A 57,671-nucleotide genomic window follows, 5' to 3' on the forward strand; every position below is an offset into this window, starting at 1 on the left:
CAAGGACAATGAAAAAGATGACATATAGCTGTATCTTTCGAATCCAGCCATAATCGATATTTGTCAATAAATGAATCAAATATGTAATGACATAATAATGAATGATAAAAAATAAAATACCTGCTAGCATTGCACCGATTAAAGACATCAGTCTGGCGAAACTATATAAATCTCCTTCACCATTTACAAGTAGTGCCGTTAAATCGGTTGTATTCATCCCCCAGAAGTTGCGGATGATAAAAAACAGCAATGTGAAACCAAAAATAGCCAGCAAAACTCTCCGATACCCTCTAAGCCTTTGATCTTCGCTACGTTCAATATTATGTATGAGTTGCGATGGGTGTGAAAGATGATGCCAAAACTTGTACTCGAACATAAATTCACCTCAATAATTTTATTAACATATGCTTAATACCCTATTTTGGAGTAAATGACACATATATTAACAGTGTAATAGAAAATATAATTTTATTATAAACCTTATCGCAAATTAAATGTAAAAAGTATGTAAATTATGAGAAATAGTCTAGGTTAAGCGAGAAAGAAGTGCTACTTTTAGTTAAGGTAGTTGGCAAATATAGGAGTATTACATTTTAAAATAGTCTTAAGGGGTTAGCTGGCGATGAATTCAACGAAAAAAAATCAAATCAGATCACTTATCGAAATATTTCTGGTTTCAACACGGTTAGGGCTTACATCCTTTGGCGGACCGACTGCTCATCTAGGATATTTTCATGAAGAATATGTACGAAGAAGAAAGTGGATGGATGAAAAAAGCTATGCAGATTTAGTTGCACTTTGCCAGTTTCTGCCCGGCCCTTCAAGCAGCCAAGTGGGAATCGGCATTGGAATTATGCGCGCTGGAATAGTAGGGGGAATTACATCATTTATTGGGTTTACATTTCCTTCACTAGCGGCGCTTATCGCATTTGCATTACTTATGACCGGATTTGATGTCGGTAATTCCGGATGGCTTCATGGTTTGAAAATTGTGGCGGTAGCGATTGTAGTACATGCCATTATAGGAATGGCTAAAAGTCTGACACCAGATTTGAAAAGGAAAGCAATTGCGATTGTGGCATTGCTTGTGACGCTTCTTTGGCAAACCGCTTTAAGTCAAGTAGCGGTTATTATAATTGCCGCAGTAATAGGGTATCTTTTGCTGAAACGAGACAATGACGATACAGGAGCTCAGTCGCGTTTTCCGGTTTCGAAACAGATTGGAGCGATTTGCCTTCTTTTGTTTTTTGGCTTACTGGTAGCTTTGCCTTTGTTGAAAGAGATGACAGGTTCCTATTGGGTAGCAATGTTTGATAGCTTTTACCGCTCCGGTTCTTTTGTATTTGGAGGGGGGCATGTCGTGCTGCCATTACTGGAAAAAGAGTTTGTCCCGACAGGCTGGTTGAGTGAAGAATCATTCTTGGCAGGTTACGGTGTTACACAGGCAGTACCTGGCCCTCTTTTTACATTTGCGGCATACCTAGGGACGGTAATGAATGGCTGGCAAGGTGGAATTCTCGCAACGTTTGCGATTTTTTTACCCGCGTTTCTTTTAGTGATCGGTGCACTGCCGTTTTGGGATCAATTACGGAACCATCCGAAAATTACAGGCGCAATTATGGGTGTGAACGCGGCTGTTATCGGGATTTTAATTGCTGCGTTATATACTCCAATCTGGATGAGTTCTATTTTGGAAGCGAAAGATTTCGCCTTAGCCGTAATTTTATTTAGCATGCTGTCTTACTGGAAACTGCCGCCGTGGATTGTGGTTGTTACCGGGGCTGTAGCTGGTTTCGTATTTTTATAGGTTAAATGTAAGCTGTCTCTAATATTAGAGACAGCTTTTTTCTACTTTATCTGTGTGTTGTTCTACTTTTCATAGGAAGCGTTCTGCATTTTAGCCGGGATGTTCTACATTTCCTTCAAATGGTTCTACTTTTCTGCGCTAACATTCCACATTTCAGCTCAAAAGTTCTACTTTCCTAAAGAGTTGAATCGAACAATTTATGATTTCCTTGGAATTGATGTTCTATATTGCCATTATTATAATAAAAAGGGAGTCATAAAAGTACCATTTTAAACCCAGTTATTATAATTCTGAAAATATAAAAATTATACCCAAAAACTAATTATTACCATGTAATTTAATTATTACCAAATAATATACTTATAGTTCTGACAAATAAAACCTTGATATTACTAGTATTAGGGAGTTTACTTTATATTTCCTAAAATAGCATTGACATTAAATTACCTTACTAATATACTTGTAATTGTTATCGTAATATACGAGACAACATTTACTAAAATGATAAAAAATTGTTTTATTTGGAGGAAATCATTCTATGGCTAACCAACCTAAGAAATATACTAAATTTGTAGCAGCTGCTGCTACAGCTACTCTTGTAGCATCTGCAATCGTACCTGTAGCTTCAGCTGCTGGTTTTTCTGACGTAGCAGACACTAATTCACACGCTGTAAACATCAACTCATTAGTTGATGCGGGCATCATTCAAGGATATCCGGATGGCACATTCAAACCAAACCAAGAATTAACTCGTGGTCAAGTTGTAAAAATGTTAGGTAAATGGGTAGAAGCTCAAGGTTTCGAAATCCCAGCTGACTATGCTACAAAAGCTCGTTTCAACGACGTAGCTGTAGACGCTAAAGACCAAGAATTAGTAAAATATGCAGCATTAGTAGCTGATACTGGTGTATTCAACGGTTCTAACGGTGCATTAAACGCTTCTGGCAAAATCACTCGTGAAAACATGGCTCTAGTTTTAGACCGCGCTTTCAAAGCAATCAACGGTACTACATTAGTAGAGTTAGCTACTAAAATCGAAGACGTTAAAGTTGCTGACTTAGCAACAGCTAAAGCAGAAGCTCGTGAAGCAATCCAAGCTTTACGTGACTTAGGTATTACTGTAGTTGAAGACTTCAATCCTAAAAACACAGTAACTCGTGGTCAATTCGCTTCATTCTTAAACAAAACAATCAACACAGCAGTTGAGTTAACTGTTAAAGAAGTAGTAGCAGTAGATGCTAAAACTTTAAACGTTACTTTATCTGATGATTCTACTCATGTAGTAACTTTAGAAAAAGCTTTAGAAGCAAACGAAGCAACTAAAGTAACTTTCACAATCGACGGTAAAGAATATACTGCAACAGTAACTTTCAAAGTTGAAGCTCCAAAAGTAATGTCAGTTAACATTGTTGACGGCGTAACTGTAGAAGTTAAATTCAGCGAAGCAGTATTGAAATCTGATATTAACAACAAAGTATCAATCCAAGGTACAACTTTAGATACAGCTACATTATCTGAAGATGGCAAAACATTAACGTTAAACTCTGCAACAGCAATCAACGTTAAAGATGCTGCAGTAGTAGTAGAGCCAATCCGTACTGCTAAAGATCGTTTAGTGAAAACTGCTAAATATGTATCTGTAGTTACTTATAAAGATGAGGTTGCTCCAACGATTGCTTCTGTAAAAGCAACAACAAAGGGTAAAGCTACTGATACAGTAGTAGTTACATTATCTGAAAAAGCAACTATTGGATCTGCAAAAATTAACGGTGTAGATGTAGCATCTGGAAACATTAAAGTTGACGGCAAAACTGTTACTTTAGAAGGCGTTACAGTTGAAGCTGGTAAATCTCACACTGTTGAATTATTCAACGTTGAAGATAAAGCTGGTAACAAATCAGTTAAAGCTTCAAAAACATTTGAAGTATCTGTAGACACTGTAGCACCAACAGCTACTATCGAAGCTGCTGGCGACAACACTATTTTAGTAACTTTCGACAAATCAATGAACGTTGATTCTGTAAAAGCTGCATTAGTTAACGGTATTGTTAAAGATGAGTTACTAGGTGCTGTAACAAGTGATACTGCAACTGTTGTAGAAAAATCTGACAACAAACAATTCTTAGTAGAATTAAAAGACAACACAATCTTTGCTAACAAAGATTCACGTACTTTCACTGTAGTATTAGGCGGTACAATGACTGATGCTTTAGGTAACAAGTTTGCTGCTACAACAAAATCAGTTACATTAACAAAAGACGCTGTTAAACCAGTAGCAACTGGCTATGACATCATTGTTGATGAAGATGGTAAAGTAGAAGAAATCGTTGTAGAATTCAACGAAGCATTAGCTGCTAAAACTGGTATCAACTTCGGTGATATCGCAACTGTAGTAAACGCTGAAGGTAAAGTTGACTCTACATTAAACACATTAACTGGTTCAGTTGAAAAAGGTTCTAAGAAAGTATCATTCAAATTTGCTACTCCTGTATTAATTGAAGGTAAATTAGCTGTAACTTTCAACAAAGATTTAGTAACAGACTTAGCATTAGCTGCTAACAAATCTGATGCATTCAACATGACATTCGATTTCGGTACTGTTAAAACTTCAACTGAATTTGAAATGGCTGCAGGTGCATTTGATACAACTACTGCTGACACAATTAAAGTTACATTCCCAGAAGCAGTTAAAGGTGGCGCAGTAGCAGGTTCTGCAACTGATTTAGCTAACTACACATTAGATGGTAAAGCATTAACTGGTGCAACTATTACTATCTCTGCTGATAACAAAGTAGCAACAATTAAATTAGCTGAAGGTACAATTACTGCTGATAACAAAACAGCTGTAATGAAAGTATCAAACGTTCAAAACTTGGCAGGTACTAAAACTGTTAAAGCTTACGAGCAAACAATTGCTGTACAAGATACGAAAGCTCCAGAATTAACTTCTGCAGTAATCGTAGATAACCAAACAATCGAATTAACATATAATGAAGCAGTTCAATTTGGCGGTACATTCGCTTCTGACTTCTCATTAATTGTTGATGGTCAAGCTTCAACTGTAGCATTATCAAATGCTGCTGTAGTGGCTGGTAAAGATAACACATTACGTGTAACTCTATCTGCACCAATTAACTTCTCATTAGTTGATACTGTTGCTGTTAAAGTTATCGATAACGCATCTGTTACAGATAAAAGCGAACGCAAAAACGCTCAAAAATTAAACATCGAAGTAAAAGCTAAGTAATTTTAGTAATTTCGATTTTAGCTCCCTCTATTTTTAATAGAGGGAGCTTTTTTTGTGAGAAAATTTGTAAATTCATATATATTTCTATACAATATTTACTATGGAGGGATTTATATGCATTTTTTTAGTCAATTGAAAATAAATGGACTTCTACTAGATGTTAAAGGGTATTTTCAAACGAAAATGAATATCCTGGAGATTCATTGTAAGGAAGTAATATCGTTGTTTAGAAATTGGAAATATGAAGAAGTAATAGTTGAGGAATTAGCTTTTATCGATGAGGAGCAAACCGTTTATTTGGACAGTACAAATCTAGTAATCGCTGAAGTTAGTCATAATCAAATAAAGTTTCTACATATATAAAATAAGAGAATAGAAATTGGAGGCGTTACATATGAAAAAGTATTCTAAGTTTCTAGCATCTGCAACAGCAGCTGTTGTAGCAGCAACAGCTATTGTTCCTGTAGCTAGTGCTGCATCGTTTTCGGACATTAAAGGAAGTGGTCATGAAAATGCAATCACTTCATTATCGGAGCAGGGCATTATCGGGGGATATCCGGATGGAACGTTTAAACCGAATCAAAACCTGACGCGTTCAGATGTTGTAAAACTATTAGGGAAATATTTAGTTTCATTGGGGCATGAGGTACCGAAAGATTATAAAACGAAAATGCGCTTTACAGATTTAACGGCGAAATCTCAGGATGAATTGTTGCAGTATGCTGCATTAGTAAAGGATGTTGGAGTTTTCCAAGGAAGTAACGGTGCTTTGCTGCATCGTGATCAGTTGCGCCGTGACCAGATGGCGACGGTTTTAGTGCGTGCATTTAAAGTGATTAATGAATTTGATTATGTAGAAGCGATGAAAGAAACAGACTATAAATCAAACATTAGTGATTTAAACCGGACAACTGTAGAACATCAGGAATCAATTGAAACACTGGCTTACTATGCGGTAACAAAGCAAAAGACATTCAATCCGAAAGATCCGACAAAGCGCGGTCAGTTCGCTACTTTCCTGTATAATATGCTACAAATTGAAGTGCCGAAGCCTGAGCCCGAAAAACCGGTTTTAACAGTCAAAAAAGTAGAAGTACAAGCAGCGGATAAACTGCGTGTAACGCTTTCAGATGATAAGGCTTATATTGTGACACTAAAAACACCTTTAGTGGAGAATATTGAAACTGAAGTTACTTTTGATGTTGGGGAACAAACGTTTACAACGAAAGTAAAATTCGAAGTGCCAGATTTGAAGGTATCTTCTATTTCAAATCCCAATGGGGGGCAAGTTGCAATCGCATTCAATCAGCCTGTAAAGCTGGGAGCAGAGTTAAATACAGCTGCAATTAATAAGCTAGTGGCGGTTTCCGGAGTAGATCGTCTTGGACAAGTTCAGCTATCTAAAGGGCAATTAAGTGAAGATAAGCGCACATTGACGGTAACAATTAATGCGACAACTGGATTAGAAGGACGTTACCGTGTCGTTGTTGACGGCATTGAATCGGCAACATCAAAAAAGCTTATTAAATATGACGATATCGAAACTTTCGTGCCTGATAAGACATCGCCGGGCGTGTTAAAGGTAGAAAATGTTTCGGCTACTAAAGTAAAAGTAATTTTCACAGAACCGGTAACAAATCCTATTGGTGTTACCCAATTTAAATTAGCAAATGGTACGGTAGTCTCAGGCATTCAAGGAACAATTGAAAAAAACGCAACAGAAGTAATTTATGATCTATCGGCGGCAACTGCAAAAGGGCAAATTTTAGCACCAGGCACAGCAATTTCAGTCACATTTGGGACAATCATCGATATTTCGAATAACCTATCTTCACCAAACCCTTTAACTACGTATATTACAAAAGGAGATAAGGATGGGGTTGTACCAACATTAACGAATGTTACACAATTAGGCGCTAAAAAATTTAAGATAACATTCTCTGAAGAAGTACGTACAATTGTACCGGCAGACATCACAATTTCTCAAAATACCTATTCACCGGGAATTACTAGTATTGTAAAAGATAAAGATGATGTCAATTCCTATATTGTTACGACAAATGGCTCATTAAATGGCTATACAACAATTTCAACGACACCAGGACGCTATATTACAGATGTTTCCGGAGAAGTAAACGTATTCTCAACAGCTTACAACTTTGTAGCAGATACAACAATCCCTTCTGTTGTTAGTACAAATGTTGTAAAAGATAAAGGAATCGAGTATTTAGAGTTTACATTTGACCGCAATGTAGAAACAGCGGCATTTGCACAAGTGACCCTAAAAGGCAGCTATATTTCGAACGGGTATACGTATCCATTAGCAAACTCTTTAGTAGGGCAGCTTGAAAAATCAGCAACAAACGACAAAACAATACGAGTTCGCCTAAGTACATTAACAGGGCTGACATCAAATTCAGGCTACACATATTCAGTTGGTGCTACATTTACAGGTGTTACCAGTGAGTATGGACAGGCGGTAAATCCTGCCTACCAAGTAAATTTTGTACGTGGTTCGGATTTTGCTCAAAATGAAGAAAAGCTTTCCGTTCTAAGTGTGGAAACTTCCTATAATGCTAGACAGGGTACGGTAATTGATAATAAAACGATTGTTATTACGTTCTCGACATATGTGGATGGTGTTACGGCATCGAACCTGCAGAACTATGCTTTGGACGGTTTGACAATTCAGCGTGCAGTCGTGAATCACAATGAGCCTCATAAAGTGTATTTAACGGTTAAAGAAGACGATATTGCTTACCCACGAGGGACAAATTTGACAATCAGCAATTTACGGGCATTAAATTCAATTGTCACGATGGAACCAAAAACGGAGCTGGTTTATTTAAATGAAAATATCGCACCGCAATATGTTTATCATAATATTACAGGAACCGATACAATCACTCTTTCATTTAATGAAGCAGTGAAAAATGTATTGAATCATTCTTTTGAAGTAAAAGTGGGCGATTTAGCAGTGCCGATTTCACAAGTATATTCCACAGGTAGTAACAATGAACAAGTAGCAATCCGCTTAGCCCAACCGTTAAAAGCGAACCAAGTTGTCACAGTTTCACAAACTGGCACATCAACAGTCAGTGATCTGGCGAATAATAAACTTGTTTTCTCTCCACTGCAGTTTACAGTCCCTACGAATATTAATTACTAATTTTTGGAGCATATCTATTTCGATAGATATGCTTTTTTATATCTTTATAATACTTTTTAGTCATTTTAGCGAAATTATGTTTATATTCAAACAATTTGTGGAATTGCATAGGTTGTAAGCAAGTTTGAGAAAGAGGCAATATATTTAATTGTTTTAAATACTAGGAGGTTAATAAAGATGCAGAAAAAGTATAAGAAGTTTTTGACGACGGCGGCTACTGCGACATTAGTTGCATCAGCAATTGCTCCTACAGCAAGTGCGGCTAGTTTTTCGGACACGGCAGGAAATACTCATGAGCGTGCAATTGATTCACTCGTAAGCCAAGGCATCATTTCAGGATATCCCGATGGCACATTTAAACCAAATCGTACATTGACACGTTCGGATGTTGTAAAACTATTAGGTAAATACTTAGTGTCACAAGGTTATAAAATTCCTTCAGATTATAAAACAAATATGCGCTTTTCAGACTTGCGCAGCACATCCCAGGACGAGCTATTGCAGTATGCGGCATTAGTAAAAGACAACGGTGTATTTAACGGAAGTAACGGAAACCTGTTACCTGCAGATCCGATTACACGTGAAAATATGGCGGTTGTTTTAGTGCGCGCTTATACGAATATTAATAATTTTGACTTCCTAGGACATGTTATGGACCAGGATTTTAATGAGGATGTCATTGATTATAATAGGGCAAAGGCAGAGGCGCGTTCAGCAATTAGAGTATTAGATTTTTACAATGTAACAGGTGTACCGAACTTCAACCCGAAAGGTAACACAACACGTGGACAGTTCTCTTCATTCCTGTACAAATTGCTTCAAGTGGAAGTACCGGGTGAAGGATTGAAAGCGATTGAAGTAGTTGATGCTTCAACATTAAAAGTCACACTTACGGACAATACGGAACATACAGTAAAATTGGATACACCTCTGGAAGCCGGTAAAGAAACACCGGTTAAGTTTACGATTAACGGTAAGCAGTATGCAACTTCCGTAACATATAATGTTGCGTTAACAGTTAAAACAGCAGAAGCTTCTGCAGCAAATAAATTGAAAGTCACATTAAGCGACAACTCCGAGCATGAAGTTACTTTAGAAAATAATCTTCCTGAAAATGAGGAAACAACTGTTGAATTTAAAATTGACGGTAAAGATTATTCAGCGAAAGTCACGTATGTTGTTACAGAAGTGAAGGTCGCAACTGTCAAGGCACTGAATGGTGGACAAATTGAAGTGAAATTCAATCAAAGAGTAGACTTGCCTGCCAGCTTATCTTCTGCACAATTGGCAAACTATGTAACGGTTTCGGCTGTAGACAATAGTGCCGTTACTCTTTCGAGAGGGCAGTTAAGCGAAGATGGACGTACATTAACAATCTCCACAAACGGGACTACAGCTTTATCAGGACGCTATCTCGTAAAAGTAAATAATGTAAAAAATGCAACAGGTACAACGGTTACTCCATATGATGACGTTGTCAATTTCGGTACGGATACAGTGGCACCTACGTTAATTAGTACAGTAAACCGAGATGCGAAAACAGTTCGTGTTACTTTCTCGGAGCCTTTGCGCGCATTTAGTAACAGCAGTATTACATTCAGACTAGCGAACGGTACGAATGTAACAGGTATCACTGGAGAAATCACTGCGGGTGCTACGTATGCAGACTTTGATTTATCAAATGCAATGGTAAATGGTCAGCCATTAGCGGCAAATACACAAGTGACTGCAACATTTGCAGGACTGCGTGATATTGCCGGAAACTTCAGTACACCAAACCCGTTAACGACTAGCTTTGCAATGGGCGGTGCGGATGGAGTTAAACCAACGCTAACAAGTATTTCACAAACAGGTCCGAAAACATTCAGACTGACATTCTCGGAACGGATTCATAAACCGGCAATCGGTGATCTGGATTTACGTTTAGGGAATTCGGCAAATGCGATTACTAGAATTGATGCAGTACCTGGGGATGATCGTTCATTTACCGTTACCGCTACAAATGATTTAACAGGTGTCTATAATATTGGCACAGCAGCCGGTAAAACAATTACAGATATTTCAGGTGAAACGAATACATTTGCGACGACTCATTCATTTACCCTTGATACAGCAGCACCAGAAGTTACATCAACTTCTGTAACCCGAGAAGGCAATTTCGAGTACTTGAACATTACGCTCAATAAACCAGTTGATTTAGTAGACGCGTCACGTGTAACCGCTTCAGGCACCTATGTCAAAGGCGGCGTAACACATTCATTCAATGGAACAGCAACAGAGTTAGAGTACCGGGAAAACGGCAATCGTACTGTAGTGCGCGTGAGACTGGACGATTTACTAGGATCAGGCGATGCGGCGGATGCAACATATAACGTGACATTATCGTTCACAGAAGTAGACAGTGCCTATGGTGTAAATACGGCAAATAAAGCGGTCACGTTCCAGCGTACAGCGGATTATACAAACAATGACAATGTACTGGTAGCGCCAACTGTTACTACTTCAGAAACGGATTCAACGTTAACGAACAATCAAGTGCGACTGAAGTTTAACCATGTATTGGATGCACCCTCAGCATCTGTTGCAAGCAATTATTCTATTCCAAATGCAAAGATTGTAAACGCGCAAGTGCCAAGCAACGCATTGGATACGGTTATTCTGACATTAGCGCCAAATGAAACAACGACAACTGGTCCGCGTAATATAACGATCAGAAATGTGAAAGCGAAAGATTCGATTGCATCACAGCGAGACTTAACAGCCGTTGTCGATTTAAAGGAAAATATTCGCCCGGTATTAAATTCCGCTAAATTTACATCAGCTAACCAAATTGAGCTTACTTTTAGCGAAAATGTAAGCGGTCTTGATACGGGTTCATTTGTAGTTGTAAATGCTGCAGGAGCAACGGTCGGAATTACATCCGTAGCAGAATCGACGACAGAAAATAAAGTAACGGTTACTTTGTCTGCAAATCAAGGTCTAAGTACGACCGTGACGATTACACCAGGTGCAGGAATTGAGGATGTAGTTGATGAAGCAGGCAATGCGGTAGTCGATACATTCACTTTAACCCCAACATTAAATTAAGAATAAACTAGGTTGCAGGTAAGGGCATACATGCTAGATTGCGTGTATGCCTTTTTATGATGATTTAGTCTTCTAATAAAAGGCAGATTTTCTGATAATTCTGCGAGAGTTCTAATAAGGTGCCCGTTTTTTAATAAAAACTTAGTTCTTCTAATAAATGTTCTTCATTTTCAAATATCCATGTTCAAAGTTCTAATAAGTCATTCGGAACTTTTAATAAAGGTGCTGATTGTTCTCTACATAAAATTATAAGTTATTGTATAATTATGCTAACTGGTTTAAGAGGAAGGGTTGAAATAAATGAAGAAGTTTTTCTATGACATCTATGGCTCAATTTTTACTGCGGTACTTGTTATTATTTTAAGTGTTATAGTAAGTGGTCATTCAGTACAGGCATCTACAAATCCATTTACCGATGTAAAAGAAACGAATTCCCATGCAAACGCAATCGTCTCTTTATATAATGAAGGCATTATTACAGGTGTGACGAGTAAAACTTATGAGCCAGGTAAATCGGCAACACGTGGGGATGCGGCATTATATTTAGCGAATGCATTAAATCTGCAAAATAGTACTGCACCAAATCCAGGTTTTAAAGACGTTCCGACATCAAGCAAATATTATAAAGCTATCGCTGCATTAAATAAAGCAGGTGTTGTGAACGGTTATGACGATGAATTCCGTCCAAACGCAACATTGACACGTTCCCAGTTAGCGAAAATGGTAACGATCGGTTTTGAATTACAGCAATCTACTACGACAAAGACGAAATTTACCGATGTCAATAAATTAACGGATACTGCAACGAAGAAATACATTCAAACATTAGTAGATTACGGAATTACAAAAGGTACGACAGCTACTACATTCAGCCCGAATATAAAATTGACACGCGCCCAGTTAGCGACATTTTTATTTAATGCGATTGAAGCTTCAAATGACTTTATCGTTATTGGTATAGAATAAGGAAGCTTTTTGGCAATGCACTTGAGTTTTATTTAAGCTCAAGTGTTTTTTTTTTTGGGGGAAAATGGGTAAAGTAGATACTCTCCGCTCGAAAGTGGAATCCGTAAACTTATTAGCCATTTACCTGAAGAAAGTAGAACCTTTGTTCTGAAAAGTAGAACGAATCATGAGGAAAGTAGAACTTCAGAAGAGAAAAGTAGAAAATCTCCGCCCGAAAGTAGAACCCGCCCCCGATCGCTAACAGACCCCCCTACTCCAATAAAGAAATCCCTAGCAAAGGTAGCGAGAATTTCCATCGTATCTCGACAATTAGCGTGCTACACTTACAATGAATATTATTATTCTATTAAAAGTTGTACATTTCAGTGAAATATATGGCGATATTCGGTATAATTTATACGTTATTGAAATAAAAGGAGGGAATCTGTCGAATGTTGAAAATAAAATCAGCACTGTTAGCCTCGCTACTATTTTTATCCACAGCGCTACCAACCGCAACGTATGCAAATGTACAAGGCACAGTTGAAGCTGAAAATCCAACAGTACAAAATTCAACCACTACTACGACTCAAACTACGGATTCCGGTAATAATCCGGTAGTTCAAGAGGAAACGGTTACAGATGAAAAGGAAGCGGAATCTACTTCTGCTGACGAAAATGCTGAACAGACAACAACACCTGCTCAGCCAGAAACACAGACAGAAACATCTCCGGAAAATGAGGAATCAGTAGAGCAAGAGCCAGAGTCTCCTGCAAATACTGAACAGCCTGCAACTGATGCGGAACAAAACGAGTCATCAGAGGAGCCAGCCAAGCAGCCGCTAACAGGTGAGAAATTAACAGTTAAGCAGAAGCTTGCGGATGTACCTGATAGTTTCTGGGCTAAAAATGAAGTAATGCAGCTTGTGGAAATGGGCGTTATCGGTGGTTATCCGGATGCACAGTTCCGTCCTAATTTAAATATTAACCGTGGTCAGGCAGCAAACCTGTTTAAAGGGGCGTTAAAGCTTCCAGACGGTAAGTATCAGAACAAGTTTTCAGACGTAAGTACGAAATCAAGCTTTTTACAAGGTGTATTTTCTACATATGAAGCTGGTATTTTTGGCGGTAAACCAGACGGACGTTTCGGTGTAGCGGATGCATTAACACGTGAACAGATGGCGACGACTTTAGTGCGTGCATTTGATTTGAAAGATACAGGTAAAGAACTGACATTTAAAGACTGGAACAAAATCAGTGAATCACACCGCGAAAATGTTAAAATTTTAGCGCAGCATGGGATTACAACAGGGCGTGAAGATGGTACTTACGATCCGAAAGCAACGGTTAATCGTGTAACGTTCTCGGTCATGCTTCACCGTGCACTTGTTGCAACAAATCAAATTGTGAAAAACGAATATAAAGTACAAGCTGCAGAAGTATCTAGTAATTTTAAAAACAATCGTGAAGAAATGAACTTTGCACAAGTAACATCTGATGCAAACCCGTTATATCTTCGTTCAACAGCTACGATTGTATTTAAAGGAACAACGACTGAAACTTACGGTGTTGCAAAAGATACAGTTTATAATTATGCAGTTGGAAACCAAGGTGCAACAGTAAAAGTAACGGTTCGTGCATTGGAAAACGGCGATGACTTTGTATTTACAACATTGACGAACAAAGGAAAATCAAAGCTGACTGTGGATTTATTCCAGAAAGCAACGAATGTAACGAATTACCGATTGTACCGATATGATCGTTTCCCAATCGAAAAAAATTCGGCTGATGTATTTGGCTTTGACTCGTCATCATACCCGACAGGACTATTACGCATTATGGAGAACGAAAAGCTTGCGACAGATCGTATGGTCGGACAAGCATATCGTTCAAAACAATTAACTCAAAGCTATAAAGATACTGGCGGAACAAGTTATATGCGTGATTTAGAATCTGAGTACGAAGCGTATTCACAAGCATGGCTAGGCGAAGAGCTATTCAGCTACTATACGCTCGTTTCTAACGGGAACGACATTGTTGACACATGGTATATGGATTCAAATGAGCGTTTATTTAAGACAGATGAAAATATGAATGGCTGGATGCTGGAAACCGCGCTTAACTATAAAAAGCGAAACAACTGGTACACAGCAGAAGGTCCTTACAATAAAATGGCGACAACTACGGAGCCTATGCCGAAATCTTACCAAGGTTTCGGAAGAAATCTATTGTTGGTAAAAGAAGACCGTGCACTTGTTTTATTAAAAGAACAGGGCGATCGTTATTTTGCAAACTTAGTGAAAAACTCGTTCATTAACTTGGAAAAGTTTAAAGGTGATGCACCTTATTGGAAAACAGAAGTAACAAGTACGTATTTGAAAAACTTATTTGGCATTACAGCACCATTTATCGATACACGATTCAATGAGCAAATCGCATTGTTCTACTATAATTCTGGTGCAGAGTTTAATATGCCGAACTATAAAGAACCTTTACGTAATTATGCAGATTTATTAGTATCGCGTAAACAGGCTGGACATGTTATTAATGTCGATAAAGATGCTTACTATATTTCAGATTATTTCCCGGTGAATCAGCAGGTGACAACGCATGCATCGATGAACCATGTACTTGGTGGCATGAATGTTTTGTTATTGGCATATAAAGAATTCCAAGACCCTAAATATTTGGAAGCGGCGACAGCAGTGAGCCGTGCGCTGCAAATCGAAAAGAACAAGTGGATTCGTTCAAACGGAGATATTTGGTACCGTGTAAATCCAAAAGGTGAATTTGCGGGTGATGATTATCTGCATTTAACACTTGAAGACTTAATTAACTCCTATAAAAACTGGAAAGATGTAGATCCATCACAGTTACCAGTATTTGAAGAAATGCTGATTTCGAAAGCAAATTATTTATCGAAAAACCGATTAGGTCACACAATCAAAATCAAAAATGGCCTTGAGGAAATCGGCATGTCCGAGTATTTACCAGAAGGCAAATTATATACAGACGCATTATAATGAGCAAAGCTGTCTAGAAAGTGTAAAAACTTTTTAGGCAGTTTTTTATTGGAAATCAACCATTTGAAAAGGTAATAGAAATAAGATTACTAACAACCTGTTAAAATATGCCGATAATCAACTTAGGATTATATACAGAAGCACTACCCAGGAAGGAAGGGATAAAACGATGAAGAAGAATTTAAAGGTTGGTTTGATGGCGGGGCTTTTGATTACTCCGGCAATCATCGCGCAAGCTGGAGAGGCAGAAGCGAGTGAAACAACGACTCCGTTTAATGTCGTAGCTTCAGTTACTGCAGAAGGGTTATTGAACAGTTTTAAAGCAGCCAATGAAGAGTCCACAAGTACGACATTAACTCAGGAAAGAACAATTTATAATACATATAAAGATGATGAAATATTTGCGGATATTATGCCGCTGATAAATGCTAAACTGACATATTTAGAAAAATACATGCAACTTAAGCAGGAAGCAGCACAAGTAAAAAGTTTAATTTCAAAGTTAACGAATACAAACAAAAGCTTGGTTGCCGACAGACAAGCAGCACTGGAGGCACTTGAAAATCTAAATGTAAATTTGGAGAATGCCGGCAGTGAGTTGAGCAGTGCTGTAAACGGTAATGCAGGTACGTTCCTGGAAACTTTACTGTATTACGATGAAAATGGTCAAACGGATTTCATTAACAAATATGTTACAGCAGCATCTTTAAGTCATCTGCAGTCTTTTGAAGACCAAACGACAGTCATTGAGCAATTTATTGAAAATTACATTAGTCCGGTCACGACATTAACCGCTCAGGAGTCATTTAGTAAGGAAGGCTTTATTAGCGCTGTAGCTAACGCACGTACTGCATTTAATGACATAACAGATGTTGCATTTAAAAATGTATTGAAAGTTCAACTAGTAGAAAGTAATACAGGGATTGAACAATTTATAAAAAATGCAGAAGCTGATATTAAAAAGGCACAAACGGTTGAAGATAAAATTAAAGATTTAGTAGAAAACCCGCCAACTGCCACAACATTTAATTCAAAAATAAATGGACTTGTTAAAGAATATGGACAATTAACAGATATTCAAAAAAAACTGGTACCAAACGCGGATGAATTAAAACCATATGAAAATGTATTAAACGTAGTAAATGAAATTACTAGAATTTCTAAGTTACCGGCAAATACTGAAGAATTCCGTGAAGAGGCGGGAAATGTAGAGAAACTATATAATGCCCTCGATCCTTTGGATACACGATTTGTAGTGAATTATGACAAATTACTAGAAATGCAAGCGGCAATTGAAAATGCAAAAAAAGTTGAAACAGAAATAGTAAAGATTGATTCAGCAAAATATGAAGTGAAAAGCTCAATCGTTGCAGATGCAAGAGCAGCGTATAATGCATTACCAACAACTGAGCGCAAATATGTTTTAAAAGAATTATTGGATCTCCTTACATCATGGGAAAAATCAACGGCAACCGCGGCAACGATCAATAAACAAATCGATGCGATCAAAACAGATGTATTTGCGAATCTGAATGATGAAAAGCTGACAGACACGAAAAAGCGCTCAACTGTCACTTCATTTATTACAAAGGTGCGTACTGCGGAATCTTCGTATGCCAAAATTAATGAGCGGGAGCTTGTCCAAAATCGTGCTCGTCTTGAAGCATTAATCCCGGTAACAAAAATTGCTGATCAAGTAGTGAATTTAAACGTCACGAGCACTACTTATGCAGAGGATTTAGTATCAGCGGAAAATAAGTTAAACGAATGGGATTCATTAAAAGAAGCGATTCCTCCAAAGGAAGCAGTAAATGTCGAAAAGCTTCATCAATTTTTAACGTCCTATTTGCGATTACAAAAAGAGGAATATTCTATCGCGGCAAAATTGGATTCTGATATTCTTGTCTTCCAAAGTGCTGAATTAGTTGATTTGCAGCAAATCGATGCAGCTCGTGAAAAATATAATTCTTTATCTGCAAACGGCAAGCGGTTAGTCAAAAATATTAAAGTATTAACAGAGATTGAAAAGGCGAACAAGACAGTATTAAATACAATTCAGGCAATCAGCAAAATTGATGTAATGGCAAAAGATTTCACACGTAAAACGACTGCAGCCGAAACTTCCTTCAACAAACTGGCAGAGCCTATGCAAGGGCTTGTCTACAATAGAAATAAACTAGTTGAGCTGTTGCCGTTCGCAAAGCTGATGCTGGAAATTGATGCAATCCGCCCGACGACAGCAGAATTTAAAGTTAATCTATCAAAAGTGCAAAATGATTTTGAAAATATTTTAAAGGACTATACTGCTCCTGAAGAACCAATTACGGATTTAGAAAATATTCAATTAAGGCTATTTACCGAATACGGAAAAAAATTAACGGTCTATGAAGTGATTGTTTCAGATTCATTTTCAATGGAAAGCCGAATCGATGCACTGCGAACGAAATCCGGTGAAGCATTCATCGCCGATTTAGCGGAAGTATCGGCAGCTTACAAAAAACTGGATTCTGCAACGAAACGCAATGTCGGGAATGCCAAAGTTTTAACGGAATTAGAGCGGGACTATAAAGCATCACTGAAAGTAATCGATTTTATTGAAAAATTGCCTGTGCATACAGACCGTAATTATCCATCAAAAGTAGCGGCAGCCCAAAAAGCGTATGACCGGCTCACAGATAAGCAAAAGCAAGATGTCTATAACTATAGCTCGAAGCTGGGCAATATTATAAACGTGGCGGATTTAATTAACCGTATTGAAAAACTGCGTGTCGGTTCAAAAACATATGAAGCGGATGTTACGGCAATTCGTGCGGAATTTGCAGCGTTGACTGCTGCGGAACAAGAACTCGTGCATAATATTACGAAACTTGCAGCTGCAGAACAAGGTGTTTCCGATGCCAAGCAAGTAATCGCACTTATTGATGCAGCGGTTCCTATGACAGAGAATTATATCCAAAAACTAGTCGATGCGCGAAACAGCTATGATAGTCTGGCTAAATCAGATCAGCGTTTAGTAACGAACTATAAAGACTTGACGACTCGCGAACGCGGTGTAAAACCGGTATTAAAACTGGATAATGATATTTTAGCGTTGGATCCATCGAATGCACGTACATTTATTACTAAATTTAAATCAGCGGAGAAAGCCTATGATAAACTAACGATGTCTGAACGCGCACTGCTCATCAACAGCGAAAAGTTATTAGGAGATCTTACAACAATTTATAAGGTAGTAAATGCAATCAATTCAATTAAGCCCTCAAGTAAAACATTCGTAGAAGAGACGGCAGCAGCGAGAGCATTATATAACGAACTGCCGGCTGAGTTAGCAGCACAAGTATCGAATTTACCGACATTGCAGGAACATGAATTGAATGTGGAGGGCGGCGCAAAGGTAGATGCGATGATTCGTGCATTAAATGCAGTACCGGCAAATGAATTTATCGCTAAAATAAAGGAAGCGCGTGAAGCCTATAAATCATTAACCTCGGCCAACAAAAAAGGCGTGACACTTGAATTTGAATTAAAAGAGCAGGAAAAATACATTAAACCAATCGAAGCGGCAATTACAGCAATTGATGGCTTAAGCAATCCAAGAAATGATTTGAGCCGTCAATTCAATACAGTCAATAATGCATTAAAAAAATTGGATGAAAAACAAAAAGAGTACGTAACGAATATGGACCAATATTCGAACTTGTCCAATGTAATCCATGTCTATACACTGATTGCCGGACTGAAGCCAAGCGACAAGTATTATCAAGGGAATATGGAAGCCGCAAAGCTGGCATATGACAAGTTGTCGGAAGAAGAAAAGCTGAAGGTTACAAACTATTACAAATTACAAGAGGCTGTTCTTGATATGACGGAAGTCCAAAAGGTAACGTCAATCATCGCCTCATTGAATTCTTCTTCAAGCAGTTTTGATACAGATGTTACGAATGCAGTAGCGGCATATAAGGCACTTCCTTCCGGGTCTAAGCGCCAAGTGCTGAACTACTCTGTACTTCAGCAAGCCGAAAAAGATTTAAAAGCTGCGGAGCGTGTCATGAAGCAAATAGAGGATCTGGATCCATCTTTAAGAACGTATGCTTCAAGAGCGAAGTCTGCGAAAACTGCTTATGAACGCCTAACAATTGACCAAAAATCTTTAGTGAAAAATTACAATAAACTCCAGGCCGCTATTTTTGAATTAGGCTTGTAATTTTATTGGAAATGCTATATTTTAATTACTGTACCCCAAAAGGTAGAATGGAAAATCTGCCTTTTGGGGTATTTTTTAGTGTAAACTTAGGTTAAAGCGAGACGCCTAATTATAGAAAATAAGAAAGATTTCTGTCGAATTTGGCATGAAATTTCTATTTCGTGGCTTTTAAGTCAGTTGTAAAGTTTTCTATTAAGAGAAAAGTAATTAATACATTGTATAATAATAGTTATGGACTGATAGGGGGGGTTTGATGAAACGGGTTTTAATTATGGGGTCCATCATTGCGTGTTTATTACATGCACCATCTTCTGATGCATATGCAAAAACGTCTCCAACTTTCACTGATGTGAAAAGTACGTATTGGGCAGCACCTGTAATATATGAGCTAGTTGAAAAAGGGTTTATGGAAGGCTATACAGACGGTACATTCAAACCGAACAGTACGACGACTCGTGCTGAGGCGGCAAGTATTATTGCAAGAACGATGGGCATTCCTCTCGCGACTGAATTTGTTCCGGAATTTACGGATGTTCCTGCAAATCACCGTTATTATAAAGAGATTTGTAAACTTGCAGAATTGGGGATTATTCAAAACACTAGTGAGTTTCATCCTGAAGCCCCTTTAAAGCGTGCACATATATCAAAAATGATCGCTCTTGCCTATGAGGTTGAAGTTGATGAGAAAAATAAGACATCATTTAAGGATCTGCCTAAAAACTATTGGGCAAAAGATTATATTGAATCATTGGCAGATGTGGAAATTGTAAAAGGAAAGACTGCTAAAACTTTTGAACCGAATGAGTTTGTTACACGAGCTCATGTCGCTGCACTGACAATACGCGGAATGGAGTTTAAGGAAAAGATTAATAATCTGGAAGTAGTATATGACTTTTTACAAAAAGATTATATTGATACAGTGAATCATCATAAACAATGGGAGAAAAAAATATTGGAGCTTGTTAACAAAGAACGGGCTGCTAAAGGACTTTCACCACTTATGCAAGATAAGAAGTTAACACAGATCGCCATTATTAAAGTGAAGGATATGCTAAAACGCAATTACTTCGAGCATAATTCGCCTTTTTACGGCAACCCGTGGGATTTAGCGACGTTATTCGATTATGAGTATACAAGCTATGGAGAAAATTTAGCCCGAAACTTCGAGTCACCGGAAACAACGGTAAAGGCTTGGATGGCTTCACCAAAACATCGTGATAATATTTTAAAAGAAGTATATACACATATGGGCATTGGCATTGAGCAATCTAAAAATGGGAAATATTATGTAGTTCAACATTTTTCTAGTAAATGAAATGGTAAATACTAGTACCTTACATTACAGTAATGTTACAAATTTTATTTCATTAATATAAATATTCTACAAAAAACACCGAATCTCTGCGTAAATACTGAGATTCGGTGTTTTCTGTTTTTATATCAAAATACTAGAAACTGTTACACAAGTGAAAAATAATATCACAAATATATATGTTACCCTGTTATTAGGTTAAATAAACATGAACAAACAAGTTTTACGTTATGTTATACCTCGAATATTCATCGCGAGGCCTATTTTGAAGGGAGTTCCATTTTAAAGTGAAAAAGAAAATCTTATTACCGATCTTTGCAACTTTCATGATTTTTTCAGGTGTAGGGATGGGTTCAAATAATACAGCACAAGCAGCATCAGTTTCAGAATTAACAGCAACAGCTTCTAAATATATCGGTGTACCATACGTTTATGGAGGAACAACAGCAAGCGGATTAGATTGCTCTGGATTTACTCAATTAGTATTCAAGCAATTAGGCTTTGACTTAAACCGTACAGCAGCTGCTCAATATAAACAAGGTAGTGCCGTTTCAAAATCAGATTTACAACCAGGCGATTTAGTATTCTTTAATACAACTGGTAAAACCGCTTCTCACGTTGGTATCTCATTAGGAGGAAATAAATTCGTTCACGCTGGTACAAGCACAGGCGTTACTGAAGCAAGTTTAACTTCTTCTTACTGGGCGAAGCGTTATAACGGAGCAAAACGTGTAGCAAGCTTTGGAGAAAGTAAAAAAGTAGTTGCAGCAGTTTCTTCAGTTGAAAAAGAGGAAGTAAAAGATTCAGCAATCGATTTCACGGTTTATGCATCACGTGGTGAAGTAGCAATTCAATTAGCAAAAACATTAGATTTAGATACATCTGATACAAATTCACCATTCACAGATATTAAATCATCATCAAAATATGCAGGTGCAGCAACTGCACTATATAAATTAGGCGTTTTCACTGGTGACGAAGGTAAATTCAATCCAGCTTCACCATTAACACGTGCTCAAATGGCAAAAGTATTAGTAAAAGCATTTGACTTAAAAATGAAGCAGGATACTTTAAACTTCACAGATGTACCAACATCTCACTGGGCACATAACGACATCTCGATCTTAGCATCGAACGGCATCACAGTAGGTAAAGGTGACGGCACATTCGGTACAAACGACAACGTTATGTTAAAACATTTAACAGCTTTCATTAACCGTTTACAATAATAAGATTGGCAATACCAATACTTAATGAATAAAAATTAGTAACTTCTACATATCTCAATAGATATCCACCTTGCAGGGAAGTACTTACTAATAGTATTAGAAACACAGACAAATTTCGTCTGTGTTTCTTTTTTATGGCGGAGGGCTTTATTAGCAGTTTACGGAGAGAAAGTAGAAATTTTTACGTCAAAAGTAGAAAGATTACTAGAGAAGGTGGAAGTTTTAGCTCAAAATGTGGAACAGTTCACACCTAAAGTAGAATGCGCCGATTTTATTAGAAGTTCTTTGAATGAAAGTGGAAACTTTTCTTCCTAAAGTAGAACGCTTGGATAGAAAGTGGAAATTTTTGCTGCCAATGTAGAACAGTTAAGGTAGAAAGTAGAACACACCAACTTTATTAGTCGATCGTGAAAACAGGACCTCACTTTAACCTAATTTGAAACGCTCATTTCATAATGAAAAATACCACTTTCTATTTTCTATAAACTAGAAAAATATTAAATTTCTTGCTTTGTACATATTAATTTTATGAATAATTTGGTAAAATGGGAACTATCTAATAGAGGGGAGGATTTTAACATTGTCTTTGCGCAATCTTGTCGTGACGGTGACAATCATCTTCATGGTAATGTTCCAATTGAATACGGCATATGCTAGTACAAGCTTTGCCGATGTCCCTTCTTTAAACGGGGCGTATAATGAAATAAACTATTTAGTAAATGCAGGTGTCATAAAAGGGTATACGGAAAATGGTAAAACTCTTTATAAACCGAATGCCCATGTAACCCGTGGACAAGCTGCTAAAATGGTCGTTGTTGCAACAAATAACAAGCCTTTAACTGTAAAAACGTCTTCTTTTTCTGATGTTACATTGGGAACTGAGCTTTCAGGCTATGTAGAAAGTGCGTTGGAATTAGGGTTTTTCTCTGAACAATCCAAAGGGAAATTTGCTCCGAATACTCCTTTAACACGTGAAGAAATGAGTAAAGTGCTGGCCATTGCATTTAAATTAAACACAGCTCAAACAGAAAAGCTGGAAATTCCTTTTAAAGATATTAAACCGACGTATGGCTACTATCCATACATCGCGGCGATTTACTTTAACGGAATTACAGTGGAGGGCGAAAAATATAATCCGAAAAATTCAGTAACACGTGCGCAGTTCGCTTCATTTATCGCTCGTGCCTCTTCTGAAAAGTATCGTTTACCATTGCCAGTACAAGGGGTGAACGTACCGGATGTTTCGACAGCAATTGCTTCTGTTAAAGCAAATGTAAATAATTTAAATGTCCGCACATCTGCATCTTCTTCAAATGCATCGAATATTTTGGCGAAAGTAAATACAGGAGCAGCGTTTGCAGTATTTGAAATCCAGAAGGACGGTTGGCTGAAGGTTTCACATGAAGGACGCTATGCCTATGTTTATAAGGATTATGTAGATTTTATAGATGAAACAGGCAAGCAGCTTAATAAAGTACAAAAGCATGTTTACGCATTGGGCAACATTCAAGCATATGAAAAGCGTGATGTCGCTTCAAATAGCGTAAGCCCGATTGCTGCAAAAGAAAAAATTGCTGTTTATAATACGATTGGCAATTGGTATGTCACGTTAATAAATGGTTTACCTGCCTATGTACGAGTTTCTCAAACCGAGGAATCGTTGCAGACTGAACCAGTTGCTCCTCCAGCAGTAGAACCGGAAAAACCGGTAGTAGAAGAGGAAAATAATGTACCGAACCCTCCTGCTGAAAATAACGGAGAAAACGAACAACCAGTTACTCCGCCGCAACAGCTATTGACGAATACGGTAGGGAAAGCGACAGTTGATGCTTTGCAGATTCGTGAGTCGGCTTCAGGTACTTCACGTTCGCTTGGTCAAATTAAGCGAGGAACATTAGTGGAAGTCCATTCGGTATCCGGAAGCTGGGCTAAAATAACATATAACGGCATTAACGGTTATATTAATAAAACATATTTACAACTTATTAATCAAAAAGGACCTGCTGTAAAAGGTCGTATTATTGTACTTGATCCAGGTCATGGCGGTAAAGACCCGGGTGCTGTTAAAAGTAATGCACGTGAAAAGGAAATCGTTCTAAAAGTTGCGAATCTAGTAAAGCAAAAGCTTGAAAAAGATGGTGCAATAGTAAAAATGACGCGTTCTGGTGATACATATCCTAGCTTAGAGGATCGTGTTCGATACGCTAAAAATGAGAACGGTGAAATTTTTATTAGTCTTCATGCAAATGCAGCAGCAAAGGAAGCAGCAAATGGAACGGAAACATTCTACAGTGTTACTTCCAATGCAAATGAAAAAGAAGATTTAGCGTTGGCAACAGCCATTAATAATGAAATCGTTAAAAACGCAAAAATGTACAACCGTGGTGTAAAGCGCGCAGACTATGTTGTCATTAAAGGAAACGTGATGCCTGCTGTTTTAGTGGAACTCGGTTTCATTACTAACAATGCAGATAGAGAAAAGCTTGTATCTGACGAGTATGTCGAGATTTTTGCCCAGTCTATTTACAACGGCATTGTGCAATATTATACGAAATAATTGACTGAGTAGCTTCTTAATTGAGGGGCTACTCTGTTTTTTTCTTATTAATGATTTCTAATATCTTCAGCAGAAGTTCCCCCGAAGTTCAAAAATCCTATCCCATCCTTCTAATACCCTATCTAACCATTCTTATAAACTGGGACTCTTAAAACCCTTGCCCCAACTACAAAAAAACCAGCACTTCCGTAAGAAGTACTGGATTAAAAATTAATTTCCTGGAATTAATTGAACTAAATCAGAGCGTACCCAACCGTATTTTGCAGGAGGGTTATTGTCTGACATAATTTTGTACCATACATAGCCGTCCGTACCCTTCGTTTCTTCAACGATTGAGACAGGATAGCCGAACACGCCTGTTTCGCCTACATATTTCGCTTTATAAGTGAAGTGAACTGGCGATGATGTTGATGGTTCATTGCGAACATTTACTAAATGACCATTTTCATATGATACGAATGCTAATTTTGCTTGCTTATAATCTTTTTTACCGAAACGGTTGTCCATACGGTACATATGGCCGGCAATTTTACTGCCCCAGAATGGATCCGATGCATAGTGCACATTCATGCCGGCTGTTTTATTACCCGGGGCTGCACCTTTTGCATAACCACCTGATTGAGGCGCGTAATTCAAGTTGACATAGCGGTTAATAAAGGCAAGGACACTATCGTCACGAGATTTATAAACTTCGCCTAATGTAGGGTCTGTATCAAATACTTTAATACCGAAAATATTATTTTTTGTTAAGGCATTTTTACTTACACCGTAATCACCTTCGTGCATTGCTGCAGCTAAAATGAATAAGGCATTGACATTATATTGTGATTCCACCTGCTTTAAAAATTTTCCCATCCCGATTAAACGAGATTCAACTGTTGCTTTTGCATATTGAGGGGAAGTTTTAATTGCCTGACGCTCTGTTAATAATGTCATAATCATATTGTCCAGTTCATCAGCTGTATAGTTAGATGGCTGACGAATCGACTGGAATTGGAAGTATGGATAATGTGTTCCTACTTTTTTCGTTAATAGAACGTCAGAGTAGAAGTTTACACCATCTTGGCTATAGTATTGACCGCCGCGCTGCATAAATGCCGGTGCTTCACTCACTACATAATCCCAATTATATTTTTGTGTAATATGGTTGTACGTACGATGTGTTAAATACCCACCATCAACAAAATAGTAGTCTTGTCCTTTAATTAAGCTTGTTGGTGTTAATGTAACTTCATCAATTTTCGCATAGCCTTTTGTATCAGCTAATTGAACGATTGCATACTGATCACTGCTTCCGATGTATTTAAACTGAGAGCCTTCTACAGCATATGATAACGACTTCGTGAAGTTTTTATCTGAATAGATTGTGACAGTGTTTGCTTTCGTATCAGCTGCTGAAGCGATACCAGAAGACATTTTAATGATTTTGTCACCTTTGATAATCAAGTTTGAGCCAGAACTTTTTAATGCCGATTCTGCTTGTTCGTAGTTAAAGTAAACAGTAGAGTTTTTTATAATTACTCCATTTGAAATTTTACCGACATAGTAAACATTTGGATTCGGAGCAGGCGTTTCAGTAGGTTCTTCACCTTCATTCAAAGCAAATGTTTCGATTGTTGTTTGCATACGGAATAAAAATGCTGCGGCATGCGCGATTGTCGCATTGCCTTGAGGTTCAAAAAATACCCCATTTTTCGTATGCGATCCACGGATAATATTGTAGTAAACGTTTGTAGCTACAGCCGGTTTGAACTGATCGCTAATTTTGTTGTTATCCTTAAAAGTTAGTGGCTGTCCTTCCAACGGCACGTTTGAATAGCGCAATGCTTTTTCCAAAAGTGCTGCCATATGCTGGCGCGTAATCTTTTCGTTCGGACGGAATGTGCCATCAGGATAACCGCTTAAAATGTTTGATCCGGCAGCTGCCTGGATTTCACGTGTCAGTTCATTACCAGCTTTTAAGTCTTTAAAAGTGTATGTAGACGAATCTGGTAATTTAAGTGCGCGGGTAATATAAGAAGCAAATTCTCCACGTGTAACGGCACGGTTAGGATTGAAATTTCCTTTGCTGTCTGGTCGGATGACATTTTGATTAGACCAATATGTTAATTCATTTACCATTTGATGGCCTTTTATATCATTTGCATGAGATGTTGATTGTGTTGTGAAAGACAGAGCAACGACTAATGCGAATGCTAGTCCAACTATTTTTTTAAACACAGATTCACGCTCCTTTCCTATATGATGATATTTTACCAATATATGAGCGAGAATCATAGATGAATCCTAATACTTTGACGTTTGTAATATAAATGTAATTAAAAAGTCCTTTGAAAACTAGATTAAAGATAGGGAAAAAAGAGCTCTGTAATAAAAGAGTTGAAGCTATAAAAAAGAGTGAGCCCAATTGAAGCTCAGAAAAAATTTAATGTGAAAAATAGGTGGGGGTCTTACGATTGAGGGATAGAAATGAATGATAAGGAGCATCTTAAAAAAGTTGGTATTTTATCTTTGTATTTAATAGGAAATCGAATAAGAATTATAAATTTAATGCTTTCGATATTTTTTTTACTTCTTTCGTTAAGTAATGAAGTTGTTCATGAACTTCCTGGAGATCCACGTTATTTTGGCTGTAATTACTGGCCTGCTGTTGTGCTTCCTGCAATGCAAGAGCGGACGCAAATGTTGAAATCCCTTCCGCTAACGTAGCTAATAAACCGGCCAACACCTCGAGTGAAGCGGCTTGAATTAATGGATTGTTATCGATTGGCGGTTCATTATTTTTTTTACGGTTATTTTGCAATACTACGACCTCCAAAATAGTGATGTATATATTTTATGGTTTTGAGGAGTAATTATGAATGGCTAGGTGGAATTTATTCCGGGAATTTTTAAATCTCTCTAATCTATTTAATGGTAAAAACTAGGAATATATAGATGAGGGAGGTTAAGGGGGACTTTTGAAAATGAATAAGGCTTTTGAAATCATTAAATATATTATGGATACAGCACTTTTCCTTATTTTAAGATTTTATACAGCACTTTTTTGCTTCATATTCCACTTAGGATGGGCTGTAGATAACATTACCGTTGATACACCGCATGAAGAACATGTGACTATACCTTTCCAAGATTATATTGTGTACATTTTATTAGGTAGTTTTATATTAAGTGTTTATATTTACAATTTGTTCGGAAACCAAATCTACAAAAAAATAAAAATTGGTATACTTACTTTCATATTGGTTTTATCAATGCTGCTCAGTACAATCGAGCTGTTTTCAATGTTAATTCTATTTAGAACGATGCCAGTAGAATTTTATATTTCTCAACTTACTATGTTTATTTTTCCTTTCTTATTGATGATGGTTATAATCAAAAACCATCGGGAGTTATTTAAGTGGAAAAGTAAGGGGTTCTCGAAAATAAGGATTTGAAGAGAGGCAAACATTGTGTCTCTTTTTTTAATGTCCAAATAGGATTCCTATTTTTTTAGGACCGAAAAACCATTGATCTGACAATTATTCTAGTAATTTAGGGTGTGTTTTATACTCTCATTGAATTATAATTGTAACCATATTATACTTAAGTTCGTCTTAATCCACATGAGCAAAACTCATCTAAAAATAGAGAACTTCATATAGGAAAGGGTTTGGGACATCTATGAATGACATTTCTGTCAAAATGAATAAAAAAGAGTGGTTCGAAATATTTGGGGCTATTCTTGTACTTGTGGCGGCCATACTGCTTCCGCCTTCGATAGCGCAAATTAGTACAGCTATTTTCTTTGTACTCTTCGCATTTTTTAAGCCATTTCAAAGTTTAATAATTTTAGTACCGTACGTTATTTTCCGTACATTCTTTATTGAACTGAACCCTGGTCTTAAACTCATCGGCGATTTAATTACGATCGTCGTATTGCTGCGTTTATTTTTACTAAATACGAAGAAATTTAAAACTTGGTTTCATTTCAAACCATTTGAATACTTCTTCTTCGCCTTTTTAATCTTCGGTGCAATCATTGGATACAAAAACGGTGTATCACTTGGTGCGATTGTCTTTCAATTACGTACGTTCGGCGTTATGTATTTACTGTATTACATATTAAGCCGCAGTGAATTGCCGAAAAACTTCCTTGTGAAATTGGCATGGGTTACGGTATTTTCAGGTGCCGTTATTTTCATTCAAGGGATTGTCGAAAAACTGTCGATGCGCCAGTTATTAATGCCGGAAGTATGGACGGAAAAAATACTTTCTTCAACAAACTTCGTGCGTGTCTACGGTATGCTGAACAATCCTAACTCATTGGCATTAGTCATGTTCTTTGCCATTGCCGCAGTATTTTTCCTACGATGGGCATATAAAAACAATGAATTTAAATGGACGTTCCGAATTGCACAGGTCGCTTTCTTTGGAATGCTGTTATTGACACTTTCACGTGGTACTTGGATTTCCGCTTTCGTGCTTGTCTTATTCATTATGCTGCTATCACGTAATTGGCAGTTATTGAAGAGAATTGCCGTTTCATTTGTTGTAGCAATCGCGCTTATTTATTTCCCTGTAAACTGGGGAGTATCGTTTTTACAAAACTTAGGTGTGGAAAATACGGTAGCACCAGAGGAAATTTCAGGTGGAATCAGCAATCGCTTCACGGAAACTTTCTCGGACGACACTTTGGAGCTTATGCAGGAAAGTGGTCGTATGTTCTATATTAAAAAAGGATTTGAAGTGCTGAAAGATTATCCGATTACAGGTGCCGGTTTTGGTACATTCGGTGGTTCGGCAACTTTATCATATGACTCACCAATTTATGAGGAGTACGGTATCCGTTCTGATATTTACGGAGGTAAAAACTTCTATTCCGATAACCAATATATCCAGGTTATTGCTGAGACAGGAGCAGTCGGTGTTTTATTGTTTGCTGGCTTCTTACTTGCGATGGTATGGATGTACTGGAAAGAACGTAAAACAGTCTTCGGACAATATTTATTCGGGCTATGGTTCGCAACAGGTGTAGCAGGCTTCTTCTATAATATTTGGGAATTAAAAGTATATGTACTGTTCTACTTTATTCTCTTTGGAATATTTGCGAGTATGCGCACAATGTATCCAATGCTCAAGCTCAGCGATTACGAAAAACAAAAAGCAGAATAGATCAAGGAACTATCTTCTTAGGGGGATAGTTCTTTTTTATAGATTAAAAGTTTGATGAGGTAGATTTATTTAAAAAATTAATTGAATAAAAATGTTTTAGGATTAACAGGAGTTGATTAGAATGGAGGGCGGCAGACTCCAGCGGGAACAGCGCGAGGGAGAGACTAGAGGCTCGATCCGCGCCCGCGGAAAGCGTCCGCCCGTAATGGAAATCAACGGAATAAATTAAAAGTAAGATGAAATCTAACTCAAAAGTATTTGTATTATTCTCTTTTGCAATATGTAATTTTATGTTGCATAAAACGGTTTTTTGTAAAATGTAACAAAAGATTAATAGTCTCTCACGCGAAAATTTGTTAAGGTTAGAGGTAGGACATTAAGAGAGGAAGGTGACTTGCTTCAAGTTAACTAGGAAGCACAAATTATGAAAACAAATAAATCACTATTTATTGCAGTGCTAATGGTGTTTGCACTTATTTTCAGTACACCGCAATTTGCAAGTGCAGCACAATCGACAAATGACTCATACCCGCTTTCAACAGGGGTAACATATTCAAACTATACTCATAAAGGTTCTAAAACAAGTGTAGTTAATCATTTAGAAGTAGATTTAACAGACTCTTTCACAAAGATCGGATTAGGTTTACCAACTCCGGTTAATACGTTAATGACTACAACGCAACATGCGAACAGTCATACGAAGGAAGGAAATCGGGTAGTTGGGGCAATCAACTCTAATTTCTACAATATGGGGGATGGCTATCCTTTATATTTAATTTCTCAATATAATACTATTGTTACACCAAGCGTTATTTCAGATTCAAGTTCGAACTATGTCAGCCAACCGATCGCATTCGGTATTACAAAGGACGGATATGGAGAGATTGCTTACTATAATAGTAAGATTAACGTTACATATAACGGTCAAACGAATGAAGTAAATGGTCTTAATGTAAAGCGCGGAACAGATGAGGCGGTTGTTTATACACCTCAAAATCATAGTTCTATGACGCCGAACAACGGAAAAGGTATGGAGTTTATCGTTGAAACTGGCAATACAATTGGTGCAACGAAATTCGGACAAACTTTAACAGGTAAAGTAACTGCAATCCGCGGTTATGATGATGAAACAAAAACGAAAATTCCGCGTAACGGTTTCGTACTTTCTTTTAACGGATCAGCATGGGGCGATAAATACCGTGGAATTAAAATCGGTGATGAAATTTCAGTAAACTTCGCTATTGATGATCGTTGGATGGATGCGCAGTTTATGATGGCAAGTGGTCCATTGCTAGTATTGGACGGCAAAAAAAATCTGACAATCAATGAATCAAGCTCACGTGCTCGAGAAGTAGCACCACGTACAGCGATTGCAATCAGTAAAGATAAGAAGAAAGTACACTTAATTACAGTGGACGGACGTATTAACTCAAGTGCAGGTATGACGTTACCACAGTTTGCGGATTATCTAGTAAGCCTTGGTTTTGACCGTGCGATTAATTTGGATGGCGGCGGTTCAACAACAATGGGTATTCGTAAATACGGCAGCAACACAGTCGTTTTAGCCAATACACCATCTGGTGGTACGCAACGTCGCGTGTCTGCAATTATTGAAGCGATCAGTACAGCACCAACAACAAATGCACCAAAATATATTCAAGTAAATCGTGATAAAGTAGGTACGCTATTAGTCGGTGCAACAGTAAAACTTACACCAAACTATGTGTTGGACGAATATTACAATCCACTCGCAGTAAATGCAAATGACTTTGTAGTAACACCGCAAAATAATACAGTGACAGTTAACGGCTTAAATTATACAGCTGTAGCGCCTGGCTCTGAACGTTTAACGGTTTCAAATAAAGGCGCATCACAAACAATTAGCTTCAATGTAGTGGATGGACCTGCTGGACTTTCTATTTCAGGAGTATCTGGTCCAATTGAACCAAATGCATCACTTCAATTAAAAGCAAATGTAACAGGATCAAATAATGAAACGCTAATTTATAACGATTCACAAATTAAATGGTCTGTTGATGGAAACATCGGTACAGTATCCAGCTCAGGTCTTTTCAAATCAAATGGTAAAGAAGGCACTGCCCGTGTAACAGCGACATTAGGAACAAAATCTGTTTCAAAAGAAATCGTTGTAAAGGCTGTTGAAAAACCATTATTCAAAGATATCTCTGTAAACAATGTTTATAAAACAGAAATTCAATATTTAGTTGATAATAACTTAATCAATGGGTATCCGGATGGTACATTCAAACCGGATTTAGCATTAAACCGTGGGCAAGCAGCTGTATTGCTAACTCGTGCACTAGGTTTATCGACAAAAGATGTACCAAACCCTGGATTTAGCGATCTATCAACAAAGAGCACTTATTATGGTGCAGTTGCGGCGATTGTACAAGCAGGCATCATGAGCGGTACTGGTGATGGCAAGTACGAACCAGGCAAACCATTAACTCGTGCTCAAATGGCAAAAATCTTAGTTGAAGCATATAAGTTAACGGGTACTACTTCTACGAAATTTAAAGATGTAAGTACAAAGCACTGGGCATACGATTATATTCATACGCTAGCAGCTAATGAAATTACGACAGGTTATGAAGATAATACTTATAAACCAAGTCAAGAAGTATCACGCGTGCACTTCAGCTTATTCCTATACCGCACAATTACTCAAAATAAATAAGAGAGAACCTTTGTAAAGTTGCAGCGAGGAATCGCAACTTTTACAAAGGTTTTTTTATGGAGAAAAGAGGGCTATGGGGAAGAGAGGGGGGAGAGCAAGTGAATTGAAGTTAGTACGGAGAGTTTTAGTGCGTGGTATAGTTTTTTGATGGGGAGAGATGTAAGTATTTGCTTAAAAGCAGAATCGTGTGAGGCTAATTGTCAAGATGTCAGAGAAAGTAGAATTTTGCGCCAATAAAGTAGAACGTTTTCCGGATAAAGTAGATAGTTTCATTCGAAAAGTAGAACTAGTACCGAGTATTCGCCAAGATGTGGTCGAAAGTAGAACGTTTGCCTAAGAAAGTAGAATTTTGCGCCAATAAATTAGAACGTTTTCCGAATAAAGTAGAAAGTTTCATTCGAAAAGTAGAACTAGTACCGGTAGCCGCCGAGATGTGATGGAAAGTAGAACGCTTGTCAGAGAAAGTAGAATTTTGTGGCAAAAAGGTAGAACGTTTTCCGGATAAAGTAGAAAGATTCATTCGAAAAGTATAAATAGTACCGAGTATTCGCCGAGATGTGATAGAAAGTAGAACGCTTGTCTGAGAAAGTAGAATTTTGCGCCAGGAAAGTAGAACGTTGCGTCTGAAAAGTAGAACGGCCTGGGCGGTCAAGTAGAACTCTTCACCCTTAAAGTAGAACATTTCCTGAGTAAAGTAGAAAGTTCCATTCGTTAGTAACTCCTCACCTCCTTTCAGTAATAATTCACACAGAAACCTATCCATTACTCTGATCCAATACATCTTCAGGAATTAAATAATATACACCGCGCCCCTTGCCGAATTGTTGAAAATTCAAGCGCTTCAACAATTTGGATGCAACTGCTTTACAGTCGATTCCGACGAATTCCCTCAGTTCACGATTAGTGATTCGGTCCCCAATTAATACTCGATATTGATGCAAAGCCAAAAAGATTGCCTCTCGATTTTTCTCGCCGCACTGGGGGCAAACCCATGAACCGTGATGATAATACATGACATGCTGAAATTCACACTTTTCGCAGAGTACGCCATTCCGTAAACGATGTCTTTCTATTTTTCTTCTAACGGGAAGCCGGCAAGAGATGGCTAATAGTTTATTTTCCAAATCCACTAAATTAACTTTTGTTTCAGCATAGTTTTCATTTAATTTCTCCAGAAACTTCGGCAAGCCGCTTAAATGAAGAATCGGAGAACCGTTTAAGGACGAATCCAGTTTTGTTCTGATATTAGCATTGACTACAATCGAAAAAACAGGCAGCTGAATTTCCCAGCTTGATAATAAATGCGATACTAGTAACTGATGCCGGTATGCCTGGTCAAACGGATTCGGGAAGTTTTCTATTCTCCCATCCTCGGTTTGGCGGGCAAATTCATGAAATGCGGGTTTATAAAACAACGTACCGGAAATTTGTTTAACTTCGACAACGAGAAGAAATCTCGTCGTTATAATAAGAGCATCGATTTGATGAGAAAAACCTTTTTCATTTATACACTCAAAGTTATAAAAAATCTTAAAAGAATTTTTAAAATGATAATCGGCTAATGTCCGCTGCATTTTTTCTTCGCCCGCCATTCCGGCTTGGACGCGATAATAAGCTTCCTGAAATGAGATAAACTCTTCATCGTCTGCCTCCAATCTAGAAACAAGGGCTTCCAAATAAATAAGTTATTCGGATTTAAGCAAATAATCACCTCTGACTAATAAGCTTCCTGAAATGAAGTAAACAAACTCTTCATCGCTAGCTTCCAATCTACATACGACAGCTTCTAAATACATAAAATTTTCAGATCTATACAATAAACCATTTCTACTCGGGCATTGAGACAAAATCTCTATGACAGCAATGTATACGAAAATTTCAGAGCATGCAAATGACCTCGAAAAGTCATTTTACGCATAAATTCCTTTTCAAAAAGTAAAAATGAAACTAATCTTATATACAAACCGTCTTATTAACGAAAAACTATAAATTTACTTTAATTTTCTTGGTGGGAAATAGTGTGATCTTGCCCTCGGGAATATCGTTTCAAACTGACATTATGCTATACTGAAAATACGAATCATAACGCTGAACACATCTACTTCGGATGTGTTTTTCAAATGAAAATGAAATAAGCCAAGCATACTCAAAACGCTTGATTCAAAGGATGAATGAATAAATGAAAATTGGTATTGTAGGAAATTACGGAAATGATAATAATGGAGACGAGGCGATTTTATTAAGTATTATTCGCCAGCTGCAGAAGGTATTTCAAATAGATACAAAAAATATCACGGTATTTAGTAATAATCCCAAACAAACAGCTGAACGTTATTCTGTGCAAAGTTACCCTTTATACTACAAAAACGGTAATGCCGTGAAAACGTTCATGAAGACATACAAAGAGAATTCTAATGTCGTGAAAAAACTTGATTTTGTTGTAATCGGCGGCGGCGGTATTTTGATGGATCTTTATAAGCGTGAAGCACCGCTATATGGTTCTTATGCGATGATGGCCAAAAATAATAATGTACCGTATGTTGTCTATGGCTGTGGTGCGGGTCCGCTTAACACAGGTCTAGGGAAATGGTTTATCCGCTATATGGCCAAGCATGCACAAAATATTTCAGTGCGTGATCCGCAATCAGAACAGCTGCTTAAAACAATTGGTGTAAAACGTGATGTTCATGTCATTGGGGATCCGGCATTTAGTTTGGAAGTAGACCGTTCAAATTATAGCGGTCAACCAAAATCGGTTGGGGTTACAGCAGTCCCATACTACAATGCTTCATATTGGCCAACCGGCGATGAGGCAAAATACGAAAACTATATTGATGGCATGGCGAAAAACCTGGATCGTTTAATTGAAGAGCACAATGTCGATGTAACATTTTTTGCGACTAAATATCCACAAGATGCTGATGTGACTAAGGATATTCAAGCTAAAATGAAGCATCCGGAAAATACAAAAATTATTGATGAAAACTTGCCGCCGCAACGTATTTTACAAATTACGTCCACATTTGATGTGTTAATCGGTACAAGACTTCATTCATTAATATTGGCAACGGATGCGAAAACACCGATTATCGGTGTGTCTTACCATGTGAAGGTTAATGACTTTTTACAAATGGCAGGGCTTGGGAACTATTCATTACCGATTGATTCGCTCCATGAATCAGACGAGAAGTTTGCAATGCTCTTTAACGATATGGCAGTAGATTGGAACGGTGCACAAAACTTAGCGGCTCGTACAAATGCGTCATTTAAAGAAAAATCAGCATTAGGGGAGCAGCTTTTAAAAGAAGGTGCGAAAAAGTAATGAAAAAAGTATTCGTCATTAGCAATATGTACCCTTCAAAGGAACATTTAGCTTACGGCATTTTCGTTAAAAATCAGGTCGATCAACTGGAACAAGAAGGAATCGAGACAGTGCTCGCGGTTAATACCAATCCCGCGACAGGAAAGAAAAATGTTATTTTGAAATATTTAAAGTGGGCGCAGCAGTTTATGCGCGTTTTCCGTGCAAACAAGCGGAATATTTCGCTAACACATAGCCATTACGTTTTTCCGAGCGGGATGTTCAGCTACTATTTAAAAAAGCGTCATAATATCCCGTATATTGTGACAGCACATGGTGGCGATATTAATAAAATGGCCAAAAAAGGCGGGCAAATCCGTGAGTTTACGGAGAAAATTTTACAGTCTGCAGATCATGTCATTGCAGTAGGGGAAGAGCTTGCTGCAACGATTGAAACAACTTTCCATGTTGAAAACAAGAAAATTTCGGTGATGAGCATGGGGATTGATCGTACGGTTTTCAAAGTACCGGAAGATAAAAAACAACGTGCAAAAGAGTTAGGGATGGACCCTGATAAAGCAAACTTTTTATTCGTAGGCAACATCATACGGGAAAAAGGCGTTACAGAACTTGTGCGTGCATTCAATAAAGTAACGGAATCGCTTCCGGAGCAAGCCGCTCTTTATTGTGTTGGTTCGACAAAAGATAGCAATTTTACTAGTAAAGTAAAAGAGCTGTCAAAGGACAATACAGCGATTCACTTTATCGAACCGATGCCGCAGCAGGAGTTGGCTAGGTATTTCCAAGCGGCAGATGTTTTTGTACTGCCTTCTTATATTGAAGGTCTGGGATTAGTAGCTTTAGAGGCAATGAGCTGCGGCACACCGGTTATTGCATCGGACGTTGGAGGACTGCATTATATGCTGGCGGATGGAGCAGGGGTATTAGTCCCTCCTAAAGACGAGATTTTACTTCAGCTGGCACTTGAAAATGCAGTGAAAGACGGAATCCCAGTGAATGAAGCGCGTGTAGCCGAACTACTTCATACGCATGATGCAAAAAATATTATTGCACGTTTAAAAAAGCTCTACACAACATACGCGAAATAAAGTAATTGTAATTAAAGGATTGTGATAAGCGTTGAAAGGAATTTTAAAAATAATAGGAGCCGTCACGGTTATTAATATATTAGCGCGTCTAGTGGGCTTTGCCCGTGAAACATATATCGGGATTGAATTTGGTACAACTTTATATTCAGATAGTATCGTTAATGCTTATACAATTCCTAATTTTTTATATTTAGTCATTGGCGGAGCGTTTACGACGGCGTTTATATCCATTTACCATAAGACGTCATCGAGCATTACTGAATATATACAGCGAACATTTACAACGATTGTTGTTTCGATTACGTTCATTGTCATTTTATTTATGGCGTTGGCCGATCCGATATTAATGCAGTTTTTCCAAGTTGAAAGTGATGCGGAATATGAAATACTGCGCTCGCTTTATTACTGGATGATGCCATCGACGATTATGCTTGTATTATCGACTTGGATGAGCGGTATTTTAAATGTCCAGGGCCGGTACCATTTATCCGCATTTTCAGTGCTTATTTATAACGGATCATTTTTAATCGTCTCGGTAATATTGTCCATTACAATGGGACCGATTGGAATGGGGATCGGGGCATTAGTCGGGGCAATCTGTATGTTCCTGTTCCTTGTATTCGGGGTTCGGAATGTGAAGGAAATGTCCTTCAAGCCAAACTTTAAACAGGCTGAAGATCAGAAAATACTATGGAGAGTTGCGTTGCCGATTATGCTTGGCGGTGCGACGGCACAGCTTTACATTTTAATTCAACGATTTTTCACGAATATGCTGGAAGCCGGTGTTCCGTCAGCGATGAACTATGCGACAAAGATGTCCCAGTTCCCGCAGGCAATATTAATGACTGCTGTAACGACCGTTATTTTCCCGTTACTTAGCAAAAAAGAGGGAGAAGGGGACACAGAGTCGGTAAAACAGCTTTATGTTCGCGGGATGCGTTTATTATATTTACTCGTATTGCCTGTTTCGGTGTTCTTCTACTTCCAGGCAGAAGGTGTTATTCGCATCGTCTTTGAATATAAAGAATTTGACGCAGAGTCAACAGCGATTACAGCACCATTGCTGCAAGTATTCAGTACAACAATGTTCTTCCTTGCTGCGAACACATATATTACGCGTTTCTACTATGCGAAGGGTAACTCCGTATTACCGATGATTTTCAGTATTTTAACGGTATTCGGTGTAAATATTGCAGTTGTATTGGCGACAATCGATGGAATGGGTGCAAATGCGGTTGCTTTAGGGACGTTGATCAGTGCCATCGTAAACTTCCTGTTGCTAGTCATTGTGCTTCAAAGTAAATATCAGTTAAAACTTTTGGACAAAAATGTTTGTCAGCTATTTAAGTTGGTTATTATTGGATTAATTTTTGTCGCAATTAACTGGGGCATTGCACAATGGATTGTAATTGATCAGAAATGGGTTCATGTAATTGTTACATTTATAGTTGCATCAATTAGCTATCTAATAATACTTTTTGTGTTCAAAATGGATGAGCTGCAGCTAGTTACAGGTAAAGTAAAAGGAAAGATACTAAGAAGAAAATAATAATGATAAAGCGCGTATCCTACAATGAAATTGGATACGCTTTTTTAGTACCTACTATTTTAATATAGTATTGATGAAAGAAATTTCCTCTTTTCATTTATGTCCATTATCCTTATAACAGGATAATTTAAAGATAATGTAATTTAAAATATTGCTAAGTTATGTCAATTGGTTGCTGTTATTAAGAAGAAATATTAGTTATATGAGCGAAAACTTTATTTTAAAAAAGCTTTACTATATAATCATATGTGGAATAATTGGAATTTAATATAAATTACTAAACATCTAAAATAGAGATAAGGGTGGAGAAGTAGTATGGCAAGAGGACGACGTGTAAATTCATGTGGAGAAAAAAGTAAAAAATTATTATTGGAAAAAGCAATCGAGCTATTTTCTACATTTGGTTATCACCAAACAAAAATTAGTGATATTGTGAAATCGGCAAATTTAACACAGCCGACATTTTATTTATATTTTCAAAGCAAAGAAACATTATTTAACGATTTAAATGAGAAGTTCCACAATGAATTAACTGAGATTTTTTCTAGTTCAGCAAATGATATAAATGACGGGAAATTTGGAATCGATCTTATTCAGGGAAGTTTAACACATATTTTCAATTACTTTATTGAAAACCCTAACTTAACGAAAATCGGTTTTTATGAAGCAGAGCAGTCATCTACAGTGAAGGAAATGCTCGTTTCTAAATTAATACATATCCTTAACACGCAACTAAATGATTCTAATGTTGTAAAGCTGGTGGATGCAAATATTCTGGCACAAAGCCTCGTTGGTTCGATGGAACGACTTACATTGACAAACTTACTGACGAATAAAACGAATCCGGAACAGTTAGCGAAAGAGATTTGCATGATTTATTTTGCAACGGAGCTAAGTTTAGTACATTCATAAAATTGAAAAGAGACGATTGCAATTATGCAAATCGTCTCTTTTTTGTTTACTGTTTTGTTGATACGTGTAAATATACACCGGCTTTTAAATTTTTGCCTTTTTCATTTTTCACTTTAGGATGAACGAGGAGGGCATATTCTTTGCCGGCCGTTAACTCTTTGGAAGGGGTAACAACAAGCTGTTGACCCGATAATTTGTGCGTTGTTTTTACAGTATCTGCACCTAGCTCGACTAGTTCAACGGAAGAAGAAGCAAGCTCTTTCGACAGTTTAGCAGAAAACTTGATCGTAAATGTTTTGTTTAATGGCACATTCTTTAATGCAGCAAGTTCTTTATAGTTTTTTAAGTTTGAAGCGATTGTGTCGTAATGTGCTTTAAAGAGAGGTTCACTTGTTGTTTTAATATGAGGTTTGACCCCAACTTCATTTATTTTCGTACCGTTTGGACCATAAAAATGACCAACTGTTAATTTTAGAAAACTGCCATCTTCAAGCTCGTAAAAAGCCTGCATAGAACCTTTACCATAAGTTGTTTCCCCGTAAAGCGTAACTGCCTTTTGATCAGCAAGGGCTGCTGCAGTCATTTCCGATGAACTTGCACTATATCTATTTACAAGCATTTTCGTATTTTCAGGGAATGTTGTCGATTGCTTCATCGAACGTACAATAGATGTCCCCGAAGCTTCCTTCAGCTTGTAGGCATAGGTGGCATTCGGGAACATACCGATAAGCTGTTCTGCTGCTGTTACATAGCCGCCTCCGTTATTTTGCAAATCGAAAATAAATGATTTTGCCCCTTTATTTTTCAAGTCACGAATGGCTTTTGATACGAGGCTTGCCGTGTCGTTTGAAAATGAATTCAATGAAATATAGCCCGTATTACCGTATAAAAGCTTTGTTTCCACATTAGGAAGTGAGAAAGCTTTACGTGTTAATTTTTTCGTTAAAATTGTGCCGTCTTCACGTGAAATCGTGATAGAGACCGTTGTATTTGCTGCTCCTTTTATACGGGAAGAAGCCTGGTCGATTGTCAGCTCTGCAACCGGTTTTCCATCGATCTCTGTGATGATATCGCCAACTTTTAAGCCTGCATTTTTTGCACTGCCCCCATCGATTAGCTCTGAAATTTGAATACCGCTTTCTACCTTTTCAATGACTACACCGATACCAACAGTAGTAAGCTCGACACCATTAAAAAACTCATCGAATTCTTCTGGTGTAAAGTAATCCGAGTACGGATCAAGCATTTCTGCCAATTGCTCGATGCTTATGGCACGGTTGATGTCACCGTTAACCTTCCCTACATAGTTTTCCTTAACAATCTCTTTTGCTTCATCTAAAGGAGCACCTAGCACCGTCAAAGGGACAGCCAGGCACATGATGAAAAACAGCATTGCTGATAAATGTTTTTTTAGCATGAGTCCACCTCATTAAATTTATTTTTGTATAATGTAATGCGTAATGCCGTAAGAGCGATATTACCATATTTTATCACGAAAACTTCACGGATTTATGGTAAAGGGAAAAAATATTTTAAGCTATTTTTAGTCAATAAAAGAGGGTATGTTACAAGTTTTTACACTCATAACATACCCTTTTTATAGGAGATAAACTTATTTACGTTTTGCTAAATACATGATGTAGCCGATGACACCACCGACTAACGCAGGGACAACCCATGCGATGCCTTGCTCATAAAACGGGAAGATTGATAAAAATTTATCGTATCCTTCAATTTCAAAGCCGGCTTGTTTGATTCCGTCATAAATTGCAACAATACCTGTGAAAACTAAAGCCATACCATATACGCTCGGTGCATGATTGAATAAATTTCCGAATAGTGCAAAAATCATAAGCACGATTGCGAACGGATAAATTGCAACTAAAACAGGCAATGAAAGATTAATTAAATCCGATAATCCAAAGTTTGAAACACCGAAGCTGAATAGTGCGAAAATCACTAGGTACACTTGGTAAGAAAGTTTCGGGAAAATCTTATGGAAAAATGTTGCGTTTGCAGATAAGAGACCTACAGATGTTGTTAAACAAGCTAAAATGATTACGGCTGATAAAATAATCTTACCGGCTTGTCCATATAGTTGCTGTGCTGCTAAAGAAATAATTGTACCGCCATCTTCATGGAAACCGATAGCCGATGTACTTGTTACTCCGATATAACCTAAAGATACATAAACAAATGCTAAACCAATTGCAGCGACAATCCCTGCGAAAATTGTAATTTTAACTTGTTTTACTCTATCAGTTACGCCACGTGCAACTAATGATTGAACGATAACAATACCGAAAACCAATGATGCGAGTACGTCCATCGTTAAGTAACCTTGGATGAACGATTCACCAAATGCGTTATTAATATATGGTCCCTGTGCTTCACCAGGTTCACCTAACGGAGTAATAACGGCTTTAATCGCAAGTAAACAAATAACGATTAAAAGAGCGGGTGTTAAAATTTTTCCGACACGGTCGACGATTTTTGTCGGATTATATGCTAAGTAGAATGTGATTCCGAAAAAGATAAGTGTTGTAACGAATAATGGAATCCAGCTACCTTTCATTGCTTCTGTTAAAAACGGTTCCACACCGATTGAATAAGATACAGCGCCAGTACGCGGAATGGCAAAGAATGGTCCGATCGACAAGTAAATAATCGAAGTGAAAATTATACCGAAATATGGATTAATGCGACCAGCCAATATTTCTAAGTCTCCGCCGTTCTTTGCAACGGCAATAATACCTAGTAGAGGCAAACCGACTCCTGTTATTAAAAATCCGATCATGGATATTACAATATTTTCCCCAGCCATTTGACCTAATTGTGGTGGGAATATGATATTACCTGCACCTAGGAATAATGCAAATAACATAAAACCTACCGCGATATTCTCACGGAAAAAACTTGACTTGCTATTCATGTTGACTAAACTCCTTTAATTTGAAAATACAAAGTTTTCTAAAAATTTAAATCTTTTAACAAAAACTAATTCTATCATAAAATTATTAAAATACAAGCATATTTTCAGAAAACAATTTGCGCTAAATCAATCCCTATAAAATGTTATTCAATTTCTGTTACATGATATTAATATGTGAGTATAATAATAGGGGAAAGATATAACCATCTTTAGAACTTTCTCATAAAAAGAGGGTTGTATACTCTATTGAAAATTAAGTAAAATAGAGTAAAAAAATAGTTTCATTGAAATGGGGGAGTTTTCATATTGAATAATAAATGGAAGGTAGTGTTGACAGGCGTAACATTTTCACTTGCACTATTCATCGCACCAGATGCCCAAGCATCCACCTATACGGTGAAACATGGCGATACGTTAACAAAAATTGCGAAAACCCACAACACGACGATCAATCAGCTAAAACAATGGAACAAATTATCTCAAGATCGCATTTTTATCGCACAAAAACTGGTTGTTGCCCCAGCAAAAAGTGCAGTGAGTACAGTGAGCAAAACGCCGGCAGTAACTAAAGCGGCAACAGCAACATCTAAAGCGAAAACGACTGCTGTTTCAGTTGTAGAGGAAAAAGTCGAAAGCCCGCAAAATGCATTATCCCATACCGTTATTAAAGGAGATAATTTAACAAAGATCGCTAAAAAGTATAGTATCTCGGTAGCGAGTATTAAACAGTTGAATAATTTGAAATCAGATGCGATTATAGTTGGTCAAAAGCTGACGATTAGCCAGCAGTCAACTAAAGACTTAGCTGTTGAAGCTCCTTCTGCCAAAACAGTGGAAGCAGAAATTAATTTTAATCAAACAGCTGACGAAGTGATTGAAAAACAGTTAAAGAAGGAAGTTGCATTGCCCGGGAAAGTTTCACAACAGACAGAGCGCCTTTATGGACAAGCTATCCAAGCGGCTAACGCAGTATTAGGTACACCTTATAAATATGGCGGAACGACAGTAGATGGGTTTGACTGCAGCGGCTTTGTAAATTACATATTTAATTCTGTTGGTGTCCAAATGGATCGTAAAAGCAGCCTCATGTATTTCGAACAAGATACGACGAAAGTAACGCAACCTGTACCGGGGGATTTAGTATTTTTCAAAAATACATTTATCCCTACAATTTCACATATGGGCATCTATTTAGGAAACAATGAATTTATTCATGCTGGCTCAAAAGGGATTACAATTTCAAATATTGGGGAAAAGTATTGGTCGGAGCGCTTTGTCGCATATAAACGCCTGAATAATTTAAAATAATTTGGTGAGGAACTAATAAGTGGTGTTGAAAAAGCGCTTATTAGTTCTTTTTTGTTACATAAATTCGCGATAATGTTACAAATGTTACAAGAAAAGCCTCGAATATTGGTTAATATTACAATTAATAGCGGCAATTGTTTGGTTGGTAGTTTAAAATCCCTAGTTAAAATAGGTTCTTTAGCAATGTTTGAAGTTATTTGAAAGCGGGTAAATGTAACTTCGTTGTTACATAAATGTAATGTTATTAAATATAATCTCGTGTTAACCTAATATCAGTTAAGTTTTCAGAAAATTTATTGATTGGTTGGAGGAACACGATGGATTACTTAAAATTAATACGCAATACCGTACTAACTTTGGCAGCTGCCTTCGTAATTTTCTTCGCACCGGTGAATGAAAAGGAAGCTTTTGCAGAATCAGCTTACTCAATAGATGAGTTAAAAGAAGTCTCTTCAAAGTATTTAGGAGTTCGCTATTCATACGGCGGCACATCAGCAAAAGGCTTTGACTGCTCAGGATATGTACGTCATGTATTTAAAGAACTAGGCATCACATCATTGAATCGCACATCTTCAGAAATGTATACGCAAGGTACGAAAGTAAAGAAAAGCGACCTTGAGCCAGGCGATTTAGTATTTTTCAATACATCAGGCAAACGCATCTCTCATGTAGGGATTTACATTGGTTCAGGAAAATTCATCCACGCTTCCACAAGTAAGGGTGTTATAAAAACAAGCATTAACGACAAATATTACTGGGGTAAAAAGTACGTAGGTGCTAAACGCATCGCTAACTTCTCATCGGCAGAAGCCCTAGTTGCAGACGCAGACGATTCAGATGTAGACAACACACCAGAAGCAGAATAATACATAGCTTATATACACTACTACATACTGCAAAATTCGTAATTATAATCTCTCACCTTTTATAGGGTGGGGGATTTTTTAGTTTATTTTGAAAAGGGGAATGGGTGTTGATTGTGAGTTTGAGTTCTGCTTTTGAGTCAAGGGTTAGTAGATTAAGAGGAGAACTATTGAGTGATCAGTTCTACATAATTCGGTGAAGTTTCCACATTGCCTCTAAACATGCTACATAAGCTCTGAGATTTCCACAAAGCTAGTGCTCTGTTCTATATGAACAAAGAAATGTTCTACTTTCTCGTAGAAGTTACAAATAAAAACGGAATCTCCAAAAAACAAGTTTCATAAACAAAAAACAGCATCCAAAAGCCAACAATGACTTCTAGATGCTGTGTATAAATGTATATCTATTGCGGAACGCGTGCTGTCCATCGAGAAAGGTCAATACCTTTAATTGTTACTAATTCTTTAGGGAAGATAAATGTCCAAGGTTTTGTCGTATTAGGCTGTACTGATAAGACAGGGTCTAATTTAAACGAACCTTTTGCTACTACGACATTGCGTGCATCCATAATTTCAAGGGGTAACTGTTCCAGGTTAATGGCTTTATCATGACCGTTACGGATGAAAATAGATGCGTGTAAGCTGCCATCGTTATTCATCTTAGCTTGCAACCCTGTAAAGTTTACTTCTGTTTTTCCTAATTTCGGTAAGCTTTTCACGATTTCTGCTAATTTTTCTTGTTGATCCTCTGGTAATTGCTTTTTCCATGTTTCATCCAAGTCTAATTGGTGACCGCGCAATGAAAGCAAGTTGAATGAAATTTTCCAACCTTCTTCAGGTACTTCGTCTGCTGTAATAGAAGAAGCAGGGAAGTTGAAAATCCAAGGACGTGCACTTTCTGCCGGAATAATACCAAGTTCCTTAAAATCAAAGTAATGTGAAGCAATACGGTTATCATCTTTATCCAAAATTAATAGTTCAATTTCGCCTAATTCAATAGCTTCAGATAATGAAGAACGGAAAAATGCTTTTACATTCCATGAGCCGTTTGCCAGTGATGGCTCGATATTAATTGCTGCCAATGATAATTGATTTGGCTTTAATGGTGCCAAATCATTTGCCAGGAAGTTAAATACATACTTCTGCTCTTGTGGAACATCCCATTCAGGATGGAATGACAATTTTGTAATGACATCACGGTCCGCACCTTTTTTAGAAGTTTCATCAGATGTTTTTACAACAGATGATGAATCTACAGCACTGTCTTTACCTACTTTGTCACCTTTTTTAAATAAATCAAATAAACCCATATGCTATTCCTCCACATTCATCGTAATGTTTTTCATAAATGTTACAAGTTCTTCTACAATTGTGCGGCGAAGTTCTTGGTAGTTTTTGCCGAATAATTCTAATCCTTCACGTTGATAAATTCGCATTGGATCTTCTTGCTGATAATGACGTAGACCGATTCCTTCTTTTAAGTGTGCCATTTGTTCTAAATGTTTTACCCACATATGGTCGATGAAACTTAGCATTACTTTAGGAATAACTGCCATAATTTGTTCGTTTTCTTCAAAGCTTTCGATTACCGCCTTTAATTGCTTAACTGGAGGATCCATTGCAATCAGTAAACTTTTGACCTTTGTTTCATCACGATTTACTATGATTGGTTCAATAAATAAGGAATTGACGGTTTTCTCCATTTTATCGAAATCCCACTCAGCAACATCTTTATCCTCGGGTGCATTTTCACGAACGGCAAAGTCCACTGTTTCATACATCATTCGAACCAATAGAGGAATAATATCTTCGTTTTTCAAGACTCTGTCACGTAAATCGTAGACAATACGACGTTGCTCATTAATAACATCGTCCAGTTTTAAATTGTATTCACGCATGGAGAAGTGAGCGCCTTCAACGATACGTTGTGTACGTTCGATCAGCTCTGTCACTTCTTTATTTTGAATTAGCCCGATTTCATTCGTTGTCATTTTCTTGCGGAACTTCTCGACATCATCTTTAGCAAAACGCTTGAACATGTCGTCTTCAATCGAAAGGATGAACTGACTTTCCCCTAAATCCCCCTGACGACCTGAGCGCCCTCGTAACTGGTTATCTACACGACGGCTTTCATGCTTTTCGGTACCGATTACAAATAAACCGCCAAGATCTTCAACGCCTTCACCTAATACGATATCCGTACCACGTCCGGCCATGTTTGTTGCGACTGTAATACGATTTTTTTGTCCGGCTTCCGAGATTAATTCAACCTCTTGCTCGACTGTTTTCGCATTTAATAACTGGAATTGTAGGCCGTGTTTTTTCAAGTAATCTGCTACTTTTTCGGATTGTAGAATAGAAGTTGTTCCTACTAGTACTGGCTGTCCGTTTTTATGGCGGCGCAATACTTCCTGTGCCACATATTCGTATTTTTGCTCGATATTTTCGAATACGATATCCGGCTGGTCCAGACGTCGACGTGGACGGTTTGTCGGTATCTGAATTACACGCATACCGTAAACTTCTAAAATTTCTTTTTCCTGAGTTTTCGCAGTACCTGTCATCCCTGATAGTGTCGGATACATACGGAAATAGTTTTGAATTGTAACTTGTGCCTGTGCTTTGTTTTCCTCGGTGATTGTCACGCCTTCTTTCGCTTCAATCGCCTGATGTAAACCATCGGAAAGTGAACGACCTTCCATAATACGGCCTGTAAACATATCGACCAATTCGATTTTGTCATCACGTACGATGTAATCAACATCACGCTCAAACATAACGTGTGCACGTACTGCCTGAATTACGTAATGGTACAGTGTTTGATGTTCCAAATCGTATAAGTTGTCGACACCGAATGCCGCTTCAACTTTCTCGATTCCTTGATCTGTTAAAGAAGTCGCTTTCGTTTCATCGTCGAAATCATAATCTTCTTCAGCTTTGAAACGCTTCGCAAGCATTGCAGCAATACGGTGCAGTTCTTCGTTTGCCCCCATTTTACCCGCAATGATTAACGGTGTTTTCGCTTCGTCGATTAAGACCGAATCTACTTCATCGATAATCGCAAAGTGGTATGGTCGCTGAACTTTATCACCAATTGTATGTGCCATATTATCACGCAGGTAGTCGAAACCGAATTCCGTACCAACACCGTATGTAATATCCGCATTGTACGCTTCCTTTTTATCCCCTGGCTCCATCATCGGAACATTCAGTCCAACTGTTAACCCAAGGAAACGGTGGATTTGCCCGATTAATTCGAAGTCACGTTTTGCAAGGTAATCGTTTACCGTAATAACGTGTACACCTTTGCCTTCCAATGCACGAACGTAAGAAGGAAGTGAGGCAACAAGTGTTTTACCTTCACCAGTCGGCATTTCGGCAATATTACCTTCAGTCAATACTAGACCGCCGATTAACTGCACATCAAAGTGGCGCATGTTTAATACACGTTTAGAAGCTTCACGGACAACAGCAAATGCATCAGGGATAATATCAACTAGCTGTGTTCCGTTTTCTAAACGCTCTTTAAATGTAAATGTCATATTTCGAAGTTCTTCGTCAGACATAGGACTATATGTTGCTTCGAGGCTGTTAATTTGCTCTACCGTTTTGTAGTACCTTTTTAGCTCTCGAGCACTTGTTTGCTCTTTATTACGTTTGAAAATTGAGAACATTATTTTACTCTCCTTTGAAATTGGCTACTTTAATATAGTAGACACTCCGTTATTTTATCAAATAATACACAAAAAGACTACTGACCAAAAGGGAATTCATAGGAGCAATATAAATAAATTGGATGGTCCTTTCTTTTATATTAATAATTATTTGATAGGTTTGAAATATATTAGAAGAATGATAGATGTAAAATTTATGTGACCTGAATAAATAGTGGAAGGAATTTAAGCTATATTTTATGATTTGTTCATGCTATACTTATGGTGAATAAAAATGTAGAGTTTTTAATGAATCTCCAAAAGGCGATTTATTGTAATGCTTAATACTACAAAAATTAAGGAGGAGAGACATGATTTACGTGTCTTTAATCGTAGCTTTTATTGCTGCAATTATACTAACTCCGCTTGTGAAGCGATTGGCTTTTCGCCTTGGAGCTGTAGATGCCCCGAACTATCGTAAAGTGCATGCTCGCATTATGCCACGATTAGGCGGTTTAGCAATTTTTGGTGCGTTTATGATCGGGATATTACTTTTAAAATTTGTCACGAACTTCGAAAGTGACTACTTATACGCGATTTTAATTGCCGCGACAATTATCGTAGCAACAGGTATCGTTGATGATATGCGTGAAATTTCAGCTAAAGCTAAATTGCTTGGCCAAGTGATCGCTGCCTGTATTGTTGTATTTGTCGGCGGTATCCAAATTGATAATATTAACTTACCGTTTGGTGGGGAATTGGAATTCGGCTGGTTAGGAATTCCGTTCACAATTATTTGGATTGTAGGTATTACAAATGCAATTAACTTAATCGATGGTCTTGATGGACTAGCTGCAGGTGTATCAACAATTGCTTTAATGACATTAGCTGTAATGGCAATGATCATGGGGAATGGTATTGTTATCGCAATGGCCGCAATTTTGGCTGCTGCAACAATCGGTTTCCTGTTTTTCAACTTCCACCCAGCGAAAATTTTCATGGGGGACACAGGTGCACTGTTTTTAGGATTTATGATTTCGGTGCTCGCACTATTAGGATTTAAAAACGTAGCGGTTATTTCGTTCGTTATCCCGGTTATTATGTTAGGAGTTCCGATTTCCGATACATTCTTCGCAATCGTGCGTCGTTTGCGTAGCGGTAAAAAGTGGTCAGATCCGGATAAATCGCATTTACACCACCGTTTATTGGATTTAGGATTCTCACATCGTCAAACCGTGACGATTATTTATGCGATGGCTGCAATGTTCGGTCTCGCTGCTGTCATCTTCTCGATGGCAAAAGTATGGGGCGCAATTTTACTAATTGCCGTTATATTAGTCGCGATTGAGCTGTTTGTAGAAATTATCGGTCTTGCCGGTAAAAACTATAAACCGCTGCTCAACCTCGTAAGAATATTTAATAAGTGAAAAGATCGAAACAAGTAAATGGCTTATTGCTGTTTGCTTGTTTTTTATTTTGGGGTAATTTCGATCGACGGGATTGGAGTATGGGAATTTTATTAACGAAGTGCTGTGCGGAAGTGGAACGTAGTGAGGGGAATGTAGAGAGTTTTACGGCTAATGTGGGAAGTGTACGTGGAAAAGTAGAACAGAATGCGTGGGTGGTAGTAGAAGCCGTGAATTTTATTAGCGTAGTTGCGTGGGAAGTGGAATATAGAGGCGAAGGTAGAAACTTTTCACGGAAAAGTGGAACAAATCACCAGTAAAGTAGAAAGTGCGAATTTGATTAGCCGAATCCCGGGAGAAAGTAGAACAGAATGAAGTAAAAGTAGAAAATCCCGGTGCGAATGTAGAAACTTTTCTTGGAAAAGTGGAACAAAGCGCCAGTAAAGTAGAATGTGCGAATTTTATTAGTAAGTTGTGAGGAAAGACACTTCGCCACATAAAAAACCAACCCCAGCATCATCTGCAGAGGTTGGTTCATCACATTATTGTGTATCTGTATTCGTTTTTGTTGTAAAAGCTGAATTGGATTGAGAGCTTGTGCCCGAAATATTTGTCGATTCCGGAGTAAGTCCTAAATGACTTTTTAAAATATGGCTTGTTTCTGCAAGAGCTTCTTCATCCAGTTTGTAATAGTAAACACCTGTCGACATGTCGTCATAGCCTGCCAATGTCAATGTATCAATACGAGGCATGCCATTAGATAAATAGCTGAAGAAAGATTTCATTTCAGTGAATGTCATATCTGTCTTCATGTTGTTTCCGACAGCAGATAAAATATCATCGTATTTTGAGATGGAAGTAAATGATGCTGCTTTTGACGCGATTGCCTGAATAATTTCCTGTTGGCGTTTACCGCGTTCAATATCATTGTCCTGTTTTCGAGTACGGGCAAGTGCCAATGCTTCACGGCCATCCAATGTTTGTAATCCGGGCTGCAATTTGACAGTATTACGGTCAAATTCATCTTTTTCATTCAGAGTATAAGGTACTTCTGCTTCGATACCGCCTAATGCATCGACAATATCGATAAAGGCATTAAAGTTAACACGTAAATAGTAATCAATAGGGATATCAAATAATTCTTCTACTGTTTCAATTGAAGCAAGTGTGCCACCACGCGCATGCGCATGGTTGATTTTATCGTTATATCCGATATGAGGGATGTAAACATATGAATCACGTGGGATACTTACTAGTTTAACTGTTTTTGTTTTATTGTTTAAAGTGGCAAGCAATAGGGCGTCTGTGCGGGAATTATCTGCACCTTGTCCGCGCTTTTCACTATCATCGACACCTAAAATTAAAATTGAAACATTGTCCTGGGCCGGCTCAACCTTTACTTCTCGCTGTTCCGACATTTCGCGGTCCTCGATTACTTCATATGCACTATCTGCAGCATGTTCGGCCTGCTTCGTCAAATAAACACCGTATGCTGTTGCGCAAATTACGAGCGAAAGAGTCAGAAGCATCGAAACTTTAAGAAACAATCTGAATTTCGATGAGCCTTTCTTTTTATTTTGCCTTGTTTTCATAAAGATTCTCCTCTAGGTTAGGGATAGGTTACTATATTAAACTGGTATATTATAGCTACTTTGTAATCTTATCTAATATACTACAATCTACTTTTGTCGTAAAGTAACGATATCATGCATTCTGATGACAAATATTTCGACACGGTTACTTCGGGAATTCGATAAAAAGCGCGTCTTCGTTTGTAATAACCGCCTGCCCATTTGTCAGTTCGGTAATCCAGTCAATAAAAGTTTGCTCTTCTTCTTTTAAAACGTGTACATATATTTCTACATTTTCTGCATACTGAATATCATGAAGAGGGTAGTGGGAACCGCGTATCACATTTTCTATTTTCCCCAACCACACATAATCAATCCCGATTTTCATTAAATAATGCAATTTTCGCTCAACAACTTGAGCAGCTGTGATACCTTCTGTTGTTGCTTTACTATAGGCGCGGATCAAACCGCCTCCGCCAAGCTTAATCCCGCCGAAGTAACGAGTAACGACAACAACCGTATCTTTTAAACCTTGTTTTTTAAGTACTTCTAACATAGGGACGCCTGCAGTACCACTTGGTTCCCCGTCATCATTCGCTTTTTGGATTTGATCATGCTCCCCGATCATATAGCAGGAGCAGTTATGGTTTGCCGATGCATGCATTTTTTTTATTTTATCTATAAAGAGAATTGCTTCTTCTTCTGTCTCAACGCGTTCTACATAAGTTAAAAAACGTGATTTAGAGATGATGATTTCTGATTCTCCGTAACCTTTTACCGTAATGTAGTTATTTCTCATTATCAATTCTCCTTAATATTACAATTTGATTTCAAATTTGTGGTTATAATTTAACTTAAAAAATGATTTACTAATGATATAATATGTATGTACTATAATAGTGGGTTGCAAAGTAAAAAGATAGAGTAGTTCGCATTCTGACTAAGTAAGGTGGGGAAAAAGTGCTAGAAAACAATCAAATAGACATCGCCTCGCTTGATGTAATATTTAATCGAATGTTGGAAACTATTACAAGTTCGAAAGATGATGTATTTATTATAAGCGAACAAAGCCGCAGAAACTTTGAAGAAATGCAACAAGAGCTGGAAGTTGTGCGTCATGAAATTAAGATTATAATAGATGAAAGTGATAACTTGGAAAAGTTGCTTCAATTATCTAGACAGCGATTAGTCGTTGTGAGTAAAAGTTTCAATAATCATTCAGAAGAGCAAATACGTGCTGCTTATGAAAATACAAGTAATTTACAATTAAAGGTTTCTCTTTGCCGAGAGCGTGAAAAGCAGCTAAGAGATAAGCGTGACGATTTGGAAAGACGCCTGCGCACACTTTATGATACGATTGAAAGAGCGGATCATATCGTGAACCAAGTGAATGTTGTTATTAACTTCTTGACGACCGATCTGAAAAATGTCGGGGCAGCACTTGAACAGGCGAAGATCAAACAAGATTTTGGTATACGTATTATCGCAGCCCAGGAAGAAGAACGAAAGCGTTTATCGCGTGAAATTCATGATGGGCCTGCACAAATGATGGCGAATGTGCTGATGCGTTCGAATTTAATTGACCGCACTTTCCGAGAAAAGGGAGCCGACGCCGCTTTAAAAGAAATTCACGACTTGAAAATAAGCGTTCGCAACGCCTTATCCGAAGTACGCCGCATTATTTATGATTTACGTCCAATGGCACTTGATGACCTAGGTATTGATCCGACATTGAAAAAGTATTTATCTACGATTATGGAATATAATCCAGGTGTTGAGATTCAGTTCCTTTCATATAATAACGAGCGCAGAATCCCTTCAGATTATGAGGTGGCGGTTTTCCGTTTAGTGCAGGAAAGTGTAAACAATGCCTTGAAACACGGAAAACCAAACTTGATTATTGTTAAACTTGAGTGGTTATGTGACGAAATTAATGTTGTAGTAAAAGATAATGGGGTTGGATTTGATACAGAAAGCGTACGTGAAGGATCTTTCGGTATTATAGGGATGAAAGAAAGAATTGATCTGCTGAAAGGTTCTTTGAAAATTAGCAGCAGTATCGGTAAAGGAACAACGATTTTAATGAAAATTCCATTGCCGACAAAAGATGAAGAGATAAGATAGCAGAATTCCAGGGGGTTTCGAAATGACGAAAATTATTATTGTAGATGATCACCAATTATTCCGTGAAGGGGTAAAACGTATTTTAGATTTTGAAGACACATTCGAAGTAGTTGCTGAAGGTGATGACGGCACAGATATCGTTAACTTATATGAACAAAACGAACCAGATGTTGTATTAATGGATATTAATATGCCGGGTAAAAACGGTGTTGAGGCAACAGCTGATTTAATCGCTGTATATCCGGATGCAAAAGTAATGGTATTATCAATTCATGATGACGAATCATATGTAACACACGCATTAAAATCAGGTGCACTTGGCTATATGCTGAAAGAAATGGATGCCGATGAAATCGTTGAAGCAATCAAGGTTGTTTCTAACGGTGGTTCTTACCTGCACCCGAAAGTAACAAAAAATCTAGTTGCGGAATTCCGTCGTCTATCAGAGCACGAAAACAAAGGCAATTTCCATCAAACAGAAATTCGCCGTCCATTCCACTTATTAACGAAGCGTGAATGTGAAGTGCTTCAATTATTAACAGATGGCCAATCAAACCGTACAATCGGCGAGACATTATTCATCTCGGAAAAAACGGTTAAAAACCATGTATCAAGTATTTTACAAAAAATGAATGTTAATGACCGTACACAAGCAGTTGTAACAGCAATCAAAAATGGCTGGGTAGAAGTACGTTAATTACATATTAAGCGTTAAACAAGGATGCGATTTTTGTATCCTTGTTTTTATTTTTGCATATTATTTCCGATTAATAAATAGTTTTAGTCGTGTACTCTATGAAACATCTGTGAACAAGTTTCGTCCTAATGTTTTGAAGGCGATAGTAAATAATTCGAATGTCGAAATTTTAGTTTTGATAAAGAAATTATCGGTCTTCAATGATATTTGTATAAAAAAACATCATCTCATGCTATTTTGAACAAGATGGGTTTTTCCAATATTGTGTGCTAAAATGTTTTGCGGGAGGTTGTAAAATTATGAAAAAATGGTTGGTAGCTGTACTGGCGGTTTTTGTACTGGCAGCTTGCGGGGATAAAGAAGACGCATCACCTGAAAATCTGCAGAAAACAATCGACGAAGGTACGGTTGGTTTTGAACTGATGGGAGATTCAATTCAGGAAGCGGAAGATGTCCCGGAAGAGGAAAAAAATAATATTATATCTGCATTTAATGAATATATTGCAGCCTTTAATGAAAAAGATTTAGAACGTTATAAAAATATAATTTCAAAAAATGCGACGGGCTTTAATTATGATGAAGACATCGAAGCGGTTTCCGACGTGTTCAATCAATATGATGTAAAACGTACGGCCGAAGATATTACGATTGTAAAATACAGTGGCAATGAAGCCCAAGTATTTTCCAATTTAACGACAGAAACGAAAGAAATCGATACAGGGGCAGAATTATCCGGTGTCGGCCGCCAAGTAACAGTATTGAAGAAGGAAGACGGTTGGAAAGTTTCGAGCATCTATTATATCGGCAGTGAATAAAAACTTATCTTATATAATATATAGTAAAAACATCTTGCACAAATTGATGCCAAGATGTTTTTTTCATATAGCGATGCAGTTGTAAAAGTAGGAAGTTCCCAATAAGAATGGTAAATTACCGTTCACAATTATAGCGAGTTCCTGTAAACTAGTGAACATAGGAGAGTGGGAGAGCGATGAAAACAGCAATTGTTACAGATAGTACAGCCTATTTAACACTTGAAGAACGAAATTCGTACAATGTCCATATGATTCCTCTAAGTGTTAACATTGAAGGAACATTTTACGATGAAGAAATCGATATTACAGCTTCAGAATTTTACGACCGTGTACGCGGGGCAGCAGAGTTTCCGAAAACAACGCAACCGTCTGTCGGAAAGTTTGTCGAGCTTTATGAAACTTTAGGAAAAGATTATGATGAAATTGTAACGATTCACTTATCAAGCGGAATTAGCGGAACTTTCCAAGGTGCTGTCCAAGCGGGCGCAATGGTGGAAGGTGTGAACGTTCACGCATTTGATTCGGAAGTTGCAGCCTACTTGCAGGGTTTCTATGTAAAAGAAGCTGGGAAATTAGCATTGGAAGGCGCTTCAGCCGAACAAATTATGGCACATTTAAACGACCTGAAGCCTACGATGGATGAATATATTATCGTCGATGATCTGCAGCATCTGCAGCGTGGCGGTCGGTTGTCTGCAGCAGCGGCATTAATCGGTGGTTTGCTTCAGGTAAAACCGATTTTAACATTCGAGAACAAAGTAATCGTCCCGTTCGAAAAAATCCGTACACGCAAAAAAGCAATACGCCGAGTGGAAGAGCAATTAGCATCTGCAGTCCAAAAGCACGGCGCCCTTCAAGCCACAGTGATTCACGCCAACTGTGAGGATGAGGCACGCGAATGGATGAATGCATTAGCTGCCGAGTATCCAACAGTAGATTTCACGCTCAGCTATTTCGGCCCGGTTGTCGGCACACACCTAGGTGAAGGTGCAATGGCGATGGGATGGATTAAGAAATAATTTTGTTTTAGGCTTAACAGTCACTACTTCTTAGGGAGGGTGGCTGTTTTTTGTTTTGTAGTGGGGGCGGCTGGGTCGGTGTGACGGCTGGGTCGGAATTAGAAGTTAGTGGGTGGGTGGAAGGTGGAATGCCGGCCGTAAAAAGTAGAAAGTTCTGGGCTTAAAGTGGAACATGAACGGGGAAAAGTAGAAACTTTCGGTTGAGAAGTAGAACTGGCTGTCGCTATTAGAAGTTCGTGGGTGGAAAGTAGAATATCCTCGCGTGAAAGTAGAAAGTTCTGAGCTGAAAGTGGAACGAAACAGCGGAAAGTGGAAAGTATTGCGAGAGAAGTAGAACAGGTGTCGCGGTTATTTGAAGATCGTAGCTGGAAAGAGAAAGTTCTAAGATGAAAGTAGAACATTCGAGATGAAAAATAGAAAGTTTTGAATCAAAAGTGGAACACGAGCGGGGGAATGTAGAATTCGAGTCCTAAAAAGTAAAATAGCAACGGATTATAGAAACGGGGGTCTCCAAAAACAGCCTTGCATCAAAGATCTGAATTGCACCGTAAACATGATTAAATAACCAAACTTAGTAAAGGAGCGTAATAGAATGTCCACAACAACAAACTCCATAAAAAAGCGCTATCGACTTCTTAAACCCTTAATATCAAATCTCTCCATTGTCTCACGCAAACCTAATTCTGCAACCCACACCCGCTACTCCGGACTCATACCCGAACCGGCAATCGAAAACTTCTTCACCGGCCGAATTTGGTCACGGCGCCACACACCATTTCTTCAACAGAAAATCGACACCTATATCAAATGCGGCTATTTTGAAACAACCCCAGCTGTCATCACAGACCCCAAACTTATTTGTCGGCGTTGTCAATGTGAACAACCACATAAATTCGTTTCCTTTCACTGTGCGAAGTGTCAAAAAATCTGTCACTATTGTCGGTACTGTATTACGATGGGGCGTATGTGTAGCTGTGATGAATTAATTCTCTGGAAAGGAACGGAAATCCGAAAACAGAAAACCCGAGTTCAATTTGCTTGGACGGGCAATCTCACCCCACGCCAGCAAAAAGCAGCGAACGAACTGGCGCATAGTATTTCGCAAAACAGAAATCATCTCTTACAAGCTGTTTGTGGGGCAGGAAAAACGGAGATTCTATTTGCCGCAATTTACGATTCGCTTAAAGCAGGGAAAAGAGTTTGTGTGGCAACACCAAGAACAGATGTCGTCTTGGAATTGTATCCTCGTTTTCTGCAAGTGTTCCAAAAAATTACGATTCATGCGCTATATGGAGGCGCAGAAAATAACACCCAGTTTGCGCAGCTTGTTCTTGCGACGACTCATCAGCTGTACCGGTTTGAGAATGCGTTTGATGTCATGATTGTCGATGAAGCGGATGCCTTTCCATACACTTATGATGATGCATTGCAACGTGCGGTCATGAAAGCGAAAAAAGCGGATGCCCCGATTGCATTTGTGACAGCTACTCCCTCAAACAAACTGCTACTTCAGCAAAAAAGAGAAGACTGGGGCTACTCATTTATCGCAAGGAGATTCCATGGACATGCCTTACCGGTTCCGAGATTCGATTCACTTTGGAATTATGAAAAAGTATTTCAGAAAAATAAAATCCCTCAAAAGCTCCAGACTTGGCTTAACCAAAGGCTCCAGCAAAATGAGCCGTTCCTCATCTTCTTCCCGACAATCGAATTAATGGAACAAGCAACACCCCTGTTTCAAAAAATAGAAACTACTATTGAAAGTGTCCATTCCGAAGACCCGGATCGAAAAGAAAAAGTCCTACAACTGCGCAATGAACAGCGAAAAGGCCTGCTGACGACGACGATATTGGAACGTGGAATCACAATAAAAAATGTCCAGGTTGCAGTAGCGGGAGCAGAAAATCCGGTCTTCACATCCAGTGCGCTTATTCAAATTAGCGGAAGAGTCGGAAGGAATATTCAGTATCCGACGGGGGA

37 protein-coding genes (2 of these 37 running past the window's edge) are annotated in these 57,671 nt (G+C 37.9%); 27 read left to right on the top strand and 10 right to left on the bottom strand.

Annotated features, from left to right (window positions below):
- Positions 1–376, bottom strand: the 5' portion of a protein-coding gene (locus tag AC0VXV_RS03650) for an amino acid transporter (RefSeq protein ID WP_475530386.1). The gene continues 305 nt to the left of window position 1, outside the view; 376 of the gene's 681 nt are visible here — the first part of the coding sequence; the start codon lies at positions 374–376; the stop codon falls past the left edge of the window.
- Positions 377–622: 246 nt separating this feature from the next.
- Here AC0VXV_RS03650 and AC0VXV_RS03655 point away from each other — a divergent pair, with 246 nt between their 5' ends.
- The 11 genes from AC0VXV_RS03655 to AC0VXV_RS03705 all read left to right on the top strand — a co-directional run bounded on the left by AC0VXV_RS03655 (position 623) and on the right by AC0VXV_RS03705 (position 24,580).
- On the top strand, positions 623–1,807 hold the full coding sequence (locus AC0VXV_RS03655) for a chromate transporter (protein ID WP_475530387.1): 1,185 nt from the start codon (positions 623–625) through the stop codon (positions 1,805–1,807).
- Positions 1,808–2,345: 538 nt separating this feature from the next.
- Entirely contained in the window at positions 2,346–5,054 is a 2,709-nt protein-coding gene (locus AC0VXV_RS03660) for an S-layer homology domain-containing protein (protein WP_475530388.1), read from the top strand.
- A 114-nt stretch (positions 5,055–5,168) separates the two neighbouring features.
- Positions 5,169–5,417 (top strand): hypothetical protein, encoded by a 249-nt coding sequence (locus AC0VXV_RS03665; RefSeq protein ID WP_475530389.1) that lies wholly within the window; start codon positions 5,169–5,171, stop codon positions 5,415–5,417.
- A 31-nt stretch (positions 5,418–5,448) separates the two neighbouring features.
- Positions 5,449–8,223 (top strand): S-layer homology domain-containing protein, encoded by a 2,775-nt coding sequence (locus AC0VXV_RS03670; protein ID WP_475530390.1) that lies wholly within the window; start codon positions 5,449–5,451, stop codon positions 8,221–8,223.
- A gap of 177 nt (positions 8,224–8,400) precedes the next feature.
- Positions 8,401–11,310, top strand: a complete 2,910-nt coding sequence (locus AC0VXV_RS03675) for an S-layer homology domain-containing protein (protein ID WP_475530391.1) — start codon at positions 8,401–8,403, stop codon at positions 11,308–11,310.
- A 300-nt stretch (positions 11,311–11,610) separates the two neighbouring features.
- Positions 11,611–12,276: an S-layer homology domain-containing protein gene (locus AC0VXV_RS03680; protein WP_475530392.1), complete on the top strand. Its 666-nt coding sequence runs from the start codon at positions 11,611–11,613 to the stop codon at positions 12,274–12,276.
- A gap of 431 nt (positions 12,277–12,707) precedes the next feature.
- A complete protein-coding gene (locus AC0VXV_RS03685) occupies positions 12,708–15,278 on the top strand; it encodes an S-layer homology domain-containing protein (RefSeq protein WP_475530393.1) in 2,571 nt (856 codons plus the stop codon).
- A gap of 169 nt (positions 15,279–15,447) precedes the next feature.
- Positions 15,448–19,482: a hypothetical protein gene (locus AC0VXV_RS03690; protein ID WP_475530394.1), complete on the top strand. Its 4,035-nt coding sequence runs from the start codon at positions 15,448–15,450 to the stop codon at positions 19,480–19,482.
- 253 nt (positions 19,483–19,735) lie between these two features.
- Complete coding sequence (locus AC0VXV_RS03695) at positions 19,736–20,797, top strand: CAP and S-layer homology domain-containing protein (RefSeq protein WP_475530395.1); 1,062 nt, start codon at positions 19,736–19,738, stop codon at positions 20,795–20,797.
- A gap of 284 nt (positions 20,798–21,081) precedes the next feature.
- Positions 21,082–22,023 carry a C40 family peptidase gene (locus AC0VXV_RS03700; RefSeq protein WP_475530396.1) on the top strand — a complete coding sequence of 314 codons (942 nt, stop codon included), beginning with the start codon at positions 21,082–21,084 and terminating at the stop codon, positions 22,021–22,023.
- Between the two features lie 580 nt (positions 22,024–22,603).
- On the top strand, positions 22,604–24,580 hold the full coding sequence (locus AC0VXV_RS03705; protein ID WP_475530397.1) for an N-acetylmuramoyl-L-alanine amidase: 1,977 nt from the start codon (positions 22,604–22,606) through the stop codon (positions 24,578–24,580).
- A 210-nt stretch (positions 24,581–24,790) separates the two neighbouring features.
- On the opposite strand, the gene AC0VXV_RS03710 is transcribed toward AC0VXV_RS03705, so the two are convergent.
- Both AC0VXV_RS03710 and AC0VXV_RS03715 read right to left on the bottom strand, forming a co-directional pair.
- The gene (locus tag AC0VXV_RS03710) at positions 24,791–26,800 is read right to left on the bottom strand and encodes an S-layer homology domain-containing protein (RefSeq protein ID WP_475530398.1); all 2,010 of its coding nucleotides are present in this window, start codon (positions 26,798–26,800) and stop codon (positions 24,791–24,793) included.
- A gap of 319 nt (positions 26,801–27,119) precedes the next feature.
- The gene (locus AC0VXV_RS03715) at positions 27,120–27,383 is read right to left on the bottom strand and encodes a multidrug ABC transporter ATPase (protein ID WP_251689799.1); all 264 of its coding nucleotides are present in this window, start codon (positions 27,381–27,383) and stop codon (positions 27,120–27,122) included.
- Between the two features lie 163 nt (positions 27,384–27,546).
- Between AC0VXV_RS03715 and AC0VXV_RS03720 the strand changes: the two genes are divergently transcribed.
- The 3 genes from AC0VXV_RS03720 to AC0VXV_RS03730 all read left to right on the top strand — a co-directional run bounded on the left by AC0VXV_RS03720 (position 27,547) and on the right by AC0VXV_RS03730 (position 32,432).
- Entirely contained in the window at positions 27,547–28,017 is a 471-nt protein-coding gene (locus AC0VXV_RS03720; RefSeq protein ID WP_475530399.1) for a hypothetical protein, read from the top strand.
- 226 nt (positions 28,018–28,243) lie between these two features.
- The gene (locus AC0VXV_RS03725) at positions 28,244–29,734 is read left to right on the top strand and encodes an O-antigen ligase family protein (RefSeq protein WP_475530400.1); all 1,491 of its coding nucleotides are present in this window, start codon (positions 28,244–28,246) and stop codon (positions 29,732–29,734) included.
- A gap of 424 nt (positions 29,735–30,158) precedes the next feature.
- Complete coding sequence (locus AC0VXV_RS03730; RefSeq protein WP_475530401.1) at positions 30,159–32,432, top strand: S-layer homology domain-containing protein; 2,274 nt, start codon at positions 30,159–30,161, stop codon at positions 32,430–32,432.
- A 755-nt stretch (positions 32,433–33,187) separates the two neighbouring features.
- On the opposite strand, the gene AC0VXV_RS03735 is transcribed toward AC0VXV_RS03730, so the two are convergent.
- Entirely contained in the window at positions 33,188–34,087 is a 900-nt protein-coding gene (locus AC0VXV_RS03735) for a nuclease-related domain-containing protein (RefSeq protein ID WP_475530402.1), read from the bottom strand.
- Positions 34,088–34,611: 524 nt separating this feature from the next.
- Between AC0VXV_RS03735 and AC0VXV_RS03740 the strand changes: the two genes are divergently transcribed.
- The 4 genes from AC0VXV_RS03740 to AC0VXV_RS03755 all read left to right on the top strand — a co-directional run bounded on the left by AC0VXV_RS03740 (position 34,612) and on the right by AC0VXV_RS03755 (position 39,303).
- Positions 34,612–35,754, top strand: a complete 1,143-nt coding sequence (locus tag AC0VXV_RS03740; RefSeq protein ID WP_475530403.1) for a polysaccharide pyruvyl transferase family protein — start codon at positions 34,612–34,614, stop codon at positions 35,752–35,754.
- Complete coding sequence (locus AC0VXV_RS03745) at positions 35,754–36,842, top strand: glycosyltransferase (RefSeq protein ID WP_475530404.1); 1,089 nt, start codon at positions 35,754–35,756, stop codon at positions 36,840–36,842. Before AC0VXV_RS03740 ends, AC0VXV_RS03745 begins: the two co-directional genes overlap by 1 nt.
- 31 nt (positions 36,843–36,873) lie before the next feature.
- Positions 36,874–38,391 carry a murein biosynthesis integral membrane protein MurJ gene (murJ, locus tag AC0VXV_RS03750; RefSeq protein WP_475530405.1) on the top strand — a complete coding sequence of 506 codons (1,518 nt, stop codon included), beginning with the start codon at positions 36,874–36,876 and terminating at the stop codon, positions 38,389–38,391.
- Between the two features lie 315 nt (positions 38,392–38,706).
- Complete coding sequence (locus AC0VXV_RS03755) at positions 38,707–39,303, top strand: TetR/AcrR family transcriptional regulator (protein ID WP_475530406.1); 597 nt, start codon at positions 38,707–38,709, stop codon at positions 39,301–39,303.
- A gap of 46 nt (positions 39,304–39,349) precedes the next feature.
- On the opposite strand, the gene AC0VXV_RS03760 is transcribed toward AC0VXV_RS03755, so the two are convergent.
- Positions 39,350–40,720, bottom strand: a complete 1,371-nt coding sequence (locus tag AC0VXV_RS03760) for a S41 family peptidase (RefSeq protein WP_475530407.1) — start codon at positions 40,718–40,720, stop codon at positions 39,350–39,352.
- Positions 40,721–40,915: 195 nt separating this feature from the next.
- Complete coding sequence (gene brnQ / locus AC0VXV_RS03765) at positions 40,916–42,235, bottom strand: branched-chain amino acid transport system II carrier protein (RefSeq protein ID WP_475530408.1); 1,320 nt, start codon at positions 42,233–42,235, stop codon at positions 40,916–40,918.
- Positions 42,236–42,541: 306 nt separating this feature from the next.
- On the opposite strand from brnQ, the gene AC0VXV_RS03770 reads away from it, so the two are divergent.
- The gene (locus tag AC0VXV_RS03770; protein WP_475530409.1) at positions 42,542–43,543 is read left to right on the top strand and encodes a C40 family peptidase; all 1,002 of its coding nucleotides are present in this window, start codon (positions 42,542–42,544) and stop codon (positions 43,541–43,543) included.
- A gap of 317 nt (positions 43,544–43,860) precedes the next feature.
- Positions 43,861–44,409, top strand: coding sequence for a C40 family peptidase (locus AC0VXV_RS03775; RefSeq protein WP_475530410.1), 549 nt, complete (start codon positions 43,861–43,863; stop codon positions 44,407–44,409).
- Positions 44,410–44,810: 401 nt separating this feature from the next.
- Here the strand turns inward: AC0VXV_RS03775 and AC0VXV_RS03780 are convergent, their stop codons facing one another.
- Positions 44,811–45,716: an accessory Sec system S-layer assembly protein gene (locus AC0VXV_RS03780; protein ID WP_475530411.1), complete on the bottom strand. Its 906-nt coding sequence runs from the start codon at positions 45,714–45,716 to the stop codon at positions 44,811–44,813.
- A gap of 3 nt (positions 45,717–45,719) precedes the next feature.
- The gene (secA2, locus tag AC0VXV_RS03785; protein WP_475530412.1) at positions 45,720–48,080 is read right to left on the bottom strand and encodes an accessory Sec system translocase SecA2; all 2,361 of its coding nucleotides are present in this window, start codon (positions 48,078–48,080) and stop codon (positions 45,720–45,722) included.
- A gap of 350 nt (positions 48,081–48,430) precedes the next feature.
- On the opposite strand from secA2, the gene AC0VXV_RS03790 reads away from it, so the two are divergent.
- Together AC0VXV_RS03790 and AC0VXV_RS03795 are read left to right on the top strand one after the other, a co-directional pair.
- Entirely contained in the window at positions 48,431–49,486 is a 1,056-nt protein-coding gene (locus AC0VXV_RS03790; RefSeq protein WP_251689785.1) for a glycosyltransferase family 4 protein, read from the top strand.
- Positions 49,483–49,785: a hypothetical protein gene (locus AC0VXV_RS03795; protein WP_475530413.1), complete on the top strand. Its 303-nt coding sequence runs from the start codon at positions 49,483–49,485 to the stop codon at positions 49,783–49,785. Before AC0VXV_RS03790 ends, AC0VXV_RS03795 begins: the two co-directional genes overlap by 4 nt.
- 222 nt (positions 49,786–50,007) lie before the next feature.
- On the opposite strand, the gene AC0VXV_RS03800 is transcribed toward AC0VXV_RS03795, so the two are convergent.
- Positions 50,008–51,057, bottom strand: coding sequence for an LCP family protein (locus AC0VXV_RS03800; protein ID WP_475530414.1), 1,050 nt, complete (start codon positions 51,055–51,057; stop codon positions 50,008–50,010).
- A gap of 145 nt (positions 51,058–51,202) precedes the next feature.
- Complete coding sequence (locus AC0VXV_RS03805; protein WP_475530415.1) at positions 51,203–51,835, bottom strand: YigZ family protein; 633 nt, start codon at positions 51,833–51,835, stop codon at positions 51,203–51,205.
- A gap of 161 nt (positions 51,836–51,996) precedes the next feature.
- On the opposite strand from AC0VXV_RS03805, the gene AC0VXV_RS03810 reads away from it, so the two are divergent.
- The 5 genes from AC0VXV_RS03810 to AC0VXV_RS03830 form a co-directional block, all read left to right on the top strand.
- Positions 51,997–53,160 (top strand): sensor histidine kinase, encoded by a 1,164-nt coding sequence (locus tag AC0VXV_RS03810; RefSeq protein WP_427711277.1) that lies wholly within the window; start codon positions 51,997–51,999, stop codon positions 53,158–53,160.
- 22 nt (positions 53,161–53,182) lie between these two features.
- Positions 53,183–53,857, top strand: coding sequence for a response regulator (locus AC0VXV_RS03815; protein WP_008407366.1), 675 nt, complete (start codon positions 53,183–53,185; stop codon positions 53,855–53,857).
- A gap of 299 nt (positions 53,858–54,156) precedes the next feature.
- Positions 54,157–54,672 (top strand): nuclear transport factor 2 family protein, encoded by a 516-nt coding sequence (locus tag AC0VXV_RS03820; RefSeq protein ID WP_475530416.1) that lies wholly within the window; start codon positions 54,157–54,159, stop codon positions 54,670–54,672.
- 176 nt (positions 54,673–54,848) lie between these two features.
- Positions 54,849–55,691 (top strand): DegV family protein, encoded by an 843-nt coding sequence (locus AC0VXV_RS03825; RefSeq protein WP_475530417.1) that lies wholly within the window; start codon positions 54,849–54,851, stop codon positions 55,689–55,691.
- Between the two features lie 955 nt (positions 55,692–56,646).
- On the top strand, positions 56,647–57,671 hold the 5' portion of the coding sequence (locus AC0VXV_RS03830; RefSeq protein WP_475530418.1) for an ATP-dependent helicase ComFA. Its footprint extends 82 nt past the window's final position; 1,025 of the gene's 1,107 nt are visible here — the first part of the coding sequence; its start codon is at positions 56,647–56,649; its stop codon lies beyond the right edge, outside the window.

Source organism: Solibacillus sp. iso_87, from assembly GCF_056173085.1.

Excerpts from the sequence above, each read along its gene's own strand:
- AC0VXV_RS03720 (WP_475530399.1), top strand. The coding sequence starts at position 27,547 with ATGAATAAGGCTTTTGAAATCATTAAATATATTATGGATACAGCACTT.
- AC0VXV_RS03800 (WP_475530414.1), bottom strand. The coding sequence starts at position 51,057 with ATGAAAACAAGGCAAAATAAAAAGAAAGGCTCATCGAAATTCAGATTG.
- AC0VXV_RS03695 (WP_475530395.1), top strand. The coding sequence starts at position 19,736 with ATGAAACGGGTTTTAATTATGGGGTCCATCATTGCGTGTTTATTACAT.
- AC0VXV_RS03815 (WP_008407366.1), top strand. The coding sequence starts at position 53,183 with ATGACGAAAATTATTATTGTAGATGATCACCAATTATTCCGTGAAGGG.
- AC0VXV_RS03780 (WP_475530411.1), bottom strand. The coding sequence starts at position 45,716 with ATGGGTTTATTTGATTTATTTAAAAAAGGTGACAAAGTAGGTAAAGAC.
- AC0VXV_RS03755 (WP_475530406.1), top strand. The coding sequence starts at position 38,707 with ATGGCAAGAGGACGACGTGTAAATTCATGTGGAGAAAAAAGTAAAAAA.
- AC0VXV_RS03655 (WP_475530387.1), top strand. The coding sequence starts at position 623 with ATGAATTCAACGAAAAAAAATCAAATCAGATCACTTATCGAAATATTT.
- brnQ (WP_475530408.1), bottom strand. The coding sequence starts at position 42,235 with ATGAATAGCAAGTCAAGTTTTTTCCGTGAGAATATCGCGGTAGGTTTT.
- AC0VXV_RS03760 (WP_475530407.1), bottom strand. The coding sequence starts at position 40,720 with ATGCTAAAAAAACATTTATCAGCAATGCTGTTTTTCATCATGTGCCTG.
- AC0VXV_RS03825 (WP_475530417.1), top strand. The coding sequence starts at position 54,849 with ATGAAAACAGCAATTGTTACAGATAGTACAGCCTATTTAACACTTGAA.
- AC0VXV_RS03670 (WP_475530390.1), top strand. The coding sequence starts at position 5,449 with ATGAAAAAGTATTCTAAGTTTCTAGCATCTGCAACAGCAGCTGTTGTA.
- AC0VXV_RS03740 (WP_475530403.1), top strand. The coding sequence starts at position 34,612 with ATGAAAATTGGTATTGTAGGAAATTACGGAAATGATAATAATGGAGAC.
- secA2 (WP_475530412.1), bottom strand. The coding sequence starts at position 48,080 with ATGTTCTCAATTTTCAAACGTAATAAAGAGCAAACAAGTGCTCGAGAG.
- AC0VXV_RS03790 (WP_251689785.1), top strand. The coding sequence starts at position 48,431 with ATGATTTACGTGTCTTTAATCGTAGCTTTTATTGCTGCAATTATACTA.
- AC0VXV_RS03725 (WP_475530400.1), top strand. The coding sequence starts at position 28,244 with ATGAATGACATTTCTGTCAAAATGAATAAAAAAGAGTGGTTCGAAATA.
- AC0VXV_RS03660 (WP_475530388.1), top strand. The coding sequence starts at position 2,346 with ATGGCTAACCAACCTAAGAAATATACTAAATTTGTAGCAGCTGCTGCT.
- AC0VXV_RS03730 (WP_475530401.1), top strand. The coding sequence starts at position 30,159 with ATGAAAACAAATAAATCACTATTTATTGCAGTGCTAATGGTGTTTGCA.
- AC0VXV_RS03745 (WP_475530404.1), top strand. The coding sequence starts at position 35,754 with ATGAAAAAAGTATTCGTCATTAGCAATATGTACCCTTCAAAGGAACAT.
- AC0VXV_RS03805 (WP_475530415.1), bottom strand. The coding sequence starts at position 51,835 with ATGAGAAATAACTACATTACGGTAAAAGGTTACGGAGAATCAGAAATC.
- AC0VXV_RS03680 (WP_475530392.1), top strand. The coding sequence starts at position 11,611 with ATGAAGAAGTTTTTCTATGACATCTATGGCTCAATTTTTACTGCGGTA.
- AC0VXV_RS03690 (WP_475530394.1), top strand. The coding sequence starts at position 15,448 with ATGAAGAAGAATTTAAAGGTTGGTTTGATGGCGGGGCTTTTGATTACT.
- AC0VXV_RS03665 (WP_475530389.1), top strand. The coding sequence starts at position 5,169 with ATGCATTTTTTTAGTCAATTGAAAATAAATGGACTTCTACTAGATGTT.
- AC0VXV_RS03675 (WP_475530391.1), top strand. The coding sequence starts at position 8,401 with ATGCAGAAAAAGTATAAGAAGTTTTTGACGACGGCGGCTACTGCGACA.
- AC0VXV_RS03820 (WP_475530416.1), top strand. The coding sequence starts at position 54,157 with ATGAAAAAATGGTTGGTAGCTGTACTGGCGGTTTTTGTACTGGCAGCT.
- AC0VXV_RS03775 (WP_475530410.1), top strand. The coding sequence starts at position 43,861 with ATGGATTACTTAAAATTAATACGCAATACCGTACTAACTTTGGCAGCT.
- AC0VXV_RS03685 (WP_475530393.1), top strand. The coding sequence starts at position 12,708 with ATGTTGAAAATAAAATCAGCACTGTTAGCCTCGCTACTATTTTTATCC.